Consider the following 57,671-nt stretch of genomic DNA (forward strand, 5'->3'; position numbering starts at 1 on the left):
GAATTGGCGGAAAGCGGTATTTTGAAAGAACTTTCGGTTGGACTTTTAGGTACAAAATTAACTGCCATTGACCGAGCAGAAGACCGTGAATTATTTAAAGAACTCTGTGAAAGTATTGGAGAGCCTTTGTGCGAATCTGAAATTGCCACAACGGTTGAGGAGGCAGTTAATCAAGCAAAAGAGATTGGCTACCCAATCATTGTCCGTCCAGCCTTTACGATGGGGGGAACAGGCGGCGGAATTTGCAACAACGAAACAGAACTTCGTGAGGTAGTTGCCAATGGATTAAAACTTTCTCCAGTGACACAATGTTTGATTGAAAAATCAATAGCCGGATATAAAGAAATAGAGTACGAAGTGATGCGTGACTCGGCAGATAATGCGATTGTGGTCTGCAACATGGAAAACTTTGATCCCGTAGGTATACATACAGGAGATTCGATTGTGTTCGCGCCTAGTCAAACCTTGTCAGATGTTGAATACCAAATGCTTCGTGATGCTTCATTAAAAATCATTCGTGCTTTGAAAATCGAAGGAGGATGTAATGTTCAGCTTGCTTTGGATCCACATTCTTATAAATATTATGTGATTGAAGTAAATCCCCGTGTCTCACGCTCCTCTGCCTTAGCTTCTAAAGCGACAGGTTATCCGATTGCTAAGATGTCGGCCAAAATTGCAGTCGGAATGACATTAGATGAAATTATCAATCCGGTAACAAACACGACTTATGCTATGTTTGAGCCAGCACTTGACTACGTTGTCTCTAAAATTGCCCGCTTCCCCTTTGATAAATTTGAAAATGGTGATCGTAATCTCGGGACACAAATGAAAGCGACTGGAGAGGTAATGGCTATCGGACGCAACATCGAAGAAAGCTTACTCAAGGCAGTACGTTCATTGGAGATAGGTGTGAGCCACAACCGTTTAGAAGGTGCTGAAGAAGTCACAGAAGAGTTCCTGTACGAAAAAATTATTAAAGCACAGGATGACCGTCTCTTCTATATTTCAGAAGCGATTCGCCGTGGTATTCCGATTGAGGAAATTGCGGCTTTAAGTAAGATTGACATTTTCTTCCTAGATAAATTACTCCATATCGTTGAGATTGAAAAAGAGTTAGAACTGAATGTTTTTGATCCAGAAATTTTGAAAACAGCCAAGAAAAATGGTTTTTCGGACAAAGAGATTGCCAGACTTTGGAATGTGACAGAGTCAGAAGTACGTCGCCGTCGCAAAGATGGTGAAATTCTGCCAGTCTACAAAATGGTAGATACTTGTGCTGCTGAGTTTGAAAGTAGCACACCGTATTTCTACTCGTCTTATGCTTGGGAGAACGAATCTGTAAAATCTGAAAAAGAAAAGATCCTTGTTTTAGGTTCAGGTCCGATCCGTATCGGTCAAGGCGTAGAGTTTGACTATGCGACTGTTCATTCAGTTAAAGCAATCCAAGCTTTAGGCTATGAAGCAATTATCGTCAACAGCAATCCTGAGACGGTTTCTACTGATTTTTCAATTTCGGATAAACTCTACTTTGAACCTTTGACTTTCGAAGATGTCATGAACATTATCGATTTAGAGGAACCCAAAGGTGTAATCGTTCAGTTTGGTGGGCAGACAGCGATTAATCTAGCGGAACCTTTGGAAAAAGCTGGCGTAAGTATCTTAGGAACACAAGTAGCAGACCTTGAACGTGCAGAAGACCGAGATTCCTTTGAAAAGGCTTTGTCCGACTTGGATATTCCACAACCACCGGGAGCAACAGCCACAAATGAAGAAGAAGCAGTTGCCAATGCTGAAAAAATTGGTTATCCTGTCCTGCTACGCCCATCCTTTGTCTTAGGTGGACGTGCTATGGAAATTATTGATAATGAAGCAGATTTGCGTAATTATATGAACCGTGCAGTCAAGGCTTCGCCAGAACACCCAGTATTAGTAGACAGCTATTTGACTGGACAAGAGTGTGAAGTAGATGCTATTTGTGATGGAAAAGATGTTTTGTTGCCAGGAATTATGGAGCATATTGAACGTGCGGGGGTTCACTCGGGAGACTCAATGGCTGTTTATCCACCACAAACCTTCAGTCCTGAAATTATTGAGACAATTGTGGATTATACTAAACGATTGGCAGAAGGCTTAAACTGCATCGGTATGATGAATATTCAGTTCGTTATCCACGAGCAAAAAGTCTATGTTATTGAAGTTAACCCACGAGCTTCGCGTACGGTTCCTTTCCTATCAAAAGTTACAGGAATTCCGATGGCACAACTTGCCACACAGATGATTTTAGGGAAAACACTAGCAGAACTTGGTTACACATCAGGTCTTGCCCCAGAATCTGAACTGGTCCACATCAAAGCTCCAGTCTTCAGCTTTAGCAAATTGGCAAAAGTTGATAGCCTCCTTGGTCCAGAGATGAAATCAACGGGGGAAGTGATGGGATCAGATACAACCTTAGAAAAGGCGCTTTATAAATCTTTTGAAGCTGCAAAACTGCACATGGCTGACCATGGGTCAATTCTCTTTACAGTGGCCGATGAAGATAAAGCAGAAACCTTAGAGATGGCAAAACGTTTTGCTGATATTGGTTATTCACTAGTAGCGACTTCAGGAACTGCACAATACCTAAAAACTGCAGGGCTTTATGTTCGAGAGGTCGGTAAAGTGACGGAATCTACTGAGGATACAGTTATTGATGACATTCGTATGGGGCGTGTTCAAGCTATTGTCAATACAATGGGCAGCAAACGCGTATCAACACAAGAAACGGATGGTTTTCTCATACGTCAGGAAGCAATTAGTCGTGGTATTCCACTCTTTACAGCTTTAGACACAGCAGAAGCTATCCTCCGTGTGATGGAGAGCCGCTCATTTACCATGAATGTTATTTAAACAAAAAAAGCAGACTGGTACTGCTTTTTTTATGTGACATTTTCTTTATGGCAGGTGCGAAGCTGGACCACTTTTGGTACAATAGAGGAGATGATATTACTATTTAATAAACCCTTTGACGTACTCACAAAATTTACGGATACTGAAAATCGTAAAACATTGAAAGATTATATTGATGTTCCTAATGTATATGCTGCAGGACGCTTAGATAAAGACAGTGAAGGCTTACTTTTACTGACAGATGATGGAAAGTTAAATCATAAGCTTACTGACCCAAAGTCCAAGTCTTATAAGACTTATCTTGTACAGGTCGAGGGAGAATTCACTGAGTCAGCAGCTCAAAAACTTCGTGCAGGTGTTTTGCTTAAAGATGGTAAAACACTTCCGGCGAAAGTTAGACGAGTTTCAGAACCAGAGTGGCTTTGGGAGAGAACACCACCGATTCGTGAGCGAAAATCAATACCCACAAGCTGGGTCGAAATCTCTATCAAAGAAGGAAAAAATCGTCAAGTGCGTCGAATGACAGCCAATGTTGGTTTTCCAACATTACGTTTAATCCGTACAAAGATTGGCAATTATGAATTGGGGAATCTTCCTTCAGGAAAGTATAAGATAATAAAATAAAAAAAGAGCATTTGCTCTTTTTGTTTTATTAAAAACTCCGTCCACCGCCAGAACCTCCGCCACCAGAGAAGCCGCCTCCACTAGAGTTATTATTTCTAGGAATACGGCGAGTAGTAATGAAGGAGTTGACCAACGTATCGCTTTGTTTGGATAAGTTTAATTTTCCATTCTCTTGATAACCATAATTCCAGTGTGCGCCCATCTTTAATTGATAGCGAGAGACCAGAACAGTAACAAAGGCACCAGCGGAGATGAGTGCAAGAATAACTGCAATTAGAATATAAGCAGGACGGAAGGAACGATGAAAAGTAACGGCTCCCGTTTGCGGGTCAACCGTATATTTTCGTCCGCCAGGTATCCCCTGTTCATAATAATGCGTCACTTGTGCATAAAAATTCTCTATGGCTTGTGGATAATTCCCATCGGACAATTGAGGTTGCACAACATCTAAAATCGACTCAATCCGAGAAGAGGTAATGTAATACTTCAAGTTTCCTGTTGCCCAGATATAAAGTTTCCGCTGTGACATATTAATTACCAAGACAATACCGTTGTTCCCTTGCCCGACTTTTTGTGCTAAATAATTGACTGCTAACTCTTTGGGCGATTCAGTATCGTCCATGGTTGTAACTACAAAAACTCCAGCTTTGGTCTGGTTTGCAAGCAGTTGAGCTTCTTGCTCAAGGGATTGTGTTGAGCCACTCAAAAGAGCAGCCTTATCGTCAATACCTACCTGCTGTGCAGAAGTATCTTTAACAAAAGCAAACAATGTACAGAGTGTAATTACTGTAAAAAATAGTGTTAAAAGTATTCGTTTCTTTTTCATGAGACAAACCACCCCACAGTCACGCCAAGTATAAGTACAGTGATGAAAATAAGAAGTGCCACCAGAGCGACTTTCATTTTATCCACAGGAAGGATACCAGCAGTTTTACCTGTTTGGCCATTCATTGCATAATAGAAAAGTTTATCGCTATTTTTTTGACGATAAGTCACGAGCCAGAGTGGCAAAAGCACATAGTCACTTTCTAGATTTTTAATGCTTTGTTGAGATTGAACACTGGTTACAGCAGTATAGCCTTGAATTGTGTCGCGCATGAGCGCTTCGGAATACTGACGTAATTCGCTATCTACGCGTTCCTTGATTTCTGCATACTCAATATCTCTTTTTTCAGTTAAAAAACCGGAGAGATACTGATTTTTAAAAGATACCGCTTTGGATAAATCGAAGGGTTGAACAGCACCAACCATTTTTTCTGGTTCATTTTTTTTCAAGGCATTTTTTACTAAATCTTGAAAGTTGCTGTTTCCTTCTCGGAGGATTTGGTATTGCTTAGTTTCTGTGTATTCTAAATCTCCAACAATCCAGACCCGTATCCTATTGGCACGTGCTTGCAATTGTCCTTCTAAATCTGCACCAACAACCCAATAAGGAAAATAAACACCTTGAAGTTGCTTGATTTGTTTTTTATCAAAGAAATCTTTCGGGACAAATCTCTTTTTCCCTACCCAGTCGAGGAAAGCTTTTTCAGCATCCTTCTGTTCAATCTGGAAAGGTAGAACTTTTTCTGGGAGAAATTTCCCAGAGAGACGTTCTGAAAGAACGACAGGATTGTGACAATAATAGCAGAAAGTAGAAGCAGTAGTTGCATCTGTCACAATTTCCGCACCACATGAAGGACAAACAAAGAGTCCAACCTGATCATCAATCGGTGTTTCTGCCTCATCAGTTTCTAAAGGAACATCTGGAATACTTTCTTCTGGAAATCCCTTGTCTTTTTGTTTGGCTTCAAAGGCAGTAACTTCCTCTTCCGTAAAGGTAGATAAGCAGTACTGGCAATGAAACTTTTGACTTTTAGGATCAAATAAGAGGGGACCGCCACAATTAGGACAGAGATGGGTGAGAACCTTCGACTGGCTCATAATTTACCTCTTTTCTGATTTTTATAAAGGTTTAGCAACAAAAGGTTGTCCACATTCTGGACAGAATTTTGGAACACCATTAGCTAAATTAACGACTGCATTACAAGCTGAGCAAGCCATTTCGATCTTTAAGTTAGCTTGCACTTCAGGTTTTTTCTCACCACAGTTTGAACAGAATTTTCCTGCATTTTCTGTACCACAAGCTGAACAAGTCCACGTGTCTTCCGATTTTGTCGCTGCCTTTTCCTGTTGAGCCATTTGGGCTTGATTTGAGGCACTGGCCTGACCAAGCACATCTCCCGCTTGGTTCATTCCCATGCCCATTCCCATAAAGGCTTGCATGGCTCCACCAGTGTTGCTTCCAGCTGCTTCAATACCGCGCGCCACAGCGCCTTGCATATAGCCTTCACGTACACTTGGATCACCTAGCATTGCACCTTGGTTACGCATATTGATTAGTTTTTGGCTGTCATCTGTGTAACTGATTGAGCTTACAGCAACAGCGACCACTTCGATTCCACGAAGTTTGCGCCATTCTTCGTCAAGTGTATCCGCCATATATTTTGAAAGTTCAACAGATTTTGAAGGGAGGAAAGAAACGCGCTCACCTTGTGCTGAGTAGAGGTTGATTGACGTATTCAATGCTGTTAAAAATTCTTGGAGATATTGTTCATTGATATCTGAGATTTCAACTTGTGTTTGATTTTTTGGAATGGCATTAGCATAGAACAAGATAGGATCTGTAATTCTTATCGAATATGTTCCATGTGTACGGAGAAAGAGTTCCGCATTATAGAAGTTATCAAAGTATTGTAAAGGCGTAGCTGTTCCAAACTTAATGCCTTTAATTTCTTGAAGATTAATATAGTAAACTTCTTGTTTTTGAGGTGTCACACCACCAAATTTAAAACGAAAGAAGGCTTCTTGAACAGATTCTTTAAGTCCACCGTTAAACATAGAAGGTGCAGTATCATTTTTGACCGTATAATAACCTTCTTCTGCGGTATAGTCAATGATTTTACCGCCGTCAACAAGGAGCATCATCATATTAGGATAGACATGCACGACAGATCCATCTGTAATGACATCAGAAGTTCCTTTACGATTGCTACCACGTTTATCGTCCTTGCGCACCATAACACCTTTGGTCATAACAGTTTGATCGGACATATCTTCTGGTTCGATGACTTCAAGCCATTGATCGGCTAACGTTCCTCCGAGGCTACTTGTCGCTGCTTTAATGATACCCATATTTTTCTCCTGTCTTTATTTAAATTACACGCTTTCATTATACCATAGAAATAAAGGATTTTTTTACAACTTGAGTAGGATTTATTGATTCTTGTAATTCCTCTTAATTTAAGTTATAATACTTTAAAACCTTTAACTTAGTCCAGAGAGGCTAGCAAGGATACGATAAATTATATCCCCTTTGTTTCGCGTACTTTTAAGTATGAGAAAAGGATGATAGATGCTTTTTGTACACCTGCAGCCTCTCTGCAGGTGTTTTTATTATCATTCTTTCTGCTTTAGCAGATTAGAATGATAATACGCAAGGAGCAAAGCGAGTTGTAAAGCATTAGTTATTATTTCTGCTTTAATATGCTGGTTCATTGTGGATAAAGAACTCTTGACCTGCAAAACGCTTTGGCTAATGGATTCGTTTTATAAAAAGGAGGAGTAATGAAGCTTCAAGAAGAGATGCTTATTGTCAGTCAGAAAGAAGTTGCTGAAGATATTTTTGAGTTGGTGTTGCAAGGCGATTTGGTAGATGATATGGAAATGGCAGGACAGTTTTTGCAATTAAAAGTTCCCAGTCAAGAATTACTTTTACGGCGGCCAATTTCGATTTCGAGTTGGAATAAGCAGGAAAAAACGTGTACATTACTCTATCGTCGAGGTGATAACACCACGGGAACCTACCTTTTGTCAAAAATGGTTGCAGGACAATCAGTGGATATTCTTGGTCCTTTAGGTAAAGGATTTCCAGTTGATGAAGTAACAGAAAACGATCAAGTCCTTATAGTAGGTGGAGGAATAGGTGTTCCTCCGCTGTACGAGTTAGCGAAGCAGCTTAGTAAAAAAGGCTGCAATATTACGGTTTTGCTCGGATTTGCACGTGCGGAAGTCAAGATTCTTGAAGAGCAGTTCGCGCAGCTCCCTAATATTGAGGTAAAAGTAGCTACAGATAATGGTTCTTATGGTTCTCGAGGACATGTTGGGCATTTATTCAATCAGCTTGAACAAGAGGTAGACGTGGTCTATGCTTGTGGTTCACCAATGATGTTAAAAACCGTAGCAACAAGGTTTGAAACTTTAGAGCGCTTGTATTTGTCAATGGAAGCACGTATGGCTTGTGGAATTGGTGCATGTTATGCTTGTGTTGTCCCAGATAAAAAAGACCCAGAACATGCTTTAAAAGTATGTCAAGACGGGCCGGTATTTAAAGGAAATGGAGTAGTAATATAATGAATCGACTTGCAGTGGAACTTCCTGGATTGAATCTAAAAAATCCAATTATGCCTGCTTCAGGCTGTTTCGGTTTTGGCGAGGACTATGCACGATATTATGATTTAAATCAACTGGGTTCCATAATGATTAAGGCCACAACTCTTAAACCACGTTATGGTAATCCAACGCCACGTGTTGCAGAAACAAGTGCCGGCATGCTTAATGCGATTGGTCTGCAAAATCCTGGTCTAGATGTAGTACTCTCAGATAAATTGCCTTGGCTGTATGAAAACTTTCCTGAGCTACCTATTATTGCTAACGTAGCCGGTTCTGAACTATATGATTATGTAGCTGTTTGCGATAAAATAGGGACAGCACCAAATGTTAAAGCTATTGAACTCAATATTTCTTGTCCTAATGTGAAGCATGGCGGGCAAGCATTTGGTACAGATCCGAAAGTTGCTTATGATTTGGTCAAGGCTTGTAAGGAGGTAGCGGATGTCCCACTTTATGTCAAGCTCTCGCCAAATGTGACGGATATCGTAGAAATCGCTCAGGCCGTAGAAGCAGCAGGAGCTGATGGGATTACGATGATTAATACTTTAATGGGAATGCGTTATGATCTGCAGACTCGTAAACCGATTTTAGCCAACATTACAGGTGGTCTCTCAGGGCCGGCGATTAAACCAGTAGCTTTAAAATTGGTTCACCAAGTGGCACAAGCAGTGGAATTACCGATTATCGGAATGGGCGGTGTAATGACTGCTCAAGATGTTCTTGAATTTTATCTGGCTGGTGCAAGTGCGGTTGCAGTAGGGACAGCAAACTTTTCCGATCCCTATGTGTGTCCGAAAATTATTAATGAACTTCCTGAACTTATGGATAAGTATGGGATTGAAAGTTTAGAAGAATTACGTAAAGAAGTAAAAAAGGAGAAAAAAGAAAATGCATGAATCAAGACCAATGGTAGCCCTTGACTTCCCCAGCTTACGCGACGTAAAAAATTTTTTACTGCGCTTTGATGATCACGAAAAACTCTATGTAAAAGTGGGAATGGAGCTCCTCTATCAAGAAGGACCGGTTGTTGTAGATTTCCTTAAATTTCAAGGTCATGATGTCTTCTTAGATTTGAAACTCCATGATATTCCAAATACAGTTGGCTCAGCCATGAAAGGTCTAGCCCGTTTAGGAATAGATATGATTAATGTTCATGCTGCTGGAGGGATTGAGATGATGCAGCAAGCTAAAGAAGGTTTGATAGCTGGAACACCTGCTGGAGAAAAGGTTGCAGATTTGATTGCTGTCACTCAGCTGACTTCCACTAGCCAAGAAAGTATGCACCATGATCAAATGATTATGACAAGTTTGGAAGAATCAGTTCTACACTATGCTAAATGCACAGATGAGGCTGGTTTAGATGGTGTTGTATGTTCAGCTCATGAGGTTCAAAAGATTAAAAGTGTCACACGTCCAGATTTCATCTGTTTGACACCAGGTATTCGTCCTGCAGGCACAGCCAAGGGAGATCAAAAACGAGTGATGACACCAGAAGAAGCACGCAATATCGGATCGGATTATATTGTTGTTGGCCGTCCAATTACTCGTGCTGAAAATCCAATTCAAGCCTATCAAACTATTAAAAATGAATGGAATGGGCGTGCATAATAAAGAAAAAGCTCTGAATGAACCAGAGCTTTTTAAAGTGGCTTTTTATTGGGCGTTCCCGCTTTTCGTGGGTACTTTTTCGGCGTTTCTTTTTTCTTTTCGATAATAGCAATGTGTCGCTCATCACCATTTGGAAGTTGATAATCAATCTGTTCGATAAATTTGCTTCCTAAGACGGCAATTGCATGTTTAGCATCCGAAAGTTCTTCATCAAATTTAGCCGCTTTGAGTGACAAGAGATGGCCATTTTTCTTAAGAAAAGGAATAGTGAGTTCAGAGAGTACACTGAGACGCGCAACTGCGCGTGCTGTAACAATATCAAATTGAGCGCGGTAGTGAGGATTTTGTCCAAAATCCTCAGCGCGACCGTGCAATAAAGTCACTTGCTCTAAGTGCAACTCTTTTGATAAAAGAGACAAGAAGTTGATGCGCTTGTTAAGCGAATCAATAATAGTTACTTGTAGCTCTGGGAAAATAATCTTCATTGGTAAACTAGGAAAGCCTGCCCCGGCACCAATATCAAGGATTTTTAAGGGTTCATTTTGAATGAGCTTGTAGAGAATCGGTGCAATTGAATCATAGAAATGCTTGAGAAAGACTTCTTTTTTCTCTGTAATTGCCGTAAGGTTAATTTTTTCATTCCACTCAACGAGAAGCTCAAAATAGCGTTCAAATTGTTCTTTTTGTTGATCATTTAAGAAAAGGTCAAAAGTTTCAAGTTGCGCATAAAATTCTTCAGGGTTCATTATAAATTCCGTTCCAAAAGTTTTCTTGTAACACTGCTAATGTTATCACGTGTTTGGCCCTCAGGGAGCTTATTAATTAGATTGAGAGCTTGATTAGTATAATATTGGGCCAACTCTTTAGTTTTAGTCAGCGCTCCAGAGCTTTGAATGAAGCTGTAAACTTCTTCAAATTGTTCTTTTTGAATCAAAGATTTCACATGACGATGATCGATCTCTAAAGCAAAAAGAACGGGTGCAGAAAAGATACCTTGCTTGATGTCTTCATGTACAGGTTTTCCCAGAGTTTGACTGTCGCTAGCATAATCAAGATAGTCATCCATAATTTGGAAGGCAATTCCAATGTCCATCCCAATATTATAGGAGAGTTCAGATAAGTGAACATCTTGCATAATTAAAGGAGCGATTGAGGATGACATAGCAAAAAGTTCGCCAGTTTTTCCAGAAATATTTTGAATATAATCATCGAGCGTTTGCTCAAAATCAAAATGTTTGTTGAGTTGTCCAAGTTCTCCGCCTAAAAGGCGTTCAATAGATCCGATGTTTTTTGTTAAATTTGGCAAATCAAAAGAATATTTTGACAAAAGTTTAAAAACAGCTACAAAAAGATAGTCGCCAGCATAAACAGCAATTGACGGATCGTATTTTTTCGAGAGAGTCTCGACACCGCGACGTGTATCTGCTTGGTCAACAATATCGTCGTGAATAAGCGTTGCAGTGTGCAGCATTTCGACGCTTGCAGCAAGTGCGATTTTACTTTTATTATCCATAGCAGTAAAATCAGCAAACATTAATAAATAAGCCGGACGTAGCATTTTTCCACCTGCATCAAACAGGTCAAAAATGGCTGACTTGATTTCTTTATTTTTGATGCCAACCTGTTGCTTCATCAGCTTTTGAACTTTGACTAAGGAAGATTCTAATTTTGGATATTCTGACCAAATTGTATTTTTTACGTCCATTTTTTACTTTCTTTAATAAATAATAACTGTATTGGTGCTACACGCTGAATGATTTGGTTGCCACCAACACCGATGGCAAAACCAGCGAGCATACCGAAAAAAGAGAGCCATGGTAAATAAAGCATTACGGAGCTTGTACCTGTAATAAGCGAAGCAACAAGCAGTTGTCCGAGATTATGAAAGAAGCCTCCGACAACAGAAATACCAATGAGAGAGACCCATTTGGGTCCTAATTGCTTCATGAGGTACATGGCTAAGAGGCTTAAAATAGCTCCTGCCGCAGAGTAGATAACCACAGAAACACCTGTGAATAAGGCAGTAATTAGCAAGCGCAAGACTTGCATTGTCCAAACTTTTCGCCAATCTAAGGTGAAAATGGCAATAATCATTACCAGATTAGCTAGGCCAATTTTGGCTCCCGGAGCAAAAGCGAAGAAGGAGGGAATCCAGCTCTCAAAAATGCCCATAACAACAGCTACTGCAGTGAGAAGTGCTATATAAATATTTTCTTTTACATTCATCCGCTATAATCCACTCCAGATTCTGATTGATCTCCAATGATTTGAATGACTAAATCATGAGGTAAACAAACGATAGTATCGTTAACTTTTGAAATAAAGCCACGTTGCACATCAATTTGATCGCGACAAGAAGCCTTAACAACAGCAATCGCTCCATCCTTTACCTCTATTTCATTGTAATCCCCATCCTCAGAGCGATAAGTCCAGCGCTGATTTTTGCTTAAATCAAATGTTTTAATCACTTTCCCTTGCACACGTAATTGGGCCTTTGTCCCAGCGCTATTGTGAGGCAGGAGAAAAAAAACAGAAAAAGAAGCACAAAATAAGGCAAGAATAATGATAATATCCAGAGCTTTAATCTTGATTTCTTTGAAAAATTTCATCCCCTCCATGATAGCATAATTTAGGCAAAATAAGAAGTTCGGAATGATTTGTTCTTACAAGGAAAAAGGGGATAAGAAGAGCTGCCCAAGCAAACGCTGGACAGCCTTGAATTATTTTTCAGTTTTGCTTTCAGATTTTAAAAGTTCTTCTGCTTTAGCGATGATGTAATCATGCAATTCATCTTTGATTTGTGGATGATTGAGACCATATTCGATAGTTGTTTCAACGAAACCAAATTTATCGCCGACATCATAGCGTTTGCCAGTGAACTCGTGTGCAAAAACGCGTTGTGTTTTATTTAAAGTTTCAATCGCATCCGTCAATTGGATTTCGTTACCTGCACCAGGTTTTTGTTTTTCTAAAACTTGGAAAATTTCTGGAGTTAAGAGGTAGCGGCCGATGATAGCCAAATCAGAAGGAGCATCCTCAACAGCAGGTTTTTCGACGAATTCTGCAACATTGTAAAGACCCTTAGAAACTTCACCTTCTGGAGCAATAACACCATATTTGTCCACATCGTCATGTGGAACTTTCATTACAGCGATTGTTGAAGCGTGTGTCTTCTCATAGTCAGAAATTAATTCTTTTGTGAGTGGTGTACCATCTCCCATGATGTTCATAAGATCGTCACCAAGCATAACAACAAATGGTTCATCGCCAACAAAGGCTTTTGCTTGAAGAACCGCATGTCCAAGCCCCATTGGGTGGCTTTGACGTATAAAGTGAAGATTGATATCTGTTGTTTCTTCAACTAATTTTAAAAGCTCTGTTTTACCTTTTTCTTTAAGGTTTTGTTCCAACTCAATGTTTGAGTCAAAGTGGTCTTCAATAGGACGTTTAGCTTTACCTGTAACGATTAAGATATCTTCAATTCCTGATTTTAAGGCTTCTTCAACGATAAATTGAATCGTTGGTTTATCAACGATAGGTAACATTTCTTTAGCAAGGGCTTTAGTAGCAGGCAAGAAACGTGTACCCAGACCGGCTGCGGGAATAATTGCTTTTCTTACTTTTTGTTTTGGGTTTGTTTTAATCATTTTAAAAATTAGCTCCTTTTGATTTAGATACTGAATTCGTTTTCGGTACGTGTTTCACGGCGCATAATGTCTAAGATGCCTTCACGGGCATCCATATTTTCATAAAGCACCTTGTAGATTGTCTCAGTGATGGGCATATCGATATGCATACTTTGTGCGAGTTCGTAAGCGGCTTTGGTTGTTGAAACACCTTCGATAACCATTCCCATATTTGCTTCGATATCCGCAAGCTTCTCACCTCGACCGAGAGCATCACCTGCTCGCCAATTGCGTGAGTGAATCGATGTACCCGTAACAATCAAGTCACCTACACCAGACAAGCCGCTATAAGTAAGTGGTTGAGCGCCCATAGCAACACCTAAACGGGTAATTTCTGCTAAGCCACGCGTGATAATTGCTGCTTTAGCATTATCACCAAAACCAAGACCATGTAAAGCCCCAGCACCGACTGCAATAATATTTTTCAAAGCACCCGCTGTTTCTACACCAATAACATCCGTATTGGTATAGAGTCGGAAATAATCGTTAGAAAAAATTTCTTGGGCATATTTAGCCGTCTCTAAATCATTTGAAGCAGCAGAGATTAAGGTAATATCACGTCGAATTGTTTCTTCGGCATGCGAAGGACCAGAAACCACAACAATTTCGCTTCGGTATTCTTCTGGAATCTCTTCTTCGAGTATTGAAGAAATACGTTCATGGGTCCCTTGTTCGAGCCCCTTAGATGCATGCATAACTGTCACTTTATGTTTAAGAACTTTTGCGACTTGTTGAGCAACCAAACGTGTGACTTTTGTTGGAACAACGAAAAGAATAGCATCAACATCAGACAAGGCAAATTCGAGATCGGTATAAGCAGAAATTTTCTGATTTAAAGTGATCCCTTTGAAGTAACGTTCGTTGGTATGCTTTTCATTAATTTCAGCAATTTGGTCAACATTGTTTCCCCAAATACGAACTTCATGTCCATTGTCATTAAGAACTTGAGAAAGAGCAGTTCCCCATGATCCAGGGCCGAGCACGGCAATTTTTTGTGGATTCATATTTTTTCCTTTACTAATTTATCCTAGCTTATAAAAGCCCAATACATCCTCATTTTACCATAATCTATATTAAAATTCACTGAAAACCCAAGTGAGAAAATAAAACAAAAAAGGAATTTTGCTTAAAAGATGTCAATAATACAGTAAACGCTTTTATTTATAGCGGGTTCATTGTATAATAAAGTCTAACTATTTTATTATGGAAGAAGGAAGGTGAATATGCAAAGACAAAAACATATTGCGCTTTTGGAACGCTGTGTGGAGATTTCCCAAAATGCTCGCAATCATGGGAATACTCCTTTTGGTGCACTTTTGACAGATAGCAAGGGAAATATTCTCCTAGAACAAGAAAATATTGAAATTACAGAACAGATTTGTACGGGACATGCAGAAACCAGTTTGGCTGCAAAAGCTTCCAAGCTTTATTCCAAAGAATTTTTGTGGCAATGTAAACTTTATACTACAGCGGAACCTTGTGCAATGTGTACCGGAGCTATTTATTGGGGGAATATTGGAACTATCGTTTATGCTCTAACTGAAAAACGTTTGTTAGAACTAACAGGAGACAATGAACAAAATCCCACTTTTGATTTGCCTGCGCAACAGATTATTGATCGCGGACAAAAGCTCATACAGATTATCGGACCCTTTCCAGAAGTAGAGGAAAAAGCTAGAAAAGTTCATGAAGGATATTGGAAATAAAAAGCAAGGAGATTCTAAAATGAAAATCAGAGCACTAGAAAGAACAGACTTAAAAAATATTCATATCATCAACAATGAAGCTAAAACTATGCATTTATGGTTTCAAGAACCTTACGAATCCTTAGATGAATTAACGGCTCTATATGATAAGCACATTCATAGTATGGATGAACGTCGTTTTGTTGTAGATGTGGATGGTGCATTTGCGGGCATAGTAGAATTGATGGAAATCAACTTCATCCATCGTAGTTGCGAAATACAGCTTATCATTACAGAAGAGTATTCTGGTCGAGGCTTGGCACAAGAAGCATTTCACCAAGCCTTAGAATATGCTTTTAAAGTATTAAACATGCATAAAGTTTATCTTTGGGTTGATGTTGATAATGCTCCTGCTGTTCATATCTATGAAAAAGTTGGGTTCAAAATTGAAGGAACAATGAAAGAACATTTCTTTGCAGCTGGAAGTTACCACGACAGTCATTTTATGGGGCTTTTGAAAAAAGATTATTTAAAATAAAAAGGAGAAGAAGATGACAAGCATTCGTCCGGCACATTATTCTGATTTAGAAGAAATAGCACATATTAACGTAGACAATTGGCAAACGACATATGAAAGCATCTTGCCTCCTACTTATTTAGAAAGTTTAGAATATGATACATTTCAGAAAAATTGGGAGCATTTTCTTGCAAAACCCTCACAATATATTCTCGTCAAAGAGTTAGAAAATAACGTTGCAGGTTTCATTGCTTACTCAGAAAGTAGCGACCAGAGAGGTAACTTATACATTGATTCCCTTCACATCTCCCAGAAGTTTCAAAGAAAAGGGGTGGGGACTCAGTTATTGTCACATGTGTTGCAGCAAGCAAAAGAAGCCCAAATGACGGTCACCATTGCAATTCTTAAAAATAATGAAAATGCAAGGAGTCTTTATACAAAGTTAGGTGCAGTACATTTTAAAGATTTTTCGGATAAGTTTGGGGATGTTACTACAGAGTCAGAACTTCTTATTTGGAAATAAGCTTATAATAAATTTAGAAAGAAGGTTTCTGTGCTATCCTTACTAATTGCGACCAAAAAATTATTCACTTCCTTTAGTTTTATCTTAAAAAAGGACGATACAAAAGCTTTGTTTTTCTTGATGGCAACAACCTTGATGAGTGGAACTATCTTTTATTCAACAGTAGAAAAATTTAGCATTCTTGATGCCTTATATTTAAGTTTTATGACCTTAACAACGATAGGATACGGAGACTTGCATCCGATAACTACAACAGGTAAAATATTTACAATGATCTATGCTACGGTTGGTTTAGGTATCATGGCTATGTTCATCTCTGTTATTGCCAAGGCCTTTATATATTCCAAACAAAAGCACAAAGAATAAATGTGCAAAAAAAATCAGTTGTATTTGACAACTGTTTTTTTCTTTTAATACTCATAAACGTTTAATGATGTTGGAGCATATACTGACGAGTCATTGGAAGACCAACACCTGAAGGCCCTTTTGTTAAAAGATATTGAACCACATCAATGTTCCCTGATTCAAAACTAGCGGCACAAGCTTGAAGATAAAGCGTCCACATGCGAGCAAAGGGACGGCCCATTTCCTTTTCAACATCTACAAAAACTTTACTGTAGTTTTCGTTCCAGATTTCTAGTGTTTTTTGATAGTGACGACGTAAAGGTTCCAAATCATCAAGTTGTAATTTTGCAGTCATAATGTGTTCGACATTTTCAGCGATGTTTGGAATATAACCTCCTGGGAAGATATATTTTTCGATGAAAGGATCAACACCTGCTCCACGATGTTGACCAGTAATTCCATGGATGAGGGCACGAGAATTTGGTTTGAGATAATCATAAACCTTTTGGAAATACATTTCTAAATTTTCTTTACCCACATGCTCAAACATGCCCACAGAAGTTACATAATCAAAGGTTCCTTCATTTAGATCACGATAATCTGTAAGGAAGACTTTGACTTTATCCTCAAGTCCGAGTTTTTTTGCCTTATTTACGATATAGTTGTATTGTTCTTCAGAAAGAGTAACACCTACAGTTTCTAAGCCGTATTCTTGTGCAGCGGTAAAGAGCAATGTTCCCCAGCCACAACCAATATCTAATAAACGTCCGCCAGGTGTACTGTTGAGCTTGTCAAGGATATGATGTACTTTAGCGATTTGTGCTTGTTCCAGTGTCATATTCTCATTTTCAAAATAAGCACAAGAATAAGTCATCGTTGGATCCAACCATTTTCTGTAAAAGTCGTTCCCAATGTCATAGTGCTGATGAATATCCTTTTTCGATTGCTTTTGGGAGTGATTGCCCAAGAGTTCAACAATGGATTTTCCGAAGCCTGATTGATTTGTTAAAAAGCTATCTGCTTTACGATAAGCGGAAGCGACAAGTTCTTGAATACTTCCTTCAATTTCGATTTCATCGTGCATGTAAGCTTCAGCAAGAACCAGAGTAGGCATGGATGCTAAATCGCTAAAAGCGAATTTTTTATTGAAAATGATGTGTACTTGAGCTTCACCATCGCCATATTTCTCTGTTTTGCCATCCCAGTAAGTTACTTTTACTGGAATATCAAAGGCAGAGGCGAGAGCTTTGTTTAATACTGTTTTTTCAAATACCAAGTTATTTCCCCTTTTCTAACTTTGCTATAGATAAAACTATACTCCGAGTTTTTTTGAATGTCAAATAGTTAAATTTTACAGATAAATGAGGTAAGTGCTTCATTTATTTGATAGTCTGTTATGACTTCAAGCCCAGCAAGTGATATAATGAATAGCATAAAGATGAGTTAAATTGATAAAAAGTTTTAAATCACCCAATGAATGAAGCTATTAACCATTGGTATTTAAAACTTCTTAAAAATAAATTTAAAAACAGAAAGATAACAATGACAACAACAGGACTTCTTATTTTAACAGCACTTATTATTTGGAACATTATTGTCTTTCTGTTTTATGCTATTGACAAATACAAGGCGCAACATCATTTGTGGCGGATTCCTGAGAAGGTGCTTATTTCCCAGGCAATATTGGGTGGTGGTTTAGGCGCATTTCTAGGTGGAAAAATTTGTCGACATAAAACACAAAAAACATATTTTATCGTTTCATGGTATCTTGGATTGGCTATTGATTTAATTTTAGTGGTTCTGATTTTTAAAACCTTGCTCAAATAAATCAAAACAGGCTTTTCAAAAGGAGTTCACTTATGAAAAATGTAAATTTATCCGCACGTGAAGAACAGATTTTAAACGATATTTATCGATTAATATTGGACGAATCCTTGACGAGCCAAGAACGGGAAGTACTGACTAAGGCGAAAAACTTGATAGAAAGCGGTGACTATGTCCCGCAGATAGTGCAACGTATTCAAGTGAGCGTTACCTTGCTTGCCTTAAACGGAAAATTATCGCCAAATGCAAGAAAATTTAGTCAACAAATTCCTGAAAGGCTTTATGAAATTTTGCCTTTTGGAAGTGTTCCGCTGGGGATAAATCGACCTTTATGATTGATCTAAAATAGGAGGAATAATAATCTGGAAGAAGGAGATGAGAGATGAGGTTATGGCACGAAGATTTAATAAAGCATCTTCCGCGGATGCAATTGCTTGGACAGCACAGAGAATGCTGTGCTTTGAGAGGGAGAGGCTGGGGCAAGCCACACGCGACTGTAAATTATGTTTTTGATTATTCACCCTATAAATTATTTCAATATCATCAACAAGTTATGGAGGAAATGAAGCGAAGAGGATACAAACCGGCTAAGGAATGGGAAAGTCCCTTGTACCGTGGAAACCATTGTTCAAGTTATGAGTCACTGGAGACTATGTCTTTGACTGTTCCTATTTATCCAGAGCATAATGTAGATTATTTGATAGAATGCCTGGATAACTTAAAGGCTAAAAATGTGCTGATTGAACTCTAATTATAAGGAGTTATATTATTAAAATTAAAAAAACAAGTGCAAAAATTTCAGTATCTATTCGCTCTCTTTTGATAATCCTAGTTGCTGCCCTATTGTTTTATTTCAGCCCACTTTTATTAGTGTTGGGTTCTTTTGCATTGACGGATATAAGCGCCAAAATGTATAGCCAACAAAATATTACGGACATTATTAACGATCCACAGATGCGAGGCGCTAAGATTCAGCAGGATAAGGACAGTTCGAGTTTATCATGGGATGCCTTAAGCACTCCTATGATAAATATCAAAAATGCTTCTACCAAAGATCTGGAACGATTAGCAAAATCTGTTTATGGTAAAACAAATTATGACAGATGTGCCGTCAAAAAAATGAATCTTGACACTAAAGTAGAATTTTATAAAGAAGATTCCCTTATTTATACTGTTAATTTTACAGGAAATTAGTGCTCACAGCCAAAAAGAAAAACAAGAAAGTCAAGGAGGAAGAGAAAATGGAAAATAAAAAAATGAGTTTAATAAATGCAGTAATGAGTGCCTTTTTAGGAAGCGTCCTCATTGTGTTGTCTCTTTTTGGCTTTCAACTTTTCTGGAATACTAATCCATACTTTAATGGGGTTCACGGACACGTACCAGAGAACTGGAATCTTCAATTATTATTAGGTATGTTTGGTGTAACAGTAATTATTAGTATTATTTTGATTATTATGGGGGTTGTTGACCGTAAATCTTCAACAGAAAAAGATACTAGGCGTGCAGGTTTTTATTTTATCTTGGGTGGAATATTTGGATTGTTTCCATTTTTAGGCTTTGTTGGAGGAATCTTGACTTGGATTGGCAGTGGAATGAGTGTCAAGGATTAATAATAGTATTAACAATTACTTATGAAATAGAAGTTGTGGAAGGAATGAATTAAAATGAAAAAAGCACAACCTTTTGAAGCTTACTTTAATGATAATGACTTAAGTGAAGAAAAACTTGCGAGAATGCGACTTACACGACAGTTGGTCCATACTATCTATCCTGATGTGCAAGAACGTGTTTCTTATGCAATGCCAGGTTTTTACCCTAAACAGGCCAAGAAAGCGACACAACAACTTTTTTTACTAATGGCTAATAAGGGCTGGTTAGGTATTTATGGAACACAAGGTATGAAAGAAAGCGATTTTTCTGATTTTGCTGATTATGGTCTTGAATTTGGAAAAGGGTCACTTAAGATCCCCTACGATATGCCGGAGCTTGAGTATAAAAAATTGCTTCAACTCATAATGAGTTATAATGCTAAGAGAAATGGATTTGATATCTCTTAGCTATAAAGGTTCTATATATGTATCGTATGACTTTACTGATTGAGCTTCTAGAATAAAAAAATGATAAAAAAACAAAAAATATTTATTGCTCTTCTAGTAATGAGTTTCTTCATCATCTTTGCTCCCCATGTTCTGGCATTAGCTGGGGGCTTCCATGGAGGTGGAACTACGGGTGGTGGAGGTTTCCATGGAGGGACTGGAGGCATTCACACTAGTAATAACTCACCATCAAGTGTGGAAGGTGGTATATCAAATAAAGTAAAGCTTATGCTTTCTCTTGTAGGTCTTGGTATTATCATAGCTATTAGTGCAGTTATTAAACCTAAGGGAATATATACTGAGGGAGTTCATATTGATGATATGGAACTTTCTAATGCCATAAAGAAACAGTTCTTATCTATTCAAGATGCTTGGAATACACAGGATATATCAAGAGTATCGCAGTTATATAGCGAAAAACTTTATACCAAGCATACTAAAACTTTGTTAAGCTACTTAGATAAGCGAAAAATAAATCACACAGAAAATATTGAAATCGAAGGACTCAGTCGCCTATACTGGAAAAAATCTAACACTTTCGAGATAGATATATCTTTTAAAGCTGTTGATTACGTAATAGATAAGGATACTCAACAAATACTAAAAGGTCTTCCCAATTATCAACAAAAATTTAAACAAAGATGGACATTTGTTACTGATAAAGAAGGAATGAAGGTTGATAAGATTAAGGAATTTAAGATTTAAAACTATTATTTTCGAGATATTTACTTGAGGTTTACATTTTTATCATGCACCTCTTGATTAAAGTAGTGTTCTAATAAATATGAGTGCTGTACATCACTTTTACACATTGAAATGTTTCTACGAGTGAAAAAGGATAGTTACATTTATTGATGTTATAATTGGAAGTATTAACTCCTTTTCTAGGGAGGTAATTCTACGTAATGGCAAATCCTAAAAATCCTTATAAAATAAAAAAACGAACATCTCTAGGTGTTCAGAGTTATTAAAAAGATTGGAAAAATTCATGAAATTTATTATTTATAGTTGTGAAATAGTAGCAATAATTTTATTGTACTTATTTGCGCCATTAAGTCTTTTGCTTAAAATTATAGGTTTTGTAATAATTATTTGCATTTCACAGTACGCCCTTTCAACCTTAAAAGAGAATGAGACGAACGATACTCTTTCTTAAAATTTACGCTGAATTTTCAGTTTTTTCACTAGAGTGTGATGAACTCTCAAAATAAAAGGAACACTAATTCATGACTAAAAAATATATTAACCTATTGATCACGTTACTTTCACTTATTGCTATTGGAATAAATTTTATATTTTATAACAGCAATCCTTATGTATCCCTCGTAATTGCTGTTGTTTTACTATTCAATCTTTACTTTTCACTACCTAAAAGAACATAGAAACCAAGCCAGACCACAAATAAAGAAGTATAAAAGAGATATATTTGAGAAAAAGGAATGAAAAAACTTTTTTCTCTTTTTTTCTTACGAAAAATTATATCTGCAGTCTTCAAAAATCGAGCTTATAATCTTACGATAAGCACTCTTATCTCAAATTAGAAATCATACGAAAGTCTGAAAAGTTTCCTTCAGAATATGATAAAATTAAAGTATAGCCAGTTGGCTGATGAAATAAGTAAAGAAAGCTTGTTATAACAGGAAAACAAGAATGGAGGCTAAAAATGCATATGACAGGAATGATGATGGGTGGAATGCATGGATTCATACGAACAATTCTAATTCTACTAGTGGCACTTTGGCTGATTAGCTTAATGAGAAACAAATCGAATAAAAAGAATAAAACAGCAAAAAAACCACCGCGTAAAGAAAATATACAACGCTATCAAGAAGCAGGACTTTCTGAGAGTGACATCGAAATTTTTCGTGACACTTTAGCAGATGCTAAAGAAAACATTGAAAAATGGGAAGCAAATACGAAGAAAAATGACGAGCTACAAGTTGTGGAATCTGTCACAGGTGGCCTTGAAGCAAGTAAACTACTCTTCAGACATATCGTGCAAAACCCAACACAATTGACAAAACAGAATGATTTTCTCTATAAAGATTTACCCAATATGGTAAAATTAACAGAGAAATATCTGGAAATGCAAAAACAATCTGTTAAATCTGATGAAGTTAGTCGTGATATGGATGAAACACTGCTTCTGATTAAGACACTGGCAACAAATATCTCGAAAAATTATCATGAAGTTTTGATGGATGATGTCAATGTTATTAAGCATGAAGTAAAGTTTGATTAAGGAGTGAGGATGGAAAACCCTATTTTAGATGAATTAATTAATGGTGATAAAGTCGTGAAAGAAGCAGAAGCGCTGTCTGAAACTCAAAAGACAGAACTTGTTGATATGCATCAAAGAGCTTCTTTGCGCGCGATAGATGTTCTAAGTCCAGAAGAGCGTGAAAAAGCGAAGGAACTGGCTAAACAACTCGATGAGAATAGCTCACAGTCTGTGATTGCTTATGGGGCAAATGCGCAAGATAAGATTTCAGCTTTTTCACAAAGTGTTTTGGATAAAGTACAGGCGCAAGATTTAGGAGATGTCGGCGGCTCTTTGACTGATTTGATGTACAATCTCCAACAAGCAAATCCTAATGAACTTGTTGCTGAAAACAAAAGTGTTTTCCAAAAAATGTTTGGAAAAGTTAAAAAATCAATCTTTGAAGTCACTCAAAAGTACCAAAAAATTGGTGCTGGAATTGATAAAATTTCGGCAAAACTTAATAATGAGCAACAAGGGCTTCTTCAAGACAATGAGATGCTTGATAAGCTTTATGATGAAAATCTCAACTATTTTAAAGCCCTTAATGTTTACATTGCAGGAGCAGAATTTAAGATTGAAGAGCTAGAACAAGAAATCCTACCAGCAGCACGTCAAGAAGCTCAAGGTGCTGGTGATGATGGGGCTTTAGCAGTTCAAAAGGTAAGCGATCTTGAAGCTTATAAAAATCGTTTAGATAAACGGGCGCACGACTTGCGTTTGGCGCGTCAATTAACGATTCAGCAAGCTCCACAGATCCGTTTGATTCAAAATACAAACCAAGAGCTTGCAGAAAAAATTCAAACCTCAATCAATACAGCGATTCCTTTGTGGAAAAACCAAGTCGCAATTGCCTTGACTCTATTGAAGCAAAAAGATGCTCTAGCGAGTCAACGTATTGTTTCAGAAACAACCAATGATCTTCTACGTAAGAATTCTGAAATGCTTAAATCTTCAACGATTGAAGCAGCTGAAGAAAATGAACGTGGACTTATTGATGTGGAAACATTAAAAGTTACACAACAAAATCTTATCGATACAATTCAAGAAACTATGCGCATCCAATCTGACGGACGTCAAAAACGTCAGCAAACTGAGCAAGAATTGGTCAAAATGGAAGATGAAATTAAGCAAAAATTGCTCGAACTTTCTAATAAAAAATAAGCAAAAAGTCAAGTATTGATATATACCAATTCTTGACTTTTTTAGTACCGAGTGTTAAAATGTTGGAGAATACAAAGTATCGGAGGAACCCTTTTATGACTTACTATATTAAAGCAGACAAATTTTTCTATCCTTATGAAGTGAAAACAGGTGGTTTCCTGCAAATCACAGACGGCAAATTTGGAAAGTGGACAGCAGATGCTCCAGCTGGAGCTGATATTCTAGATTATTCAGGTCAATCCATTGCTCCTGGTCTGGTAGACACACACATTCACGGTTTTGGTGGAGCAGATACTAATGACCGTAAAATCGAAGGTATCGTCCAAACAATGAGTGAAGGACTTTTAGCAGCAGGTGTTACAAGTTTCTTCCCAACAGCTGTGACTGCAAGTCATGAAGAATTGTTGGAAGTCGCTGATGAAATTGGTTCAAATGTAGATAAAGCAGCTGGCGCTAAAATCCGTGGTCTCTTCTTTGAAGGTCCTTACTTCACGGAAGAATTTAAAGGTGCTCAAAATCCTAAGTACATGCGCGACCCTTCATATAGCGAACTTGCTGAATATGGTGAAGCAGCCAAAGGTTTGCCAATCAAAATTGGGATTGCACCAGAACGTGAAGGTTCAACTTCCTTTGTGAAAGAAGCAGTGGAACATGGCTTTACAATCGCCCTTGGTCACTCAAATGCGACTTATGCAGATGCTGTAGAAGCTGTTCAAGCTGGTGCTTCAATGTGGGTACATGCTTTTAATGGTATGCGCGGTCTTAATCACCGTGAGCCTGGTATGGTTGGAGCGGTCTTCAACTTACCAAACACTTATGCAGAATTGATTTGTGATGGCTTCCACGTACGTCCAGAAGCATGTCAGATTTTGATGCGCGAAAAAGGTACAGACCATGTCGTATTAATTACAGACTCAATGCGAGCTGCTGGATTAAGCGATGGTGAGTATTACCTTGGCGAGTTCCCAGTAATCGTTAAAGATGGTGCCGCACGTTTGAAAGAAGGGGGCAACCTTGCTGGGTCAATTCTTTTGCTCAAAGATGCAGTGAAAAACGTTGTAGATTGGCAAATTGCAACACCAGCTGAAGCTGTAAAAATGGCTTCTTTGAATGCTGCTAAATCTACGAAGATTGATGATGTTTGCGGCCAAATTAAAGAAGGCTTAGATGCAGACTTTATCGTTCTGGATGAACACCTTGAGCTTGTTGCAACTTATCTTGATGGTGAAAAACGTTATCAAGCCTAAAAAAATAGTTCCGTAAAGGAACTATTTTTATAACTTTAAAATACAAAAAGAGTTTTAGACAGTAATAATCTTTTTGTAATCTGAAAACCATTACATTTGAAAAACTATAAATAAAAACGCTGTCATAGCGTTTTTATGAGATTTTTTTTTCGTATCGTGATATAATAAACAATGAAATAAAAATTGAACTTTAAATTTGCAATTGCAAATATAAGTATCAGATATGATGGAGGAAAAAACTTTAATGAAACGCATTGCAGTTTTGACTTCTGGTGGTGATGCACCAGGTATGAACGCAGCTATTCGTGCTGTTGTTCGTAAAGCGATTTCTGAAGGTATCGAAGTTTACGGTATCAACCACGGATATGCAGGGATGGTAGCGGGCGATATTTTCCCACTAACATCTGCAAGTGTTGGTGATAAAGTTGGACGTGGCGGTACATTCTTGTATTCAGCACGTTTCCCAGAGTTTGCTCAACTTGAAGGGCAACTTGCGGGTATCGAGCAACTTAAAAAACATGGCATCGAAGGTGTTGTTGTTATTGGTGGTGATGGTTCTTATCATGGTGCAATGCGCTTGACTGAACATGGTTTCCCAGCAGTAGGACTTCCAGGTACTATTGATAATGACATCGTTGGTACAGATTTTACAATCGGTTTTGATACAGCTGTATCCACAGTTGTGGATGCCATTGATAAAATTCGTGATACATCATCATCTCACCACCGTACTTTCGTTGTAGAAGTTATGGGACGTAATGCTGGAGATATCGCGCTTTGGTCTGGTATCGCTGCAGGTGCTGATGATATTGCAATTCCTGAAAAAGAATTCAAATTTGAAAGTATCGTACGTAATATCAAATCAGGATATGCCAAAGGTAAAAACCACCACATCATCGTAGTTGCTGAAGGCGTTATGTCGGGTGAAGAATTTGCTATGAAGCTGAAAGCTGCTGGTGATGATTCTGACCTTCGCGTATCTGTTCTCGGTCACATCCAACGTGGTGGATCACCTACAGCGCGCGATCGCGTTCTTGCATCACGCATGGGTGCTCGTGCAGTAGAATTGCTTCGTGATGGTATTGGCGGTGTAGCTGTCGGTGTTCGTAACGAACAACTTGTCGAAAGCCCAATCCTTGGTACTGCAGAAGAAAATGCCCTTTTCAGTCTGACAGATGAAGGTAAAATCGTTGTCAACAATCCACACAAAGCTGGATTGGAACTCTATCGTTTAAACGCTGATTTAAACAACCTTGACATCAAATTTAATTAAGTTATTGTTAGTAATCTTATTTGGTTGATGTCAGAGTGAAGTTAAAACACTGAATGCTCACATTGACTAAATAATGAGTACATTTATAAAAATAGGAGAATTACTCAAAATGAACAAACGTGTAAAAATCGTCTCAACACTTGGCCCTGCAGTAGAAACTCGTGGTGGTAAAAAATTCGGAGAAAAAGGATACTGGGGAGAAGAGCTTGATGTTGAAACATCAGCACAAACCATTGCTGATTTGATCAAAGAAGGTGCTGACGTTTTCCGTTTTAACTTCTCTCACGGTGACCACGCTGAACAAGCTGCTCGTATGGCAACAGTACTTCGTGCTGAAGAAATTGCTGGCCGTAAAGTTGGTTTCTTGCTTGACACTAAAGGTCCAGAAATGCGTACAGAAGTGTACGAAGATGGTGCAGACGAATACAAATATGTTACTGGTGACCAATTCCGCGTTTCTACAAAACAAGGTTTGAAATCAACTCGTGATAACATTGCCTTGAACGTTGCTGGTGGTCTTGACATCTTTGATGATGTTGAAGTTGGTCAAACTATCCTTATCGATGATGGTAAATTGGGGCTTACAGTAGCTGCTAAAGACGTTGAAGCACGCGAATTCGATGTTGTAGCACAAAATGACGGTGCTATTGGTAAACAAAAAGGTGTTAATATCCCTAACACTACAATTCCTTTCCCAGCTCTTGCAGAACGTGACAACGACGATATCCGTTTCGGTCTTTCACAACCAAATGGTTTGAACTTCATCGCAATCTCATTCGTACGTACTGCGAAAGACGTTAACGAAGTTCGTGCTATCCTTGAAGAAACTGGTAACACACACGTTCAACTTTTGGCTAAAATCGAAAACCAACAAGGTATTGATAACCTTGATGAAATCATCGATACAGCTGACGGTATCATGATTGCTCGTGGTGACATGGGTATTGAAGTACCATTTGAAATGGTTCCAGTCTTCCAAAAAGAAATCATCCGTAAAGTTAACCAAGCAGGTAAAATCGTTGTTACAGCAACAAACATGCTTGAGTCTATGACTGAAAAACCACGTGCAACACGTTCTGAAATCTCTGACGTCTTTAATGCTGTTATCGATGGTACTGATGCAACTATGCTTTCAGGTGAGTCAGCTAACGGTAAATACCCACGTGAATCAGTTCGTACAATGGCTACAGTTAACAAAAACGCTCAAACATTGTTGAAAGAATACGGACGTCTTCACCCAGAAAACTTCGATAAAGATTCAGTAACAGAAGTTGTAGCATCAGCAGTTAAAAACGCTGCAGAATCAATGGAAGTTAAACTTATCGTTGCTTTGACTGAGTCAGGAGCAACTGCTCGTTTGATTTCAAAATACCGTCCAGAAGCTGATATCTTGGCAATCACTTTTGATGAAAAAGTTGAACGCGGATTGATGATCAACTGGGGTGTTATCCCAATGCTTATGGACAAACCAGCTTCAACAGACGATATGTTCGAAGTAGCTGAAAAAGCAGCCTTGGCTTCAGGTCTTGTTGAATCAGGTGATAACATCGTTATCGTTGCTGGTGTTCCAGTTGGTTCAGGACGTACAAACACAATGCGTATCCGTACTATCAAATAATAAAAATTTTTCAAGAGCAGTTTTTGCTCAAAAAAAAAGCATCCAATGTGGTGCTTTTTTTGATTGATTTTCTTTATGGAAAGCTCACGAAATATAAACGTATCACGCTTTAAATGTAAGCGTTATAATGTGATATAAATCACTTTCCAATGTGACAAGAATGTGAAAAAATGCTATAATAATATAGTAAACATTATTATTGCATTCAGGAAAGGAATGAACAATTATGACTAAACAACATAAAAAAGTTATCCTCGTTGGTGATGGTGCCGTAGGTTCAAGCTATGCTTTCTCACTTGTAAACCAAGGAATCGCCCAAGAATTGGGTATCGTAGATATTTTCAAAGAAAAAACACAAGGTGATGCAGAAGACCTTTCACACGCTCTTGCGTTCACATCTCCTAAGAAAATCTATTCAGCAGACTACTCTGATGCACATGATGCTGATTTGGTTGTGTTGACTTCAGGTGCGCCACAAAAACCAGGTGAAACTCGTTTGGATCTTGTTGAGAAAAACTTACGTATCACTAAACAAGTTGTTACTGAAATTGTAGCATCAGGTTTCGATGGTATCTTCCTTGTTGCTGCTAATCCTGTTGATATTTTGACATATGCAACTTGGAAATTCTCTGGTTTCCCTAAAGAACGTGTTATCGGTTCTGGTACTTCACTTGACTCAGCACGTTTCCGTCAAGCATTGGCAGAAAAACTTGATATTGACGCGCGTTCAGTTCACGCTTATATCATGGGTGAACACGGTGACTCTGAGTTTGCTGTATGGTCACACGCTAACGTTGCAGGTGTTAACCTTGAGGAATTCCTCAAAGATACTCAAGGCGTTAAAGAAGAAGAATTGGTTGAGCTTTTCGAGTCAGTTCGTGACGCTGCTTACTCTATCATTGAGAAAAAAGGTGCGACATTCTATGGTATCGCTGTAGCTCTTGCTCGTATCACAAAAGCTATCCTTGACAACGAAAATGCTGTATTGCCACTTTCAACTTTCCAAGAAGGTCAATACGAAGGCGTTGAAGGACTTTACATTGGTCAACCAGCTATCGTTGGTGATAAAGGTATCGTTCGTCCAGTCAACATTCCATTGAACGACGCTGAATTGCAAAAAATGCAAGCTTCAGCTAAACAACTTAAAACTATTCTTGACGAAGCTTTCTCAAAAGAAGAGTTTGCTTCAGCATCTAAAAACTAAGTATAAAAAAATACCTAAATTTGGGTATTTTTTTTTTTGAGCTTTTTTCAATTTTTTTTCGTACTAAATAATAAGAATAAAAAAGTTGAGGAAAAAGATATGATATGGCTAAAAAAGTACACTATGGCAAAGTTTTTCAAAAGATAAGGAAGAGAAGAAAGTTATCTCTGAAGGATTTCGAGGGGATCGTTCCGCGTAGGAGTCTGTCTCGTTATGAAAGAGGGGAGACTGTGTTCTCGATAGTTAAACTGCAGGCATTATTGGAAAGTATTGACTTAAATATTATTGATTTTTATCATCTGGCCCACAAAGAGAAGATATATGGCAGATACGGAAAAATATTTACAAAAATCAGAAAACAAAACGGCTTTTCACGAGAAGCCTTTACGCATCTTTCTATTTCTGAGGCACAACTGAAACTTTTTGAGTCAGGAAGAATTATGTTTGAGTTTGATAAACTATATGCGATGCTTATGGAGATGAATACAAGTCTTGAAGATTATTGTTCTCTCCTCGAAAAAGGTAGTGAAAGTCCTGTAGAGTATGTACTGAAGCAGGTAGACTTTGCTTATTATAGTGCTGATACTACGATGCTGAATAGTTTATATGCGGAGCTTGATGAGTATAGTGAGCATTTTTTCCTATCCCTTTGCCTCAAAGGAATCTTGAATAAAATTTCTGAACAAGAGATTCTAGAACTAAAAAACTATTTTATTACAAGAGAATATTGGACAAATCAGGAGCTTTTTATTTTTCAATATAGTTCTAAGTTTTTAAGTTCAGACCACTTGAAGTTAATTTGTGAAAATTTGCTGTCTTCTAAAACAATTTTTAAAGGACAAAATATCTACCAAAGACGTTTAGTTTTGGCGGGCCTTGAAATAATGCTCTTAAAACTAAAGGAAAATAGTCTTATTGAAGCAGCATATTTTTTGAAATTTGCTAGAGAATTTGTTCATGAAACAGATGAACTTACCAAAATTGCTTGTCTTTTTGTAGAATGTTTATTTAAATACAAACAAACTGGAAAAGTACAGTATAAAACTACAATGAAGTCTATCTGCAAAGCTTCTTATATGTATGATGGACTCATGAAAAAATGGTATCAGAAAAATTATGAAAGCTATGTAAAGTAGGGTATATCTAATTAAATATGGATTATCAAAGAGCTCTAGATGATTTATATTTAAAGGAACTTTTATATAGAGAAAAGATAAGGAGGTTAATTATTCATAGTTGGGATGTGTCATCCAGAAGAAATTGGAAAAAGAAAGGAAATATCGTGAAAAGGACTATTATTCGTTTAAGCAGCATAGTAACGTTATTCTTAGCTTTTGTACTATTTTCTGCTTCCATTGCTTATGCAGAAGACGGAGCGGGCATTTCTTCATTAGTTGAATCTACTCTTGTAAGGGATTCAACTTTTGATTTAGAAGCTTTACCACACGAGGGAGAAACTAAGACAGTGAGAGACAAGAATGGAGAAGAAACTCATTTTTCAGTAATACCTGAAAACAGTAATTTAAATCGTATAGCTAATGGAAAATATAGGATAAGCGCTTGTGGGATTGGCTGGAGAGTTACTTATTATATCAGAGTAGTTAATAATAGGATACTTTCCGCATATGATTTAAATTACATTATAGCAATGCCTATTCGTTCCTCTAATGTAAAAGTTGATCATAGTAGGCAAGCAACGGTACGCTTTGGTTTTAATACACCAATCCACAATGTACTTTCTTGGACAGGGAGGGTTCGAGTAAGATTGGATAATTCTAATAGGATAGTGGTATATAATAATTGATTTTAGTTAGTATAGTTTTTATAATAATCATAGTTTTAATTGTCGTACTCGTTTATCTCCTCAAAAAACTTATTTTGAAAATAAATAAGTAACCATCCGTAATGATGTGATATATGATTCGATTAATCCTTATAAAATAAAAAAAGCATTTCAATTTGAGATGCTTTTTTTATTTTATTTCGTTTTAATATAGTTAACACCGTCAGCTTTAGGGGCAACAGCTTTTCCAAGAAAGGCCGCAAGAACGATGATTGTTACTACGTATGGTGCCATTTGGAGGAAGGCAGAAGGAATTTCTTTGATAACGGGAATTTGGCCGCCTACGACTGCCAGTGAGGTAGAAAGTCCAAAGAGGAGGGAAGCAAGCATCGCTCCAACAGGATTCCATTTACCAAAGATCATAGCAGCCAATGAGATGAAACCTTGCCCTGCGATTGTAGCCACAGAGAAGTTACCCGAGATAGATTGGGCATAAATTGCACCACCAATACCACCAAGGATACCGGAGATGATAACCCCAGCATAACGCATAAGGTAAACATTGATACCGAGAGTATCTGCTGCTTGAGGGTTTTCACCTACTGAGCGGAGACGAAGTCCGAATTTCGTTTTAAAGAGAAGATACCAAGAGAGGAAGGCAACGAGAATTGCAAGAAAACCTGGTAGTGAAGTCTGTGAGAAGAAGATTTGTCCAATCATAGGAATTTTTGAGAGAACAGGGAAATTCCAGTAACCAATTTGGTTAGTAATATTTACCTGTCCAGCATTGTAAAACGTTTGAATTAAGAATACGCCAAGCGCAGGAGCCATTAAGTTAAGAACTGTACCTGAGACGATATGGTCAGCGCGGAAGTTAATGGTTGCTACCGCATGAATCAGGGAGAAGATACCACCAATAAATGCTCCAAAGAGGATGGAGAGCCAAGGTGTCATTCCACCAAATGTTTCTGTGAAAGTAAGGTTAAAGACGACAGAACTGAAAGCCCCCATTGTCATAATACCTTCTAAACCAACGTTGACGATACCACCACGTTCAGAGAATACTCCACCGATACTTGTAAAAATTAGAGGTGTTGAGTAAATAAGCATATTTGCAACAATAATTTGCAATGTATCTACGATATTCATTATGCTTTTTCTCCTTTCTTCTTAATATTTGGGAGAACTTTTTCGATAATATATTTTACGGCAATAAAGAAGATGATTGTAGCTGTGACAATCTGTACAATTTGCGGCGGAATATTATCGATATTACTCATATTTCCTGAACCTGTTTGAAGCATTGAGAACAAGAAGGCAGCAAATAGGATACCGACAGGATTTGTTTCACCTAAGAGAGCAACAGCCATACCGTTGAAACCAATGTCTAGTGTTGCGGACTGTGTGACGAAGTTTTGCATGTATCCAAAACCGTAAACTACACCGCCAAGACCTGAGAGAGCTCCGGCAACTAGCATTGACATGATGATTGTACGTTTGGCTGAAATCCCTGCATACTCAGAAGCATCTGGATTTAAACCGACAGACTTAATTTCAAAACCAAGTGTAGTCTTAGAAAGGACAATAGCCATAATGACAAGAACGATTAAAGCAATAAAAAGGCCAATATTCAAGGTTGAATTATTTGTCAAATCTGACAACCAACCTGTACGGAAGGAAGCATTTGCACTAATCAATTTTGTTTGGTCTGTTGAGTTAGGCATCATGATTTTTGAACTAAAGACATCATGAATCAAGAAGGTTGACATAAAGAGGATGACATAGTTAAGCATGATGGTAGTGATGACTTCCGAAGTACCTAAGAAAGCACGTAAGATACCAGGAATTGCACCCATGAGAGCTCCAAAGAGCATACCGATAATGATTACTAATGGAATCATAATTGGTTTAGGGATGTCAGGGAAACTAAGGGCAAACCACATTGACATAATCCAACCTGCAAGAGCCTGACCTGACATACCGATATTAAAGAGACCGGCCTTCATACCAACAGAGAAACCTAAGGCACAAAGAATCAAAGGCCCCATAGTTTGAAGTGTTTCACCAATGGCACGTGGTGTACCAAAGGCACCGATAATTAAATCTTCGTAACCATATATAGGATTAAAGCCGAAGATGAGCATAATGATTGCACCAATTAAGAAACCAGAAAGTACGGCGATAATAGGTACAAGGATTTTTTTAGTTTTGCTGTTCATTGATATTACCTCCGACCATGAGAATTCCAAGTTCTTGTTTGCTTGTCGTTTCAGGACTGACAATTCCTTGAATTTGTCCATCGTGAATAACAGCAATACGGTCCGAAACATTCAGAATTTCATCTAATTCAAAAGATACAACGAGCACAGCTTTTCCTTCATCACGTGCTTGAATCAAACGCTTGTGGATATATTCAATGGCACCGACATCAAGCCCACGTGTTGGTTGAGCAACAATAAGCAAGTCAGGATTACGATCGACCTCACGCGCAATAACAGCTTTTTGTTGGTTCCCGCCTGAAAGTGATTTGAAAGGAATTTGTTCACCAGCACCGCGGACGTCGAACTCTTCCATAAGTTCGCGGGCTTTAGCATTGATTTTATTGTAATCCAAGAAACCGTACTTACTTAATGGTGCTTTGTAATAAGTTTGAAGCGCAATATTTTCAGCAACAGTCATCTCGAGTACTGCACCATCACGGTGACGGTCTTCTGGGACATGACCTACAGAATCTTCAATGATTTTACGAGGTTTGTGAGTGGTGATGTCTTTACCTTTGAGTTTAACAGAACCAGAATCAATCTTCATCAAACCAGTAATGGCTTTAATCAATTCTGTTTGACCATTGCCATCAATACCAGCAAGACCGACAATCTCCCCAGCACGGACATCTAAAGAAAGTCCTTTTACAGCGAAGGAACCACGTTTTTCTTTAACAGAAATATTATCAATACAGAGAACAACGTCCTGCGGTTGAGCAGCTTCTTTTTCCGTTTTGAAAGATACAGAACGCCCCACCATCATTTCAGCGAGTTCTTTATTTGACTTATCTCCCAGTTCGACTGTTTCAATAGAAACACCGCGGCGAATAACAGTAATACGATCAGCTACCGCACGGATTTCATCAAGCTTGTGGGTAATAAGAATGATGGACTTGCCTTCTTTAACCAAATTGCGCATGATTTCCATGAGCTCAGTGATTTCAGAGGGAGTCAGCACAGCTGTAGGTTCGTCAAAAATTAAGATATCTGCTCCACGATAAAGTGTCTTCAAAATTTCAACACGTTGCTGCTGTCCAACAGAGATATCGCGAACAAGTGCATCGGGTTCGACAGAAAGTCCATAACGTTTTGACAATTCCACGATTTTATTTCGAGCTGTTTTAAGGTCAAGGCTTAAGCCTTTCGTCACTTCACTTCCGAGCATGATATTTTCAGTAACAGTAAAGGCATCAATCAGCATGAAATGCTGGTGAACCATACCGATACCAAGCTGAGAAGCTTTTGTTGGAGAGTCTATTTGCTCGAGTTTGCCGTTAACATGAATCTCGCCTTCTGTAGGTTCCAGAAGACCAGAGAGCATGTTCATCAGAGTTGATTTACCGGCACCATTTTCACCGAGCAAGGCGTGAATTTCACCTTTTTTCAGCTCCAAGTTGATCTTGTCGTTTGCGACAAAGTCACCAAACTTTTTGGTAACGTTGATCATTTGGATAACATTTTCGTTGGCCATGGCGGCTCCTTCTAAAAAAATTTATGACATAATGCCTAAAGTTAAAAAAGAAAGACTTACTGGAAAGCCCTAATATAGCTACACTTTAGACAAAATAATTACATTTTATTATAACAAATATCGGGGCTTTTATAAAGAACTTTCTATACCTAAAAATGAAGCGTTTTCACAAATTGTTAAAGTTTTCAGTGTTTTAAAGGGTTTTTGACAATTTTTACATAGAAAATTTAACGGGACTTTGATAAACTAAAAAGTTCACAAAAATTATATGTGAACTTTTTTTATTTTATTTTTGCATTTTTGATGATGGTCTCATCAGGCGTAACACGAATAGTTTTTTGACCAGTATAAGTCACAAATCCTGGAGGAGTTCCTGTTGGCTTATGAAGTTTCTTCACATCAATCATATCAACCTGTACTAAGTTAGAATAACGGGCCTTAGAAAAATAAGCTGCGAGTTCTCCGGCGAAAGTTATCGTTTCATCTGAAGGATTTGCATTCCCAGTAATTAAGACATGGGAACCAGGAATATCCTTCACATGGAACCAGAGGTCACCTTTACGACTGAGTTTAAAACTGACTTGCTCATTTTGAAGGTTATTTTTACCGACAAGAATAATCGTTCCATCTTCAGCTTGATACTTTTCTGGAGGCAGCATTTTTTGTTTTTTATTATTCCGATATTTTGCCTTAACAAATCCTGTTTGGATGAGTTCTTCACGGATATCGGCAATTTCAACGACGTCAGCATGCGTAAGATTAGCTTCAACAGATTCCAAGTAAGAAATTGTCTGTTTAGTGTTCGCGATTTGATCGCCAAGAAACTTCACAGCCTGTTTTAATTTTTGGTAGCGGTGGAAGTAGCGTTGGGCATTCTGTGAAGGACTAAGTGCAAGATTTAGGCTAATCGTGATTGGCTCATTGGTATAATAATTATCTAAGGTCACTTCAGGCTTATCGTTTGGAACTTGATGAAGGAAGGTTGTAAGCAGCTCTCCTTTTTGGCGGAAAATCTCAGCATTCTCTGTAGCACGTAACTCCGCTTCCTGTTTTTTGAGCTTGTCACGATTTTTCTTAAGCTCATTTTGAACTTTTTTGATCACTTCACTAGCAACTTGCTTTACACGATCACGCTCGGCTTTATCCGCATAATAAACATCGAGCATTTCAGATAAGCTGGGAAATTCTTGATAGTCTTCCGCAAGTTGAATGGCCGAAAATTTATCATTAGGATAGATTGAAGGAAGGACTTTATGCAATTTTTCCTTGAATTCCGGAAGTGTCAAGTTCTCTAAAGCTTGGAGGCTATCACGCCCGATACCTTGAAAGGTTGACTGTAATGTATGTGTCTGCAGTGCCTCAAAAATCTTTTCGTCAGAAGCTGTAAAAGGATCGACCTTATCGCTTGCCGGAGGGGCAATATAAGTCGAACCGGGAAGAAGGGTACGATATTGGTTTTGCGAAAATCCGACATGCTTAATGGTTTCAATAATTTTATTGCTGCTTTTATCCATAAGGATAATATTACTATGTTTCCCCATGATTTCAGCAACCAGTGCAATCTTCATAGCGTCACCAATTTCATCTTTGGTTGAGATATGGAAAATCAATTGGCGGTCATTGCCTACTTGCTCAATATCTTCAATAAAAGCGCCAGACAGGTACTTGCGTAAAATCATGACAAAATTATTAGGATTTTGAGGATTTTGGAAGTCTGTCTTAGTGATTTGGATTCTGCCGAAAGTTGGATGAGCAGATAATAATAATTTATGTGATGTTCTTCCTGAACGAACCGTTAAAAGAAGTTCTTGTTCAAAAGGCTGATTGATTTTTTGAATTCGTCCTCCTTTAAGGATTTCAGAAATTTCAGCTGTCATATGATGTAAAAAAATACCGTCGAAAGCCATGTTTTACCCCGTGTTTCTTAATAATCTAATGCTTATTTTAACATAATTATGAAGGCTGTTGGTAAAAATTATGTTAAGATGTCTATAAAGAAAGGTTTAACAGATGAAAAGTTTAAAAGAAGAGATCCAAAAGCTTGCGGCAGACCTCAATATTCAAAAAATTGGATTTACAAAAGCGGATGATTTTGAATATCTTCGTGCCTCTTTGATTGAGCAGAAAGAAGCAGGACACACGTCTGGTTTTGAACATAAAAATCTCGATGAGCGTTTACAACCAAAGTTGTCTCTCGAAGATGCAAAAACAATCATATCCATCGGTATAGCCTATCCTAATAAGGCAGAAGAAAAGCCCGAAAAAACAGAATTTCGTCGAGGTTCCTTCTCCCGGGGAAGTTGGGGTGAAGATTATCATCATGTGCTTCGCCGAAAGTTAAAAGAACTTGCGGAAGGGATAGAAAAAATAGCGGGTCGTTTTAACTATACAGCCATGGTGGATACAGGTGCACTTGTGGATGTCGCTGTAGCTGCGCGTGCAGGTTTGGGATTTGTGGGGAAAAACGGTTTACTCGTCAGCAAGGAGTACGGTTCTTGGATGTTTTTGGGCGAATTGGTGACCAATTTAGAGATTGAGGAAGATCAGCCTGTCGATTATGGCTGTGGCTCTTGTACACGCTGTGTCGATTTCTGTCCGACGAAGGCACTTTTAGGAGATGGGCGCTTAAATGCACAGCGTTGCTTATCTTATCAAACACAAACACGGGGGCCGATGCCAGGAGAATACCGTGAAAAAATTAAAACGGTAATTTATGGTTGTGATATTTGCCAAGTGGTTTGTCCCTATAATAAGGGAATAAACAGTCATTTCCACCCGGAAATGGAGCCCGATCCAGACTTGACAAACCCAGAGCTGCTCCCACTTTTGGATTTATCTAATAAAGAGTTTGCGAATAAATTTGGCAATATGGCAGGCAGCTGGCGAGGGAAGAATCCTATCCAACGCAATGCGATCTATGCCTTAGGAAATGCAAATGATCGCTCAGCATTACCTAAGTTGCACGAAATCGCTGAGAATGATGTTAGGGATTATATGGTAGATGCTGCCGAATGGGCGATTGAAAAACTCGAAAACAAGCATCGTATGCGACCACGAAAAAGATAGGAGCCTTAGAGCTGCTGTCTTTTTTTGGACAAATATGCTAAAATAGAGCCTATGGAACTATCTGAAATTAGAAATAAACTAGAGACATATGGTCAGAAAGTCGAAGATTTTCGTGGCTCACTTGACTTAGATCGCTTAGAAGAAGAAATCGCTTTGCTTGATAATGATATGGCTGAGCCTGACTTTTGGAATGATAATGAAGCTGCGCAAAAAGTCATTGATGAATCAAATGCGCTTAAGGCAAAGTATGAAAACTTCATGTCAATTGCAACACTTCATGAGGACAGTGAAGTGTTGTTGGAGATGCTTCAGGAAGAAGACGATGAAGATATGCAAGTCGAGCTTGAAGAGAACGTTGAGAAGTTAGGTAAAAAGATTGAAACTTACGAGTTGGAAATCATGCTCAACCAACCTTATGACCACATGAATGCCATCTTGGAAATTCACCCAGGATCTGGGGGAACCGAGTCACAAGACTGGGGCAGCATGCTCATGCGTATGTATGAACGCTGGGGCGCTGCACACGGCTTCAAGGTAGAAGTTTTGGATTATCAAGACGGAGATGTTGCAGGTCTAAAATCAGCGACATTAAAATTTGAGGGCCGAAATGCCTATGGCTTCTTACGAGGCGAAAAGGGAGTACACCGATTGGTGCGTATCTCGCCTTTTGACTCACAAAACCGTCGTCATACTTCATTTACTTCGGTAGATGTCATGCCAGAACTTGATGATACAGTTGAAGTTGATGTTCGCGATGCAGATATTAAGATGGATACTTTCCGCTCAGGTGGTGCAGGTGGACAAAATGTCAATAAAGTCTCAACAGGTGTACGTTTGACACACGTTCCTACTGGAATTGTAGTGGCTTCTACAATGGACCGTACACAATACGGTAACCGAGACAAGGCAATGGCCATGCTGAAATCAAAACTTTATCAATTAGAGATGGATAAAAAACAAGCCGAAGTCGACGAACTCCGTGGTGATCAGTCAGACATCTCTTGGGGAAGTCAAATTCGTTCTTATGTCTTTATGCCTTATCAGTTGGTCAAAGACACAAGAACAGAGTATGAGACAGGGCAAATTGATAAAGTAATGGACGGAGATCTTGATGGCTTTATCCATGCTTACCTACGTTGGAAAATGTAAGTTGGTAATTCAAGCGAAATTCATTTGTAACTTTAAAGAAAAACTGTAAAATAATTTATACCTAAAAATCTTTTTATCTGGTATAATGAGAAGAACTTTGTTTTTTTGGAGCAGAAAAAATAGTTTCAAAAAAGGAACTCCCTTCCCTCTTTATAGAGAGGAAAGGGGAAGAAAAAAGTTGCAAAACAATTCAATGGAGACTAGGGATAATGAGTATTATTAAATTAAATAATGTATCAAAAAAATACTCTAACGGAACAACAGCCTTACGTAACATCTCTCTTGACATCGAAGCAGGAGAATTTGTTTATATTGTTGGACCGTCTGGAGCTGGTAAGTCGACCTTTATTAAGTTGCTCTACCATGAACTAAAAATTGATAAAGGAACAGGCGTCGTTGCTAAGTTTGACCTGATGAAACTTAAACGTCGTGATGTGCCTTTATTGCGTCGTTCTGTAGGGGTTGTCTTCCAAGACTACAAACTCTTGCCGAAGAAGACTGTATATGAAAATATCGCTTATGCGATGGAAGTTGTCGGGAAACGTCCACGTGAAATTAAAAAACGTGTCAATGAAGTTTTGGATCTTGTAGGCCTTAAACATAAATTGCGTTCTTTCCCTGATGAACTTTCAGGTGGTGAACAACAACGTGTAGCAATTGCACGTTCAATCGCTAATGCGCCTAAACTCTTGATTGCTGACGAACCTACAGGGAATTTGGACCCAGAAAATTCATGGGAAATTATGAATTTGCTCGAAAAAATTAACTTGCAAGGAACAACTGTTCTCATGGCAACTCACAACAGCCAAATCGTAAACACATTACGTCACCGCGTTGTTGCTATTGAAAATGGACGTATCGTTCGAGACCAAGCGGAAGGAGATTACGGTTACGATGATTAGAAATTTATTTAAACATTTATTGGAATCACTGAAAAATCTCCGTCGCAACGGATGGATGACTGTAGCTGCAGTTTCCTCTGTAATGATTACTTTGACTTTAGTCGGACTTTTTCTCTCAGTTATTTTAAATACGGCGAAATTGTCCAGTGATATCGAAAAAAATGTACGTATTGTTGCATATATGGATTTGAATGTTCATGATATGGATAAGAAAATTGAAGATCCAAAAAATCCTAAAAAAGAAATCAATAATCCAAACTATCGTAAAATTTATTCAGAAATTGAAAAAATCCCTGATGTTGCTTCAATCAAGTTCTCAAGTAAAGATGAACAACTTAAGCAATTGACAGAGACATTGGGCAGCACTTGGGCTCTTTTCCAAGGTGATGCTAACCCGCTCTACGACGCTTATATCGTTGAAGCAGATAACCCACAGGATGTCGAAAAAGTTGCCAGCGCGATTAAGAAGATTAATGGTATCCAATCTGCAAACTATGGTGGTGCCAATACAGAACGTATCCTTGCTTTAGGGAATAACGTGAAGATCTGGGGTGGTGCAGCAGCAGCTCTGCTTATCTTAGTTGCCGTCTTCCTCATCTCAAACACAATCCGTATCACGATCATGTCACGTCAACGTGAGATTCAGATTATGCGATTGGTGGGAGCACGTAATGGTTATATTCGTTGGCCATTCTTCTTGGAAGGTGCTTGGGTTGGACTCTTGGGAGCTATTGTCCCAAGTGTATTGATAGCTTGGCTTTATAACCTTGCTTTCACAAGCTTCACACCAAGCTTGAAACCGCAAAGTCTATATCTGCTTCCCGCAGACACCTTTGTGCCAATGATGGTGGGTTTACTCTTCCTTATTGGTATCTTGATCGGTTCACTCGGAGCAGTAACTTCAATGCGTCGTTTCTTGAAAGTTTAAAAATGAAAAATGCGTACCAAATGGTATGCATTTTTTTGCAGTGTGGGTAAGCTATCAGTAAGAAAAAAGACTAGGAAACAATTCCTAATCCTTTTTATTTTATTTCAAACCAATCATATAGTCGTCATCTGACATGGCTTCAACTTCACCGAGCAGGTAAGAATTACCAACTTGGCTAAAGAAGTCATGGTTTGATGAAGAAGTAGAGATACCGTTCATTACAACAGAGTTGACATCCGCTGCTGTATCGGGGAAGAGGGGATCTTGACCTAAGTTCATGAGTGCCTTGTTGGCGTTGTAACGAAGGAATTTCAAGACTTCATCTGTCCAGCCGATTTCATCGTAAAGTAAGTGTGTATAAGCTTCTTCGTTCTCATAAAGTTCGTAGAGCAAGTTGTACATCCAATCACGGAGTTCACTTTGTTCTTCTTCAGATAATTCGTTGAAACCAAGTTGGAACTTGTAACCGATATAAGTGCCATGGACACTTTCATCACGAATAATAAGTTTGATGATTTCAGCAGAGTTGATCATTTTGTTGTTGCCGAGATACCAGAGTGGTGTGAAGAAACCAGAGTAGAAGAGGCAAGTTTCAAGGAAGACACTTGCGATTTTCTTCTGAAGGGCTGTACCATTTTGATAGATATCGTTGATGATTTCTGCCTTCTTTTGCATGTAAACATTTGTATCGACCCAATCAAAGAGCTCTTCAATCTCTGATTTTGTATTTAAGGTACTAAAGATTGTAGAGTAAGATTTGGCGTGGACCGACTCCATAAACTGGATATTGTTGAAGCATGCGATTTCTTGAGGAGTACGTGCATCATGTTTGAGCACCTCCGCACCGTCTACAGATTGTAAAGTATCCAAGAGAGTCAAACCAGCAAAAGCTTTCGCGAAAGTATCACGTTCAACTTGAGGCAATTTGCGCCAATCGTCAAGGTCATTTGAAACAGGGACACGTGTGTCCAACCAAAACTGGCTGGTCAGTTTTTCCCAAGTATATTTATCAATAGAATCTTCAATTGCATTCCAGTTAATGGCTGCATAGTAAGTAGGGACTTTTTGGTTATTTTGTTCAGACATAGTATTTCCTTTTTTTAAACAACACAGCTTTCACATTGGTTTGAGCCAACTTCCTCTTCATCGTCAGTAAAGGTACGGACGTAGTAGATAGTTTTGATACCTTTATTGTAAGCATAGTTACGTAGGATACTCAAATCACGTGTTGTCATTTTATTATTTGCAATTTTCCACTCATAAAGGCCTTCAGGTAGGGTTGAACGCATGAAGAGGGTCATAGACAAACCTTGATCGACATGTTCTGTTGCAGCAGCGTATACGTCAATGACAGCACGCATGTCTGTATCGTAAGCAGATTTGTAATAAGGAATGGTATCTGTTGAAAGACCAGCGGCTGGATAGTAAATCTTACCGACTTTCTTTTCTTGGCGTTCTTCGATACGGTTAACGATCGGGTGAATTGAAGAAGAACAGTCGTTGATATAAGAAATTGATCCATTAGGAGCAACGGCCATACGGTAAGAGTTATAAAGTCCACCTTGCATAACTTTTTCTTTTAAGGCAGCCCATTCAGCTGGACCAGGTACAGCAATACCAGCGAAAAGTTCTTGGATTTCGTTTGGAACAGCGGCGAAATAGTCATGGTTAAGGTATTTGTCGAAGTAAGAGCCGTCCGCATAAGCAGATTTATCAAAGTCTTTGAAGGTTGCTTGGCGTTCAACTGCAAGTGTATTTGATGCAACTAAAGTATAGTAGTTCAAGAGCATAAAGTAAACACTTGTAAAGTCAACAGCGGCTTTGCTGTCGTAATGGATATGGTTTTTAGCGAGGAAAGAATGAAGCCCCATAGCACCAAGTCCAATGGCACGCATTTCGTTATTTCCTTTACGTACAGTTGGTACAGAGTCAAGATTTGAAGTTTCAGAGATGAAAGTCAAGGCACGAACCATTGATTCAATTGAGCTTCCAAAGTCTGCGCCTGAAGTCATCATGTTCATGACATTTGTTGAACCCAAGTTACATGCAACGTCAGTACCTAATGTTGAATATGTTTGATCATCATTAAGCACAGAAGGTGTTTGAACTTGAAGGATTTCAGAACAAAGATTACTCATAGAGATAACACCATCGACAGGGTTAGCTTTGTTTACTGTATCGATGTTCACGATGTAAGGATAGCCAGATTCTTGTTGGAGTTTAGAAAGTTCTTGTTCCAACTCACGCGCGCTGATTTTGATTTTACGGATATTATCGTTTGCGAGCATGTTGTCGTATTCTGCTGTAATATCAACATGGGCAAAAGGCATACCATATTCTTTTTCAACAAAGTAAGGCTCAAAGAGGTACATATCTTCGCCCTTAGCTGCAAGTTCGTAGAATTTATCAGGAACAGTTACACCGAGTGACAAAGTTTTCACACGGATTTTCTCATCAGCATTTTCTTTTTTTGTTGAGAGGAATTCCATAATATCAGGGTGGAAAATGGAAAGATAAACCACACCAGCCCCTTGACGTTGTCCAAGTTGGTTGGCATAAGAAAAGCTATCTTCGAAAAGTTTCATCACGGGAACAACGCCCGCTGCAACGCCATCGTAACCTTTGATTGGTGCACCAGCACCACGTAAATTGGTCAAGTTAAGACCAACACCGCCTCCGTTTTTTGAAAGTTGGAGGGCAGAGTTAATGGTACGACCAATCGAATTCATATCGTCTGTCAGCTGTAAAAGGAAACAGCTGACAAACTCACCGCGGCGTTTACGTCCAGCATTGAGGAAAGTTGGAGTAGCAGGTTGGTAACGGCGATTAACCATAGCAAAGGCTAAATTACGTGCAAGTTTTGTATCACCATCAGCCATGTAGAGCGCGTTCATCAAGACGCGATCTTCAAAGTTTTCCAGATAGAGTGTACCTTCGTTGTTTTTCATGGCGTATTGATTGTAGAACTTGTAAGCAGCCATAAAGCTATCAAACTTAAAGCCAAAGTCCAACAATTCTTGATGAAGTTGTTCAATGAAACTCATTTCATACTTACGGATGAAGTCTTCTTCTAGGTAATCACCTTCTAGAAGGGCTTCAATTTTTTCGGCATAAGTATCTTTAGTGAAAGTGTTAGGCTCAACATTTTCCTTGAAGAAGGCAGTGATTGCTTCTTTGTCTTTTGCTAAAGGAATAGAGCCGTTAACGGGGATATTGATTTGATTGTTAAGTGTAAAGTACGTAACATCTTCAAGATTTTTAAGTGACATATATTTCTCCGGGGCTTTGCGCCCGCATGCTAATTTTTTATTTTTAGTGAAATTTATGATTTGAGACTGATGTTTGCTCCAGACTCTAATCGAGCTGCAATGTCTTCGACAGCAGCTACATCGCTCGGTGTGCCATTAAATTCGAAATCGTAAACAATAGGAATTTGGAATTGAGCGGATAATTCTTTTGCGGTAAATATATATAAAGAAGCAAAATTTCGATTTCCTGTACCGACAATGCCTTTACAGTATTGTGCGTTATTGGCATAGGACATAAATTCAAAGACTGGGTCCATAATGTCCATGCTTTTTTCAGCTCCAGGAGTTTCATCCGCATAACTTGGGACGATAATCAGGAAATCTTCATTTGCTTCAAATTCGGGATCGTTAGGCAGAATTTCTTCATGCTCTAAATTGGTTTTATTGACAAAACGGCGTGTTTGGCCAGTTATACTGAAATAGATTAATTTCATGCCAATTTTGCCAATTCGCTTGGGTTAAAACCAGAGAATGAAACGTCGTCTTTGACAACGACAGGGGCAGCACGATATCCCATATCAAGCACTGTTTGTACAAATTCTGGTTTTTCGTCAATGTTAATTTCTTCAAAGTCCACAGTGTGTTCTGTGAGCCATTTTTTTACCATTTTACATTGCATGCAGTTGTTTTTTGAGTATACAGTGACCATAATTATTCTCCAATTTTTTCATTAATTTTATTCTTTTATTTTAGTATAAAAAAAATACCTAGTCAAGTTATCGATACTAGATATTGTGGTCTATAATTATGTAAAATACTATATATTGTGTTGTTTGCTGAGGTTTAAGCCGAATGGTACCAAAGATTCTTCTTTATTTTTTATTCTCTTAATGTTACTCTTGTGTCGAACGATGATAATAGAAGCCAAGGCTAAAATTATTACCGAAAACAAGGGATCGTAATCGGGTAAAATAAAGTGGAAATAAGGAAAAACAAGAACGCCAATCAGTGCAGCAATGGCTCCTAAAATAGAAGACAGGCTAATCATGCTGAAAAGGTAAAGCACGAGGAAGAAAACTACGGCCAGATAAAGGAGGAAAACGGGGTTAAATCCAAGAACAACACCAGCTGAAGTCGCAACAGCCTTTCCACCTTTAAATTTGTCAAAGACGGAAATGGTGTGACCAACGACCGCTAACAATCCAAAAATAAGTGGCGAAACACCATGAACATGGAAAATGAGAGGCAGAAGTGTGGCCAATGTACCTTTGAGAAGGTCAAAGATGAAAACAATGATGCCAGCTTTTTTTCCAAGAATACGGAAAGTATTCGTTGTACCAGTATTTCCAGAACCATACGCGTGCAGATCTTTTTTAAAGAAAATCTTTCCAATCCAAAGTCCTGCAGGAATCGCTCCAATAAGGTAGGCAGCGATGCATAAAATTATTATAGTCATATCATCTTTCTTTTACGTTTGTAATAGCTCTACAATTATAACATAAAAGTTGACGATTTTTAGCGATTCTTTGAAAGAAAATCTTTTCAAATTTAATTTTTTTAGGTAATAGGAATAAAAAAGCTCAGTTTGTTTTATAAAGACTTTTGACAAAGGCTCTTGAAGAATGTAGAATAGGAAAGATGAATATTTCTGCTGGTTTAGAGCTAGCTTAAATGGAGAATAATGAATGGTAGATATAAATAATTACGACGACAGCGCGATTCAGGTCCTGGAAGGGCTTGATGCCGTAAGAAAGCGCCCAGGGATGTATATTGGTTCAACGGATTCAACAGGCTTGCATCACTTGATTTGGGAAATTGTAGATAATGCTGTCGATGAAGCCTTGTCAGGCTTTGGAACAAAGATTTCGGTAATATTAAATAAAGACGGCTCTGTTACTGTGGAAGATGAAGGGCGTGGAATGCCTGTCGGAATGCACGCTACAGGCAAACCGACTGTTGAAGTTATCTTTACTGTCCTTCATGCGGGTGGTAAGTTTGGCCAAGGTGGCTACAAAACATCCGGAGGCTTACATGGTGTAGGTTCTTCCGTCGTGAATGCCTTGTCAAGCTGGCTTGAAGTAGAGATTACACGTGATGGTAATGTTTATCGTCAACGTTTTGAGAACGGTGGACATCCTGTAACAACATTAGAAAAAATAGGTAAGGCACCAAAATCTAAAACAGGGACAAAAGTTACCTTTATGCCAGATGCGACGATTTTTTCGACGATTGAATTTAAATACCAAACAATCTCGGAAAGGTTAAACGAATCTGCCTTTCTTTTGAAAGACGTCACTCTCTCGCTTACAGATCAGCGTGGAGAAGAGGAAGTTAAGGAAGAATTCCACTATGAAAATGGCGTACAAGATTTTGTAGACTACCTCAATGAGGATAAGGATACGCTCACACCCGTTTTATATTTTGCAGGGGAACAAGATTCTTTCCAAGTAGAAGTAGCTTTACAATATAATGATGGTTATTCGGAAAATATCCTTTCTTTTGTTAACAATGTTCGGACAAAGGATGGCGGAACACATGAAGCTGGACTTAAAACGGCCTTGACCAAAGCCATGAATGATTATGCCAGAAAAACAGGTTTACTCAAAGACAAGGATAAAAATCTCGAAGGCTCAGACTATCGTGAAGGGCTGACAGCTGTTCTCTCTATTCTTGTACCAGAAGAATACTTGCAGTTTGAAGGGCAAACGAAAGATAAACTTGGGTCACCCTTAGCACGTCCAGCAGTTGATGCTCTGGTCTCTGAAAAATTGACTTTCTATCTTTTGGAGAATGGTGAACTGGCACAAAATTTAATTCGTAAGGCGATTAAAGCGCGTGAAGCACGTGAAGCAGCACGCAAAGCACGTGAAGAATCTCGAACAGGTAAAAAGAATAAGAAAGACAAAGGACTTCTTTCAGGGAAATTAACACCAGCACAAACTAAAAATCCTAATAAAAATGAACTCTACCTTGTCGAAGGAGATTCTGCCGGTGGTTCAGCAAAACAAGGACGCGACCGTAAATTCCAAGCGATTTTACCTTTGCGTGGTAAGGTAATCAATACTGAAAAAGCCAAAATGCAGGATATCCTTAAAAACGAAGAAATCAACACAATGATTTACACTATTGGTGCGGGTGTTGGAGCAGATTTTACCCTCGCGGATCGGAACTATGATAAAGTAATTATTATGACCGATGCGGATACAGATGGTGCACATATCCAAACCCTACTTCTTACCTTTTTCTATCGCTACATGAAGCCTCTTCTCGAAAATGGGCACGTATATATTGCCTTGCCACCGCTCTATAAGATGAGTCAAGGTAAAGGCAAAAAAGAAAAAGTTGCTTATGCTTGGACAGATGCTGAACTTGAAGAACTTCGTCAAACTTTTGGCAAGGGAGCAACGCTTCAGCGTTATAAAGGTCTAGGAGAAATGAATGCTGACCAGCTGTGGGAGACAACTATGAATCCTGAAACTCGTACATTGATTCAAGTAACTATTGATGATGCAGCGCAAGCTGAAAAACGGGTTTCAGTTTTGATGGGAGACAAGGTGGAGCCTCGTCGTAAATGGATTGAAAACAATGTGAAGTTTACATTGGAAGAAAACACAGTCTTTTAAGTAATTGCATATTTTTAGGAAAAATGAGAAAGGAATGTGATAAGGTGGAGCATTACGTAGTATTTGACTTTGAGACAACAGGATTTAGTCCTCAAAAAAATGAAATTATTCAAATTGGTGCTGTCAAATATGACCAATCGCACCAAGAAATTGCGCGCTTTAATCAGTTGATCAAACCCACGCGTTCTTATCTTCCAACTAAAATTTCAGAACTGACTGGAATTTGGCCGGCTTCCTTACTGGGGCAACCAGTTCTAGCTGAAGTTTTACCTGATTTTATAGCCTTTTCAAGGGATAGCTTGATGGTGGCTCATAATGCGCCTTTTGATGTCAGCTTTCTTTATCAGGCGATAGTAGATTGTGAGATTGGTGATGCACCTCATTTTCAAGTCTACGATACACTCTCTGAAGCAAAAAAATTAGTGCAGATGCCCAACTATAAGTTGGAAACCTTTAAGGATGTATTAGGTATTGATTTGCGCAGCCACGATGCACTCAATGATTGCCTTATCACCGCCCGTCTCTATCAGTACTTACAAGACTTGTCACGTCCACCCAAACCGCAACTAGTATCAAACGAAAGTTTACAAATGGATTTGTTTGGTGAGGTAGATACAACAATCACGGAAGAAGTTCGCCGAAAATTGAGCTTACCAATTACGAAAGATTTGGTTTATTATCGTAGAGATACACAGCGAAATTGGCAAAAATTCGAGGTGACAGGCTTGGCGATAACAGCAGCTTATTCAACGGGTTACAGTCTGACAGCTACGCTTTATAATAATGAGACAGTAACCATTCATTCTGACTTTTTGAAGGAAATGCAGAAAGCTAACTTTACAAACGAAATAGAAAAAGAGGGATAAATATGGCATGGAAGATTAAAAATTTCGAAGAACTTACGCGATCAGAACTCTACAAAATTTTACAAGTCCGCTCTGAAGTTTTTGTTGTTGAACAAGAATGTGCTTATCAAGATGTCGACGGTAAGGATCAAAAGTCATTGCACTTGTGGTTAGAAGATGATGAAGGTGCCATTCAATCCTACTGTCGTATCTTACCGGCGGGGCTTTCTTATCCTGAGGCCTCTATTGGCCGTGTACTGGTGAAGGTAAGCCAACGTGGCAAAGGAACGGCGCGTAAAATGATGCAACAGGCTCTTGAGTTTCTGGCTCAATCATGGCGAGAACCTGTAGTGCGTATTGAAGCGCAGTACTATCTCCGGGCATTCTATGCTTCTTTTGGATTCAAGGAAGATTCAGAACCCTTTTTGGAAGATGGCATAAAACATGTTGAAATGATTTTGGACTTAAAGGATTTTGCCTCTTAAAAAACATTTTGTAAACTTAAAAATGAAATAACTGTTGGAGGACTAATGTCTAATATACAAACTCTACCTTTAGAGGATATTATGGGCGAGCGTTTTGGACGCTATTCAAAATACATTATTCAGGAACGTGCCCTACCTGATATTCGAGACGGCTTAAAACCCGTTCAACGACGCATCCTGTATTCAATGAATAAGGATGGCAATACTTTTGATAAAGCTTATCGTAAGTCTGCCAAGTCTGTCGGAAATGTTATGGGTAATTTTCACCCTCATGGAGACAGCTCGATTTATGATGCGATGATTCGCTTGTCGCAAGATTGGAAAATGCTTGAGCCCTTGATTGAGATGCACGGGAATAACGGATCAATGGACGGTGATCCACCGGCTGCTATGCGTTATACTGAAGCACGTTTGGCAGAAATTTCTTCGTATTTATTAAAAGATATTGAGAAAGATACAGTTGCTCATGCTTGGAATTTTGATGATACGGAAAAAGAACCAACGGTACTTCCCGCAAGCTTTCCTAACTTGTTGGTGAACGGTTCAACGGGGATTTCGGCAGGTTATGCAACAGATATCCCGCCGCACAATCTTGGAGAAGTTATTGATGCGACAATCTATATGATTGATCATCCTAAAGCTGATGTTGAAAAAATCATGACTTTCATGCCCGGCCCCGATTTTCCGACAGGTGCCATTATTCAAGGGCGTAGTGAGATCAAAAAGGCATACGAAACAGGCAAAGGGCGCATTGCTGTCCGTTCAAAAGTAGAAGTTGAAAAACTTAAAGGCGGTCGTGAACAACTCGTCGTTACAGAGATTCCTTATGAAATCAACAAAGCAACTTTGGTTAAACGGATTGATGATGTGCAAGTAAATGCCAAAGTGCCTGGGATTTCTGAAGTGCGTGATGAATCCGATCGTGAAGGGTTACGCATTGCTATTGAGCTGAAAAAAGAAGCCAATAGTCAGCTGGTGCTTAACTACCTCTATAAAAACACAGATTTGCAAATTAATTATAATTTCAATATGGTGGCAATTGACAATATGACGCCACGTCAAGTCGGTGTTCTTCCTGTTCTGCGCTCTTACATTGCCCATCGTCAGGACGTTATTGTTAAGCGTTCAAAATTTGACTTGAGTAAAGCAGAGAAAAGATTACATCTGGTTGAAGGTTTGATCCGGATGGTCTCTATCTTGGATGAAGTCGTTGCTTTGATCCGTGCATCTGAAAACAAATCAGATGCTAAGGAAAACTTGAAAGTGAGCTATGCTTTCAGTGAGGAACAGGCAGAAGCTATAGTTACACTGCAGCTTTACCGTTTAACTAATACCGACATCGTAACTCTAGAGAATGAACAAGCCGAACTTGAAGCTAAGATTTTAGAACTCCGTGCGATTATCAATGATGAACGTACACTTTATAACTTGATGAAACGTGAGTTACGTGAAGTCAAGAAAAAATTTGGCAAGGAACGACGTTCAGAACTACAAGATAATGTTGAAACGATAGAGATCGAGGCGCAACAACTGATTGCGGAAGAGGAAACGGTTGTTTCAGTTACGCGTGGTGGTTATATTAAACGCACATCACCACGTAGCTTTGCCTCTTCCAATGTTGAAGAAGTTGGTAAACGTGAGGATGATGAATTAATCTTTGTTAAAGCGGGCGCACGGACCACGCAGCACCTGCTGATGTTTACAAGTCTTGGAAATGTTATTTATCGTCCAGTCCATGAATTGTCTGATGTCCGCTGGAAGGATATTGGCGAGCATATCTCCCAAACTTTGAACAATTTTGCCAGCGATGAAGAAATTATCTTTGCACAAGTACTTGATAATTTTGAGACTGGCGAAAATTACATGGTAGTTACAGCAGCTGGTCAAATCAAGCAAGTTGAACTTGATTCCTTTAAACCTTGGCGGACATACCGCTCTAAGTCAATGGTTTACGGGAAACTCAAAGGGGACAAAGACAGTATTGTAACCATCGCACCGATTGTTAAAGGTGATGAAGATGTGATGTTGATTTCTGGAAATGGCTACGCCCTTCGCTTTAACATCTCAGAAATTCCAGTTGTGGGGGCTAAAGCAGCTGGTGTTAAGGCAATGAATCTTAAAGCAGGAGATTTGGTCAAGGCTGCCTTCTTTGTGCAAACAGACAGTTGGTATCTACTCACACAACGTGGCTTTATCAAGCGGGTAAAATCTGAGGATATTCCGGAAACAAGTCGAGCAAATCGTGGCCTACAGGTTTTACGTCCTTTGAAGACCAATCCGCATACCGTATTCTCAGCAGGTAGTGTGATCAATACTGATAAGACACCACTTTCAGAGACAGTTGATCTTTTCAGTCCTGCAGAAGCAGAAGATACGCCAACTGATAAGAGCCAGATTTTGGAGGTAACTTCAGCAGTGGGTAAAGTCTATCAAACAGAACTGACAGACTTGAATTTATCCGATCGTGCAAGCAATGGCCATCCCTTAGCCGAAGATATTGATCGTGTGATTGAAGCAAAAATAAAATAAAAATGATCCTCAATGAGGATTATTTTTTTATTTAGAAATACTGTCAAAATAAGCCTGATTTACAAGGAAAAAGTATATTCAAAAGATTTAAAAACACCTGTAAACAATAAGAAATTATGGTATAATAGAGACAGTGTTTATACATTGAAAGAGGAGAACATGGAAGATAAAAATATCATAAATGTCAATCTTGCTGAGGAGATGAAAACCAGCTTTCGTGACTATGCAATGTCAGTTATTGTGGCACGTGCCCTACCTGATGTACGCGATGGTTTGAAGCCGGTTCATCGCCGCATTCTTTACGGAATGAACGAGCTTGGTACAACGCCTGATAAGCCACATAAAAAATCTGCCCGTATTACCGGGGATGTCATGGGTAAATATCACCCACATGGAGACAGCTCGATTTATGAGGCCATGGTACGTATGGCTCAGTGGTGGAGCTATCGCCACATGCTGGTTGACGGGCATGGGAACTTTGGTTCCATGGATGGAGATGGCGCTGCCGCTCAACGTTATACCGAAGCACGCATGTCAAAAATTGCCTTGGAAATGCTTCGTGACATCAACAAAAACACTGTTGACTTCGTTGATAACTATGACGGAACGGAACGAGAACCAGAAGTACTTCCGGCACGTTTTCCGAACCTTTTGGTTAACGGAACAACGGGGATTGCCGTTGGGATGGCGACAAATATTCCACCTCATAACTTAGGAGAAACAATTGATGCGGTTGACTTGCTGATGGAAAATCCAGAGGCGACAACACGTGATTTGATGGAAGTATTACCTGGGCCAGACTTTCCTACTGGTGCTCTAGTCATGGGTAAATCTGGTATTCGCCGTGCTTATGAAACAGGTAAAGGCTCAATTACGCTTCGTGCGAAGACAGAAATTGAGGAATTACCTGGAGGTAAGGAACGCATTGTAGTTACTGAGTTCCCTTATATGGTCAATAAGTCAAAAGTTCATGAGCATATTGTTCGTTTGGCACAAGAAAAGCGTATTGAAGGTATTACAGCCTGTCGTGATGAGTCAAGCCGTGAAGGTGTACGTTTAGTGGTTGAAGTCCGTCGCGATGCATCGGCACACGTGATTTTGAACAACTTGTTCAAACTTACACAGCTTCAAACATCCTTTGGTTTTAATATGTTGGCCATTGAAAAGGGTACGCCAAAGATTCTGTCATTGAAACAAATCTTGACTGACTACATTGAGCATCAAATCGAAGTTGTAGAACGTCGTACACGCTTTGATAAAGCTCGTGCAGAAGCTCGTGCTCACATCTTAGAAGGTTTGCGTATAGCCTTGGATAACATTGATCGTATGATTACTATTATCCGTGAATCTGCAACAGATGCAATTGCTCAAAAAGCGATGATGGACGAATTCCAACTGTCAGACAAGCAATCGCAAGCTATCTTGGATATGCGTTTGCGCCGTTTGACAGGTTTGGAACGTGACAAGATTGAAAATGAGTATCAAGAGCTTATTGCCTTGATTGCTGATTTGGCAGATATCTTGGCTAAACCAGAACGTGTTAAAGCTATTATTCGAGAAGAATTAGGTGAAATTAGACGTAAATTTGCAGACAAACGTCGCACAGAGCTTTTGGTTGGGGAAGTCTTGAATCTGGAAGACGAAGATTTGATTGAGGAAGAAGATGTTCTTATCACTCTCTCAAATAAGGGATATATCAAACGTCTTAGCAATGACGAATTCCGTGCACAAAAACGTGGTGGACGTGGTGTTCAGGGCATGAACATGTCCGACGATGATTTTGTACAACATCTGGTATCAACAAGTACACACGATCATTTGCTCTTCTTTACTAATCTTGGACGTGTCTATCGAATGAAGGGCTATGAAATCCCAGAATACGGTCGTGCTGCTAAAGGCTTGCCTATCGTCAATCTTTTAAAACTTGATGAAGGTGAAAAGATTCAAACAATTATTAATGTTGTGAAGTCAGACGAAGAAAGATATCTGTTCTTTACAACACGTAAAGGCTTAGTCAAACGTACCAATACCCAACAATTTGCTAATATCCGAACTAACGGTCTCAAAGCTCTAAATCTTCGTGAAGGTGACGAGCTTATCAATGTTCTACTCACATCAGGTAAAGAAAACATCATTATCGGAACGCATGATGGCTTCTCCGTACGCTTTGAGGAAGCTGTAGTACGCGATATGGGCCGTTCTGCTACGGGTGTTAAAGGTGTCAGCCTGCGTGAAGGCGACTTTGTTGTTGGTACAGCGATTGTTCATGATGAACAGGAAGTCTTAGTGATTTCTGAAAAAGGTTTAGGTAAGAGAACGATTGCGAGTGAATATCCTGTTAAAGGTCGTGGTGGTAAAGGGATTAAAGTCATGAACATCACTGACCGCACAGGTAAACTTGCCGGTTTGACTGCTATCAATGGTGATGAAGATATTATGGTCATTACTGATACAGGTGTTGTGATTCGTACAAGTGTTGATAATATCTCACAAACGGGTCGTGCAGCGCAAGGAGTGAAAATCATGCGTTTGGATGATGATGCACAAATTGTGACATTTGCTCTGGTTGAACCTGAACAGGAAGAGGAAGAAATAAACGAGGCAGAGAGAGCTTCAAATACGGAAGAATAAAATGAAAAAATTATTTATATTCTTAACTGCAGCTGTCAGTATCTTTTTACTGGCAGCTTGTAGTTCAAATAAGGAGACCCGTGATCTTTTAGAGCAGCCAATCAAAAAAGATGCCACAACAATGGGAACCTACATCCAAGTCACTGTCTACGATAAAGCTAAGGAAAAAGCGGTTGAAGAAGCTTTAAATATCGCTGAGAAATATAACGATTGGGTATCTGTAGATCAAGCAAAGTCAGTTGTCGATAAAATCAATGACAATGCTGGTATTAAACCTGTCAAAGTAAATTCTGAAATTTATCAATTAATCAAGCTAGGCTATAACTATTCTGCTAAGGATATGGGCTATGATATTACCATAGGTCCTTTGAGCAAGCTCTGGAATATAGGCTTTCCTGATGCACGAAAACCTTCACAAGATGAGATAGACAAGGTCCTACCTCTGATTAATTATCAATTTATCCAGTTTAATGAAAAAGACAGTACCGTCTATTTAAGTCAAAAAGGTGCCCGCTTAGATTTAGGTTCAATAGCTAAAGGCTATACAGCCATGAAGATGGTTGAAAGTCTTAAAAATAATGGCGTAACCACTGGTATTGTCGATTTGGGATCAAGTTCTATCTACGTGATTGGACATTCTCCACGTCAAACAAATGATGCGTGGACTATTGCTATAAAAGACCCCAATGATCCAGAAAAATCGCAGTTGGGAATTTTAAAAGCAAGTGATCAACATGTAAATACTTCAGGTATCTATGAACGTTATTTAGAAGTGGATGAGCATCGCTACTCTCATATCCTTAACCCTAAAACGGGCTTCCCATTTGACAATGATATTGCTAGTATCACTCTTTTAATTTCTGGTGATGATGCTACAAATGGTGATGGTTTATCTACTATGATTTACGCTATGGGAACCAAAAAAGGTTATGAATATGTCGAAAGCCTGAAAAATGTTCAAGCTGTATTTGTGGATAAAGATAACAAGCTATATATTACGGATGGCTTAAAAGATAAATTTGACTTAACCAGTGAAAACTATAAGATAGGTCAAATTAAAGACTTAAAATAGAAAGAGGCAACATGGCGAAAAAAAGTAAGAGTTGGAAACGCGTGCTAGTTAATTTGCTTATTTTGGTTCTCTTTCTTGTGGGTTTAATCCTTGTTTTTAACAAACCTATCCGAAACTGGTTAATCGGCAGAAATACGGCGCATTATCAGATAAATAATGTGACGCGGGAAACGATTAAAGAAAACAAAGAAGTAAAGGGCAACTTTGACTTTGACAGTGTAGAGTCGATTAGTTTTGAACAAGTGGTACGTAACCAGTTAAACCGTCAACCCATGCCAGTCATTGGAGGTATTGCAATTCCAGATGTTGGCATTAATCTGCCAATTTTCAAAGGCTTAGCAAATGAGAACCTTGCTTTTGGAGCGGGTACGATGAAGGAAGACCAAGTGATGGGGCAAGGAAATTATGCTTTAGCCAGCCATAACGTCACTGGTTTTAGCAGCGATGTTAGCCTACTCTTTACCCCGCTTGAACGTGCGAAAGAGGGGATGATTATTTACGTCACGGACAAAAATAATATCTATCAATATCGTATCAACAAAATATCTGTCGTTTCTCCAGAACATTCAGAGGTAATCGATGATACACCAGGAAAAACGGAGATTACCTTGGTAACCTGTGCTGATCCAGAAGCTGTAAATCGAATTATTGTACATGGTACATTTGAGAAAAAAGTTGCTTACGATGCTGCGACACAAGAGATGAAATCTGCTTTTGACCGCAGTTATAATCAAGTACTTTAATAAAAAAACTTCCAGAAATGCTCTGGGAGTTTTTTCGATATTTTTATAAATCCTGTTTGCGAAGATAGAAAATACCAATGAGGCCGAAAACTAAGATTTCTATAATATGATAACCAATACTGAAGAGACTGTTATTACTTACAAAGGTAGAACTAAAGTCTGAAGTTCCTACTTGTGCAAGGAAGAGGAAAAATAGACTCATTAAGACTGTTTGAAGAATACGAGAGGTGAAATTAAAAGCAATGTATACAAATAAACCTGATGTTCTTCCGCGCGTGATAATAACGGCTAAAGCCATTGTTACCATCATAGCTACGAGTCCTAAAATATAAGAAAGAAGTCCCATAAAAATATCGGCAGAATGAACGAGTAAGTCAAGCGATCGAAAGAGAGAAAAGACCGTTTCTTGGTTGAAGATAAAGAAGGTGACAAAGGGGACAACTAAGACAAGAAAAAGAGCAATTAATTGAGTCAAAATTGTTGTGCCAATCTTGACAAAGTAATATTTGACCCGAGAGACTCCACTTGCAATCATCAAACTCATGACCTTGTTTTTATAATCAATATTGAGCAGATGAAAAGGATATAAGAGGGAAAAGATAGCTAACCCAATGACGGCAAAGACAGTCGTAATCGAAAGAAAGGTGAGGAGGATGGGAAAGTTTTGAAAATCAATGTTTGTCAAACTGACAGCTAACCATGAAAAGTTAAGCAGTAAACTTAAAGAAATGAATACGGCAAGGACTATCATGTAAGTTTTATCCTTTATGTTTTTATACATTTCCATTTTAAAAATATTTTTGGCATTCATACTGAGTTCCTCCTATTTCACAAGTTCAATGAACTTGCTTTCTTTTTTAATCTGATAAAACTCAATATCTTGAGCTACAGCTTCCTTGAAGAATTCACGATACTTGTCTTCATTCATTTCAAAAATAGTCCAGTTTTCGGATTGTTGTGAAAACTTAACTTGTAACTCCGTTAGGAAGGTGTGAAGCGCTTGAGGCTGATTTGTTTGTACACGGTAAATATAGGTCTGATTCTTCTTATGAAGATCGAATTTTTCAACAAAATTACCATTTTCTAGGACTAAAACTTCATCGGCTAGAGTTTCAATGTCTTCTTGAACATGACTTGAAATAAGAATCATTCGTCCCTCTGTTTTTAAATGAAGCAAGTAATGTTTAAACCATTCGACTGTTTTTTTATCTAAGCCACGGAAAGGCTCGTCAAAAATGAGAATATTCGCATCGCTCATCAGGGAAATCAGAAGAATCAACTTTTTATTCATTCCTAAAGAATAACGGCTTACTTTTTCGTTCAGGTTATCGTAAATATTTAATTCTTTAGCTAAGATGCGGGTTCTCTCTTCATCAAAATTTCCACGTAGCCCACCAAAGTAGCGAAGATTAAACCAACCTGAGTAGTTTTTATAAAGTTCCATATCATCAAGAACAATACCGACAGAAGTAAGTACTTTAGGATTTTCTTTAATATTCTTCCCATCAATTTCGATGCTACCGGAATAGTTGGTAATAATATTAGTCAGCGTTTTAAAAAATGTCGTTTTTCCGACACCATTTCTTCCCACAATCCCATAAATTTTTCCTTGGTCAAAAGACACAGAGGATAAATTCAGGACATTGTGCGCTTGGTAAGAGAAGCGGAGGTTTTGGATGTTCAGCGTCATGTTTTTCCTTCTTTCATTTTATGAATAATTCTATCATGTGTGCGTTGCTTTTACAAGCCAATCCATAGAGTGTAATACCATATTTACAGCTTTGATTATTGCGAGAGTCATTACATTTAATGAAAAAGAATTTAGGGAAAACAGATGTGCAGGATAGGTCCTCTTTTGTTATAATAGGAGAGCAAGACTAGACTGGAATTGAGAGAATAAATGAATCCTTTATTAAATGGAATGAATGAAAAACAAGCAGAAGC

57 protein-coding genes (2 of these 57 running past the window's edge) are annotated in these 57,671 nt (G+C 38.6%); 36 read left to right on the forward strand and 21 right to left on the reverse strand.

Annotation, left to right across the window (positions count from 1 at the left end; translation table 11 throughout):
* Both carB and J0J36_RS03485 read left to right on the forward strand, forming a co-directional pair.
* Positions 1-2,886, forward strand: the 3' portion of a protein-coding gene (gene carB / locus J0J36_RS03480) for a carbamoyl-phosphate synthase large subunit (protein WP_153924634.1). Its footprint begins 300 nt before the window's first position; the window shows 2,886 of its 3,186 coding nt (coding positions 301-3,186); its start codon lies off the left edge, out of view; its stop codon occupies positions 2,884-2,886.
* A gap of 90 nt (positions 2,887-2,976) precedes the next feature.
* A complete protein-coding gene (locus J0J36_RS03485; protein WP_019291653.1) occupies positions 2,977-3,510 on the forward strand; it encodes an rRNA large subunit pseudouridine synthase E in 534 nt (177 codons plus the stop codon).
* A gap of 28 nt (positions 3,511-3,538) precedes the next feature.
* Here J0J36_RS03485 and J0J36_RS03490 read toward each other — a convergent pair whose 3' ends face one another.
* The 3 genes from J0J36_RS03490 to J0J36_RS03500 are packed head-to-tail and all read right to left on the reverse strand — an operon-like array spanning position 3,539 to position 6,684.
* Positions 3,539-4,336, reverse strand: a complete 798-nt coding sequence (locus J0J36_RS03490) for a YgcG family protein (protein ID WP_019291652.1) — start codon at positions 4,334-4,336, stop codon at positions 3,539-3,541.
* A complete protein-coding gene (locus J0J36_RS03495) occupies positions 4,333-5,433 on the reverse strand; it encodes a TFIIB-type zinc ribbon-containing protein (protein WP_165719045.1) in 1,101 nt (366 codons plus the stop codon). Before J0J36_RS03495 ends, J0J36_RS03490 begins: the two co-directional genes overlap by 4 nt.
* 21 nt (positions 5,434-5,454) lie before the next feature.
* Positions 5,455-6,684, reverse strand: coding sequence for an SPFH domain-containing protein (locus tag J0J36_RS03500; protein WP_019291650.1), 1,230 nt, complete (start codon positions 6,682-6,684; stop codon positions 5,455-5,457).
* Between the two features lie 432 nt (positions 6,685-7,116).
* Here J0J36_RS03500 and J0J36_RS03505 point away from each other — a divergent pair, with 432 nt between their 5' ends.
* From J0J36_RS03505 to pyrF, 3 genes are read left to right on the forward strand one after another with little or no spacing between them, the layout of a single operon-like run.
* The gene (locus tag J0J36_RS03505) at positions 7,117-7,902 is read left to right on the forward strand and encodes a dihydroorotate dehydrogenase electron transfer subunit (protein ID WP_019291649.1); all 786 of its coding nucleotides are present in this window, start codon (positions 7,117-7,119) and stop codon (positions 7,900-7,902) included.
* On the forward strand, positions 7,902-8,837 hold the full coding sequence (locus J0J36_RS03510; protein WP_019291648.1) for a dihydroorotate dehydrogenase: 936 nt from the start codon (positions 7,902-7,904) through the stop codon (positions 8,835-8,837). The genes J0J36_RS03505 and J0J36_RS03510 overlap by 1 nt, the downstream gene beginning before the upstream one ends.
* Positions 8,830-9,549: an orotidine-5'-phosphate decarboxylase gene (gene pyrF, locus J0J36_RS03515; protein WP_019291647.1), complete on the forward strand. Its 720-nt coding sequence runs from the start codon at positions 8,830-8,832 to the stop codon at positions 9,547-9,549. Before J0J36_RS03510 ends, pyrF begins: the two co-directional genes overlap by 8 nt.
* Positions 9,550-9,581: 32 nt before the next feature.
* Here the strand turns inward: pyrF and rsmG are convergent, their stop codons facing one another.
* The 6 genes from rsmG to J0J36_RS03545 form a co-directional block, all read right to left on the reverse strand.
* The gene (gene rsmG / locus J0J36_RS03520; protein WP_153924636.1) at positions 9,582-10,295 is read right to left on the reverse strand and encodes a 16S rRNA (guanine(527)-N(7))-methyltransferase RsmG; all 714 of its coding nucleotides are present in this window, start codon (positions 10,293-10,295) and stop codon (positions 9,582-9,584) included.
* A complete protein-coding gene (locus J0J36_RS03525) occupies positions 10,295-11,254 on the reverse strand; it encodes a polyprenyl synthetase family protein (RefSeq protein ID WP_019291645.1) in 960 nt (319 codons plus the stop codon). Before J0J36_RS03525 ends, rsmG begins: the two co-directional genes overlap by 1 nt.
* Positions 11,245-11,775, reverse strand: coding sequence for a Gx transporter family protein (locus J0J36_RS03530; protein WP_014025081.1), 531 nt, complete (start codon positions 11,773-11,775; stop codon positions 11,245-11,247). The genes J0J36_RS03525 and J0J36_RS03530 overlap by 10 nt, the downstream gene beginning before the upstream one ends.
* Positions 11,772-12,167, reverse strand: coding sequence for a NusG domain II-containing protein (locus J0J36_RS03535; protein WP_019291644.1), 396 nt, complete (start codon positions 12,165-12,167; stop codon positions 11,772-11,774). Before J0J36_RS03535 ends, J0J36_RS03530 begins: the two co-directional genes overlap by 4 nt.
* A 102-nt stretch (positions 12,168-12,269) precedes the next feature.
* Positions 12,270-13,196, reverse strand: coding sequence for a UTP--glucose-1-phosphate uridylyltransferase GalU (gene galU, locus J0J36_RS03540; RefSeq protein WP_019291643.1), 927 nt, complete (start codon positions 13,194-13,196; stop codon positions 12,270-12,272).
* Positions 13,197-13,219: 23 nt separating this feature from the next.
* On the reverse strand, positions 13,220-14,239 hold the full coding sequence (locus J0J36_RS03545; protein WP_019291642.1) for an NAD(P)H-dependent glycerol-3-phosphate dehydrogenase: 1,020 nt from the start codon (positions 14,237-14,239) through the stop codon (positions 13,220-13,222).
* Positions 14,240-14,458: 219 nt separating this feature from the next.
* On the opposite strand from J0J36_RS03545, the gene J0J36_RS03550 reads away from it, so the two are divergent.
* Genes J0J36_RS03550 through J0J36_RS03565 form a run of 4 tightly spaced genes read left to right on the forward strand, consistent with a single transcriptional unit; the run spans position 14,459 to position 16,326 of the window.
* A complete protein-coding gene (locus J0J36_RS03550) occupies positions 14,459-14,941 on the forward strand; it encodes a nucleoside deaminase (RefSeq protein ID WP_019291641.1) in 483 nt (160 codons plus the stop codon).
* A gap of 19 nt (positions 14,942-14,960) precedes the next feature.
* Positions 14,961-15,458: a GNAT family N-acetyltransferase gene (locus J0J36_RS03555; protein WP_086582126.1), complete on the forward strand. Its 498-nt coding sequence runs from the start codon at positions 14,961-14,963 to the stop codon at positions 15,456-15,458.
* Positions 15,459-15,471: 13 nt separating this feature from the next.
* Positions 15,472-15,960, forward strand: a complete 489-nt coding sequence (locus J0J36_RS03560) for a GNAT family N-acetyltransferase (protein WP_019291639.1) — start codon at positions 15,472-15,474, stop codon at positions 15,958-15,960.
* A 30-nt stretch (positions 15,961-15,990) separates the two neighbouring features.
* Positions 15,991-16,326: a potassium channel family protein gene (locus J0J36_RS03565; RefSeq protein WP_019291638.1), complete on the forward strand. Its 336-nt coding sequence runs from the start codon at positions 15,991-15,993 to the stop codon at positions 16,324-16,326.
* 61 nt (positions 16,327-16,387) lie between these two features.
* On the opposite strand, the gene J0J36_RS03570 is transcribed toward J0J36_RS03565, so the two are convergent.
* Positions 16,388-17,581 carry a cyclopropane-fatty-acyl-phospholipid synthase family protein gene (locus J0J36_RS03570; RefSeq protein WP_019293718.1) on the reverse strand — a complete coding sequence of 398 codons (1,194 nt, stop codon included), beginning with the start codon at positions 17,579-17,581 and terminating at the stop codon, positions 16,388-16,390.
* A gap of 266 nt (positions 17,582-17,847) precedes the next feature.
* Between J0J36_RS03570 and J0J36_RS03575 the strand changes: the two genes are divergently transcribed.
* From J0J36_RS03575 to J0J36_RS03645, 15 genes are all read left to right on the forward strand, one after another.
* Positions 17,848-18,132: a DUF1294 domain-containing protein gene (locus J0J36_RS03575; RefSeq protein ID WP_029343287.1), complete on the forward strand. Its 285-nt coding sequence runs from the start codon at positions 17,848-17,850 to the stop codon at positions 18,130-18,132.
* Between the two features lie 32 nt (positions 18,133-18,164).
* Positions 18,165-18,464, forward strand: a complete 300-nt coding sequence (locus J0J36_RS03580) for a bacteriocin immunity protein (protein ID WP_019291635.1) — start codon at positions 18,165-18,167, stop codon at positions 18,462-18,464.
* Between the two features lie 47 nt (positions 18,465-18,511).
* On the forward strand, positions 18,512-18,880 hold the full coding sequence (locus tag J0J36_RS03585) for a TIGR02328 family protein (protein WP_019291634.1): 369 nt from the start codon (positions 18,512-18,514) through the stop codon (positions 18,878-18,880).
* A gap of 137 nt (positions 18,881-19,017) precedes the next feature.
* Complete coding sequence (locus J0J36_RS03590) at positions 19,018-19,323, forward strand: hypothetical protein (protein ID WP_225210214.1); 306 nt, start codon at positions 19,018-19,020, stop codon at positions 19,321-19,323.
* A gap of 47 nt (positions 19,324-19,370) precedes the next feature.
* Entirely contained in the window at positions 19,371-19,739 is a 369-nt protein-coding gene (locus J0J36_RS03595) for a hypothetical protein (protein WP_207781712.1), read from the forward strand.
* Between the two features lie 54 nt (positions 19,740-19,793).
* Entirely contained in the window at positions 19,794-20,186 is a 393-nt protein-coding gene (locus tag J0J36_RS03600; RefSeq protein ID WP_019291631.1) for a hypothetical protein, read from the forward strand.
* A 60-nt stretch (positions 20,187-20,246) separates the two neighbouring features.
* Positions 20,247-20,930: a TIM44-like domain-containing protein gene (locus J0J36_RS03605; RefSeq protein ID WP_019291630.1), complete on the forward strand. Its 684-nt coding sequence runs from the start codon at positions 20,247-20,249 to the stop codon at positions 20,928-20,930.
* Between the two features lie 958 nt (positions 20,931-21,888).
* On the forward strand, positions 21,889-22,467 hold the full coding sequence (locus J0J36_RS03610; protein WP_153924638.1) for a 5-bromo-4-chloroindolyl phosphate hydrolysis family protein: 579 nt from the start codon (positions 21,889-21,891) through the stop codon (positions 22,465-22,467).
* A 9-nt stretch (positions 22,468-22,476) separates the two neighbouring features.
* Positions 22,477-23,649, forward strand: a complete 1,173-nt coding sequence (locus J0J36_RS03615; protein ID WP_153924641.1) for a toxic anion resistance protein — start codon at positions 22,477-22,479, stop codon at positions 23,647-23,649.
* A gap of 95 nt (positions 23,650-23,744) precedes the next feature.
* Complete coding sequence (gene nagA, locus J0J36_RS03620) at positions 23,745-24,896, forward strand: N-acetylglucosamine-6-phosphate deacetylase (protein WP_019291627.1); 1,152 nt, start codon at positions 23,745-23,747, stop codon at positions 24,894-24,896.
* 244 nt (positions 24,897-25,140) lie between these two features.
* Positions 25,141-26,169: a 6-phosphofructokinase gene (pfkA, locus tag J0J36_RS03625; RefSeq protein WP_004258348.1), complete on the forward strand. Its 1,029-nt coding sequence runs from the start codon at positions 25,141-25,143 to the stop codon at positions 26,167-26,169.
* Positions 26,170-26,278: 109 nt separating this feature from the next.
* Positions 26,279-27,787, forward strand: coding sequence for a pyruvate kinase (gene pyk, locus J0J36_RS03630; RefSeq protein WP_014025066.1), 1,509 nt, complete (start codon positions 26,279-26,281; stop codon positions 27,785-27,787).
* A gap of 226 nt (positions 27,788-28,013) precedes the next feature.
* Positions 28,014-28,991 (forward strand): L-lactate dehydrogenase, encoded by a 978-nt coding sequence (locus J0J36_RS03635; RefSeq protein WP_004258341.1) that lies wholly within the window; start codon positions 28,014-28,016, stop codon positions 28,989-28,991.
* Between the two features lie 104 nt (positions 28,992-29,095).
* Entirely contained in the window at positions 29,096-30,127 is a 1,032-nt protein-coding gene (locus tag J0J36_RS03640; protein ID WP_206886788.1) for an Rgg/GadR/MutR family transcriptional regulator, read from the forward strand.
* Between the two features lie 17 nt (positions 30,128-30,144).
* Entirely contained in the window at positions 30,145-30,795 is a 651-nt protein-coding gene (locus J0J36_RS03645) for a DUF5626 family protein (RefSeq protein WP_019291625.1), read from the forward strand.
* A 174-nt stretch (positions 30,796-30,969) separates the two neighbouring features.
* Here the strand turns inward: J0J36_RS03645 and J0J36_RS03650 are convergent, their stop codons facing one another.
* The 4 genes from J0J36_RS03650 to J0J36_RS03665 form a co-directional block, all read right to left on the reverse strand.
* Positions 30,970-31,923: an ABC transporter permease gene (locus tag J0J36_RS03650; protein WP_019292476.1), complete on the reverse strand. Its 954-nt coding sequence runs from the start codon at positions 31,921-31,923 to the stop codon at positions 30,970-30,972.
* Positions 31,923-32,993 carry an ABC transporter permease gene (locus tag J0J36_RS03655; protein WP_019292477.1) on the reverse strand — a complete coding sequence of 357 codons (1,071 nt, stop codon included), beginning with the start codon at positions 32,991-32,993 and terminating at the stop codon, positions 31,923-31,925. The genes J0J36_RS03650 and J0J36_RS03655 overlap by 1 nt, the downstream gene beginning before the upstream one ends.
* Positions 32,977-34,506, reverse strand: coding sequence for an ABC transporter ATP-binding protein (locus tag J0J36_RS03660; protein ID WP_004258328.1), 1,530 nt, complete (start codon positions 34,504-34,506; stop codon positions 32,977-32,979). The genes J0J36_RS03655 and J0J36_RS03660 overlap by 17 nt, the downstream gene beginning before the upstream one ends.
* 281 nt (positions 34,507-34,787) lie before the next feature.
* Entirely contained in the window at positions 34,788-36,413 is a 1,626-nt protein-coding gene (locus tag J0J36_RS03665; RefSeq protein ID WP_019292478.1) for an NFACT family protein, read from the reverse strand.
* Between the two features lie 103 nt (positions 36,414-36,516).
* Between J0J36_RS03665 and queG the strand changes: the two genes are divergently transcribed.
* The 4 genes from queG (at position 36,517) to ftsX (ending at position 40,551) form a co-directional block, all read left to right on the forward strand.
* A complete protein-coding gene (gene queG / locus J0J36_RS03670; RefSeq protein WP_153924646.1) occupies positions 36,517-37,572 on the forward strand; it encodes a tRNA epoxyqueuosine(34) reductase QueG in 1,056 nt (351 codons plus the stop codon).
* A gap of 51 nt (positions 37,573-37,623) precedes the next feature.
* On the forward strand, positions 37,624-38,721 hold the full coding sequence (gene prfB / locus J0J36_RS03675) for a peptide chain release factor 2 (protein WP_029343296.1): 1,098 nt from the start codon (positions 37,624-37,626) through the stop codon (positions 38,719-38,721).
* A gap of 209 nt (positions 38,722-38,930) precedes the next feature.
* A complete protein-coding gene (gene ftsE, locus J0J36_RS03680; RefSeq protein ID WP_017369093.1) occupies positions 38,931-39,623 on the forward strand; it encodes a cell division ATP-binding protein FtsE in 693 nt (230 codons plus the stop codon).
* Positions 39,616-40,551, forward strand: a complete 936-nt coding sequence (gene ftsX / locus J0J36_RS03685) for a permease-like cell division protein FtsX (RefSeq protein ID WP_019292481.1) — start codon at positions 39,616-39,618, stop codon at positions 40,549-40,551. Before ftsE ends, ftsX begins: the two co-directional genes overlap by 8 nt.
* Before the next feature lie 99 nt (positions 40,552-40,650).
* Here ftsX and nrdF read toward each other — a convergent pair whose 3' ends face one another.
* From nrdF to plsY, 5 genes are all read right to left on the reverse strand, one after another.
* The gene (gene nrdF / locus J0J36_RS03690) at positions 40,651-41,637 is read right to left on the reverse strand and encodes a class 1b ribonucleoside-diphosphate reductase subunit beta (RefSeq protein ID WP_019292482.1); all 987 of its coding nucleotides are present in this window, start codon (positions 41,635-41,637) and stop codon (positions 40,651-40,653) included.
* 14 nt (positions 41,638-41,651) lie between these two features.
* A complete protein-coding gene (nrdE, locus tag J0J36_RS03695) occupies positions 41,652-43,820 on the reverse strand; it encodes a class 1b ribonucleoside-diphosphate reductase subunit alpha (RefSeq protein ID WP_019293703.1) in 2,169 nt (722 codons plus the stop codon).
* Positions 43,821-43,873: 53 nt separating this feature from the next.
* Positions 43,874-44,293, reverse strand: a complete 420-nt coding sequence (gene nrdI / locus J0J36_RS03700) for a class Ib ribonucleoside-diphosphate reductase assembly flavoprotein NrdI (RefSeq protein WP_019292484.1) — start codon at positions 44,291-44,293, stop codon at positions 43,874-43,876.
* Positions 44,290-44,508, reverse strand: a complete 219-nt coding sequence (gene nrdH / locus J0J36_RS03705; protein ID WP_019292485.1) for a glutaredoxin-like protein NrdH — start codon at positions 44,506-44,508, stop codon at positions 44,290-44,292. The genes nrdI and nrdH overlap by 4 nt, the downstream gene beginning before the upstream one ends.
* A gap of 108 nt (positions 44,509-44,616) precedes the next feature.
* On the reverse strand, positions 44,617-45,255 hold the full coding sequence (gene plsY, locus J0J36_RS03710; protein WP_019293702.1) for a glycerol-3-phosphate 1-O-acyltransferase PlsY: 639 nt from the start codon (positions 45,253-45,255) through the stop codon (positions 44,617-44,619).
* A 229-nt stretch (positions 45,256-45,484) separates the two neighbouring features.
* Here plsY and parE point away from each other — a divergent pair, with 229 nt between their 5' ends.
* The 7 genes from parE (at position 45,485) to J0J36_RS03745 (ending at position 55,727) form a co-directional block, all read left to right on the forward strand.
* Entirely contained in the window at positions 45,485-47,422 is a 1,938-nt protein-coding gene (parE, locus tag J0J36_RS03715; RefSeq protein ID WP_019292487.1) for a DNA topoisomerase IV subunit B, read from the forward strand.
* Between the two features lie 23 nt (positions 47,423-47,445).
* The gene (locus J0J36_RS03720) at positions 47,446-48,288 is read left to right on the forward strand and encodes a PolC-type DNA polymerase III (RefSeq protein ID WP_019292488.1); all 843 of its coding nucleotides are present in this window, start codon (positions 47,446-47,448) and stop codon (positions 48,286-48,288) included.
* A 2-nt stretch (positions 48,289-48,290) separates the two neighbouring features.
* Positions 48,291-48,752, forward strand: coding sequence for a GNAT family N-acetyltransferase (locus tag J0J36_RS03725; RefSeq protein WP_153924649.1), 462 nt, complete (start codon positions 48,291-48,293; stop codon positions 48,750-48,752).
* A gap of 45 nt (positions 48,753-48,797) precedes the next feature.
* Positions 48,798-51,281, forward strand: coding sequence for a DNA topoisomerase IV subunit A (gene parC, locus J0J36_RS03730; protein ID WP_153924652.1), 2,484 nt, complete (start codon positions 48,798-48,800; stop codon positions 51,279-51,281).
* 159 nt (positions 51,282-51,440) lie between these two features.
* Positions 51,441-53,912 (forward strand): DNA gyrase subunit A, encoded by a 2,472-nt coding sequence (gene gyrA, locus J0J36_RS03735; protein WP_153924655.1) that lies wholly within the window; start codon positions 51,441-51,443, stop codon positions 53,910-53,912.
* A 1-nt stretch (position 53,913) separates the two neighbouring features.
* Positions 53,914-54,984: an FAD:protein FMN transferase gene (locus tag J0J36_RS03740; RefSeq protein ID WP_153924659.1), complete on the forward strand. Its 1,071-nt coding sequence runs from the start codon at positions 53,914-53,916 to the stop codon at positions 54,982-54,984.
* Positions 54,985-54,995: 11 nt separating this feature from the next.
* Positions 54,996-55,727, forward strand: coding sequence for a class A sortase (locus tag J0J36_RS03745; protein ID WP_019292493.1), 732 nt, complete (start codon positions 54,996-54,998; stop codon positions 55,725-55,727).
* A gap of 43 nt (positions 55,728-55,770) precedes the next feature.
* Here the strand turns inward: J0J36_RS03745 and J0J36_RS03750 are convergent, their stop codons facing one another.
* A complete protein-coding gene (locus J0J36_RS03750) occupies positions 55,771-56,538 on the reverse strand; it encodes an ABC transporter permease (RefSeq protein ID WP_019292494.1) in 768 nt (255 codons plus the stop codon).
* Between the two features lie 12 nt (positions 56,539-56,550).
* On the reverse strand, positions 56,551-57,417 hold the full coding sequence (locus tag J0J36_RS03755) for an ATP-binding cassette domain-containing protein (RefSeq protein ID WP_019292495.1): 867 nt from the start codon (positions 57,415-57,417) through the stop codon (positions 56,551-56,553).
* A gap of 210 nt (positions 57,418-57,627) precedes the next feature.
* Here J0J36_RS03755 and pcrA point away from each other — a divergent pair, with 210 nt between their 5' ends.
* A protein-coding gene (pcrA, locus tag J0J36_RS03760) for a DNA helicase PcrA (RefSeq protein WP_019335327.1) crosses the window boundary here: on the forward strand, positions 57,628-57,671 show its beginning. 2,251 nt of this gene lie beyond the right edge of the window; only the first 44 of its 2,295 coding nucleotides appear in the window; it begins with the start codon at positions 57,628-57,630; its stop codon lies off the right edge, out of view.

This window comes from Lactococcus sp. LG1074 (genome assembly GCF_017309525.1).
Classification (GTDB): domain Bacteria; phylum Bacillota; class Bacilli; order Lactobacillales; family Streptococcaceae; genus Lactococcus; species Lactococcus petauri.

Excerpts from the sequence above, each read along its gene's own strand:
- J0J36_RS03655 (WP_019292477.1), bottom strand. The coding sequence starts at position 32,993 with ATGAACAGCAAAACTAAAAAAATCCTTGTACCTATTATCGCCGTACTT.
- J0J36_RS03510 (WP_019291648.1), top strand. The coding sequence starts at position 7,902 with ATGAATCGACTTGCAGTGGAACTTCCTGGATTGAATCTAAAAAATCCA.
- J0J36_RS03660 (WP_004258328.1), bottom strand. The coding sequence starts at position 34,506 with ATGGCCAACGAAAATGTTATCCAAATGATCAACGTTACCAAAAAGTTT.
- J0J36_RS03490 (WP_019291652.1), bottom strand. The coding sequence starts at position 4,336 with ATGAAAAAGAAACGAATACTTTTAACACTATTTTTTACAGTAATTACA.
- J0J36_RS03485 (WP_019291653.1), top strand. The coding sequence starts at position 2,977 with ATGATATTACTATTTAATAAACCCTTTGACGTACTCACAAAATTTACG.
- ftsX (WP_019292481.1), top strand. The coding sequence starts at position 39,616 with ATGATTAGAAATTTATTTAAACATTTATTGGAATCACTGAAAAATCTC.
- rsmG (WP_153924636.1), bottom strand. The coding sequence starts at position 10,295 with ATGAACCCTGAAGAATTTTATGCGCAACTTGAAACTTTTGACCTTTTC.
- pfkA (WP_004258348.1), top strand. The coding sequence starts at position 25,141 with ATGAAACGCATTGCAGTTTTGACTTCTGGTGGTGATGCACCAGGTATG.
- queG (WP_153924646.1), top strand. The coding sequence starts at position 36,517 with ATGAAAAGTTTAAAAGAAGAGATCCAAAAGCTTGCGGCAGACCTCAAT.
- J0J36_RS03605 (WP_019291630.1), top strand. The coding sequence starts at position 20,247 with ATGATAAAAAAACAAAAAATATTTATTGCTCTTCTAGTAATGAGTTTC.
- J0J36_RS03750 (WP_019292494.1), bottom strand. The coding sequence starts at position 56,538 with ATGAATGCCAAAAATATTTTTAAAATGGAAATGTATAAAAACATAAAG.
- nagA (WP_019291627.1), top strand. The coding sequence starts at position 23,745 with ATGACTTACTATATTAAAGCAGACAAATTTTTCTATCCTTATGAAGTG.
- J0J36_RS03555 (WP_086582126.1), top strand. The coding sequence starts at position 14,961 with ATGAAAATCAGAGCACTAGAAAGAACAGACTTAAAAAATATTCATATC.
- nrdF (WP_019292482.1), bottom strand. The coding sequence starts at position 41,637 with ATGTCTGAACAAAATAACCAAAAAGTCCCTACTTACTATGCAGCCATT.
- plsY (WP_019293702.1), bottom strand. The coding sequence starts at position 45,255 with ATGACTATAATAATTTTATGCATCGCTGCCTACCTTATTGGAGCGATT.
- J0J36_RS03725 (WP_153924649.1), top strand. The coding sequence starts at position 48,291 with ATGGCATGGAAGATTAAAAATTTCGAAGAACTTACGCGATCAGAACTC.
- J0J36_RS03640 (WP_206886788.1), top strand. The coding sequence starts at position 29,096 with ATGGCTAAAAAAGTACACTATGGCAAAGTTTTTCAAAAGATAAGGAAG.
- J0J36_RS03650 (WP_019292476.1), bottom strand. The coding sequence starts at position 31,923 with ATGAATATCGTAGATACATTGCAAATTATTGTTGCAAATATGCTTATT.
- nrdH (WP_019292485.1), bottom strand. The coding sequence starts at position 44,508 with ATGGTCACTGTATACTCAAAAAACAACTGCATGCAATGTAAAATGGTA.
- J0J36_RS03585 (WP_019291634.1), top strand. The coding sequence starts at position 18,512 with ATGAGGTTATGGCACGAAGATTTAATAAAGCATCTTCCGCGGATGCAA.
- J0J36_RS03500 (WP_019291650.1), bottom strand. The coding sequence starts at position 6,684 with ATGGGTATCATTAAAGCAGCGACAAGTAGCCTCGGAGGAACGTTAGCC.
- J0J36_RS03560 (WP_019291639.1), top strand. The coding sequence starts at position 15,472 with ATGACAAGCATTCGTCCGGCACATTATTCTGATTTAGAAGAAATAGCA.
- J0J36_RS03745 (WP_019292493.1), top strand. The coding sequence starts at position 54,996 with ATGGCGAAAAAAAGTAAGAGTTGGAAACGCGTGCTAGTTAATTTGCTT.
- ftsE (WP_017369093.1), top strand. The coding sequence starts at position 38,931 with ATGAGTATTATTAAATTAAATAATGTATCAAAAAAATACTCTAACGGA.
- J0J36_RS03610 (WP_153924638.1), top strand. The coding sequence starts at position 21,889 with ATGCATATGACAGGAATGATGATGGGTGGAATGCATGGATTCATACGA.
- J0J36_RS03580 (WP_019291635.1), top strand. The coding sequence starts at position 18,165 with ATGAAAAATGTAAATTTATCCGCACGTGAAGAACAGATTTTAAACGAT.
- J0J36_RS03495 (WP_165719045.1), bottom strand. The coding sequence starts at position 5,433 with ATGAGCCAGTCGAAGGTTCTCACCCATCTCTGTCCTAATTGTGGCGGT.
- J0J36_RS03645 (WP_019291625.1), top strand. The coding sequence starts at position 30,145 with ATGGATTATCAAAGAGCTCTAGATGATTTATATTTAAAGGAACTTTTA.
- parC (WP_153924652.1), top strand. The coding sequence starts at position 48,798 with ATGTCTAATATACAAACTCTACCTTTAGAGGATATTATGGGCGAGCGT.
- J0J36_RS03615 (WP_153924641.1), top strand. The coding sequence starts at position 22,477 with ATGGAAAACCCTATTTTAGATGAATTAATTAATGGTGATAAAGTCGTG.
- J0J36_RS03755 (WP_019292495.1), bottom strand. The coding sequence starts at position 57,417 with ATGACGCTGAACATCCAAAACCTCCGCTTCTCTTACCAAGCGCACAAT.
- gyrA (WP_153924655.1), top strand. The coding sequence starts at position 51,441 with ATGGAAGATAAAAATATCATAAATGTCAATCTTGCTGAGGAGATGAAA.
- J0J36_RS03635 (WP_004258341.1), top strand. The coding sequence starts at position 28,014 with ATGACTAAACAACATAAAAAAGTTATCCTCGTTGGTGATGGTGCCGTA.
- pyrF (WP_019291647.1), top strand. The coding sequence starts at position 8,830 with ATGCATGAATCAAGACCAATGGTAGCCCTTGACTTCCCCAGCTTACGC.
- prfB (WP_029343296.1), top strand. The coding sequence starts at position 37,624 with ATGGAACTATCTGAAATTAGAAATAAACTAGAGACATATGGTCAGAAA.
- J0J36_RS03665 (WP_019292478.1), bottom strand. The coding sequence starts at position 36,413 with ATGGCTTTCGACGGTATTTTTTTACATCATATGACAGCTGAAATTTCT.
- J0J36_RS03550 (WP_019291641.1), top strand. The coding sequence starts at position 14,459 with ATGCAAAGACAAAAACATATTGCGCTTTTGGAACGCTGTGTGGAGATT.
- J0J36_RS03505 (WP_019291649.1), top strand. The coding sequence starts at position 7,117 with ATGAAGCTTCAAGAAGAGATGCTTATTGTCAGTCAGAAAGAAGTTGCT.
- nrdE (WP_019293703.1), bottom strand. The coding sequence starts at position 43,820 with ATGTCACTTAAAAATCTTGAAGATGTTACGTACTTTACACTTAACAAT.
- J0J36_RS03720 (WP_019292488.1), top strand. The coding sequence starts at position 47,446 with ATGAGAAAGGAATGTGATAAGGTGGAGCATTACGTAGTATTTGACTTT.
- nrdI (WP_019292484.1), bottom strand. The coding sequence starts at position 44,293 with ATGAAATTAATCTATTTCAGTATAACTGGCCAAACACGCCGTTTTGTC.
- pyk (WP_014025066.1), top strand. The coding sequence starts at position 26,279 with ATGAACAAACGTGTAAAAATCGTCTCAACACTTGGCCCTGCAGTAGAA.
- parE (WP_019292487.1), top strand. The coding sequence starts at position 45,485 with ATGGTAGATATAAATAATTACGACGACAGCGCGATTCAGGTCCTGGAA.
- J0J36_RS03575 (WP_029343287.1), top strand. The coding sequence starts at position 17,848 with ATGACAACAACAGGACTTCTTATTTTAACAGCACTTATTATTTGGAAC.
- J0J36_RS03525 (WP_019291645.1), bottom strand. The coding sequence starts at position 11,254 with ATGGACGTAAAAAATACAATTTGGTCAGAATATCCAAAATTAGAATCT.
- J0J36_RS03600 (WP_019291631.1), top strand. The coding sequence starts at position 19,794 with ATGAAAAAAGCACAACCTTTTGAAGCTTACTTTAATGATAATGACTTA.
- J0J36_RS03595 (WP_207781712.1), top strand. The coding sequence starts at position 19,371 with ATGGAAAATAAAAAAATGAGTTTAATAAATGCAGTAATGAGTGCCTTT.
- J0J36_RS03535 (WP_019291644.1), bottom strand. The coding sequence starts at position 12,167 with ATGGAGGGGATGAAATTTTTCAAAGAAATCAAGATTAAAGCTCTGGAT.
- J0J36_RS03530 (WP_014025081.1), bottom strand. The coding sequence starts at position 11,775 with ATGAATGTAAAAGAAAATATTTATATAGCACTTCTCACTGCAGTAGCT.
- J0J36_RS03545 (WP_019291642.1), bottom strand. The coding sequence starts at position 14,239 with ATGAATCCACAAAAAATTGCCGTGCTCGGCCCTGGATCATGGGGAACT.
- galU (WP_019291643.1), bottom strand. The coding sequence starts at position 13,196 with ATGATTAAAACAAACCCAAAACAAAAAGTAAGAAAAGCAATTATTCCC.
- J0J36_RS03740 (WP_153924659.1), top strand. The coding sequence starts at position 53,914 with ATGAAAAAATTATTTATATTCTTAACTGCAGCTGTCAGTATCTTTTTA.